This window comes from Caballeronia sp. GAFFF2 (assembly GCF_023631485.1).
Classification (GTDB): Bacteria; Pseudomonadota; Gammaproteobacteria; order Burkholderiales; family Burkholderiaceae; genus Caballeronia.
This window is the reverse complement of record NZ_JALQDA010000035.1, coordinates 800,305-852,647: the sequence shown is the minus strand read 5'-3', so window position 1 is coordinate 852,647 and position 52,343 is coordinate 800,305. Positions and strand designations below refer to the sequence as shown.

General features: G+C 61.4%; 42 protein-coding genes, 1 pseudogene and 1 riboswitch (1 of these 44 running past the window's edge). Of the genes and pseudogenes, 25 read left to right on the top strand and 18 right to left on the bottom strand.

From position 1 onward, the window contains the following. Nucleotides 1–78: 78 nt before the first annotated feature. Nucleotides 79–1,317 (top strand): annotated as a pseudogene (locus tag NCT04_RS29900) (phospholipase domain-containing protein); the annotation flags it as partial. Between the two features lie 54 nt (nt 1,318–1,371). On the opposite strand, the gene NCT04_RS29895 reads toward NCT04_RS29900, so the two are convergent. From NCT04_RS29895 to NCT04_RS29880, 4 genes are all read right to left on the bottom strand, one after another. Then, nucleotides 1,372–1,650, bottom strand: a complete 279-nt coding sequence (locus NCT04_RS29895; RefSeq protein WP_250469481.1) for a DUF3253 domain-containing protein — start codon at nt 1,648–1,650, stop codon at nt 1,372–1,374. Next, nucleotides 1,650–2,621 (bottom strand): shikimate dehydrogenase family protein, encoded by a 972-nt coding sequence (locus NCT04_RS29890; protein ID WP_250469479.1) that lies wholly within the window; start codon nt 2,619–2,621, stop codon nt 1,650–1,652. The genes NCT04_RS29895 and NCT04_RS29890 overlap by 1 nt, the downstream gene beginning before the upstream one ends. Continuing rightward, the gene (locus NCT04_RS29885; RefSeq protein WP_250469477.1) at nt 2,618–3,265 is read right to left on the bottom strand and encodes a glucose-6-phosphate isomerase; all 648 of its coding nucleotides are present in this window, start codon (nt 3,263–3,265) and stop codon (nt 2,618–2,620) included. The genes NCT04_RS29890 and NCT04_RS29885 overlap by 4 nt, the downstream gene beginning before the upstream one ends. 85 nt (nt 3,266–3,350) lie before the next feature. Further along, on the bottom strand, nt 3,351–4,307 hold the full coding sequence (locus NCT04_RS29880) for a helix-turn-helix domain-containing protein (protein WP_250469475.1): 957 nt from the start codon (nt 4,305–4,307) through the stop codon (nt 3,351–3,353). 95 nt (nt 4,308–4,402) lie between these two features. Here NCT04_RS29880 and NCT04_RS29875 point away from each other — a divergent pair, with 95 nt between their 5' ends. Next, on the top strand, nt 4,403–5,647 hold the full coding sequence (locus NCT04_RS29875; protein WP_250469473.1) for a DUF1479 domain-containing protein: 1,245 nt from the start codon (nt 4,403–4,405) through the stop codon (nt 5,645–5,647). Between the two features lie 61 nt (nt 5,648–5,708). Here NCT04_RS29875 and NCT04_RS29870 read toward each other — a convergent pair whose 3' ends face one another. After that, complete coding sequence (locus NCT04_RS29870) at nt 5,709–6,830, bottom strand: mandelate racemase/muconate lactonizing enzyme family protein (protein ID WP_250469472.1); 1,122 nt, start codon at nt 6,828–6,830, stop codon at nt 5,709–5,711. 106 nt (nt 6,831–6,936) lie between these two features. On the opposite strand from NCT04_RS29870, the gene NCT04_RS29865 reads away from it, so the two are divergent. The 5 genes from NCT04_RS29865 to NCT04_RS29845 all read left to right on the top strand — a co-directional run bounded on the left by NCT04_RS29865 (nt 6,937) and on the right by NCT04_RS29845 (nt 13,137). Continuing rightward, on the top strand, nt 6,937–7,839 hold the full coding sequence (locus NCT04_RS29865; RefSeq protein WP_250469471.1) for a LysR family transcriptional regulator: 903 nt from the start codon (nt 6,937–6,939) through the stop codon (nt 7,837–7,839). 108 nt (nt 7,840–7,947) lie between these two features. Then, entirely contained in the window at nt 7,948–9,708 is a 1,761-nt protein-coding gene (locus tag NCT04_RS29860; RefSeq protein ID WP_250469470.1) for an IlvD/Edd family dehydratase, read from the top strand. Nucleotides 9,709–9,885: 177 nt separating this feature from the next. Continuing rightward, the gene (locus tag NCT04_RS29855; protein ID WP_250469469.1) at nt 9,886–10,833 is read left to right on the top strand and encodes a dihydrodipicolinate synthase family protein; all 948 of its coding nucleotides are present in this window, start codon (nt 9,886–9,888) and stop codon (nt 10,831–10,833) included. A gap of 39 nt (nt 10,834–10,872) precedes the next feature. Beyond that, nucleotides 10,873–12,180 (top strand): MFS transporter, encoded by a 1,308-nt coding sequence (locus NCT04_RS29850; protein ID WP_250469468.1) that lies wholly within the window; start codon nt 10,873–10,875, stop codon nt 12,178–12,180. A gap of 9 nt (nt 12,181–12,189) precedes the next feature. Continuing rightward, nucleotides 12,190–13,137: a 2-hydroxyacid dehydrogenase gene (locus NCT04_RS29845; protein WP_250469467.1), complete on the top strand. Its 948-nt coding sequence runs from the start codon at nt 12,190–12,192 to the stop codon at nt 13,135–13,137. Here the strand turns inward: NCT04_RS29845 and NCT04_RS29840 are convergent, their stop codons facing one another. From NCT04_RS29840 to NCT04_RS29825, 4 genes are all read right to left on the bottom strand, one after another. Beyond that, on the bottom strand, nt 13,138–14,109 hold the full coding sequence (locus tag NCT04_RS29840) for an amidohydrolase family protein (RefSeq protein ID WP_250469466.1): 972 nt from the start codon (nt 14,107–14,109) through the stop codon (nt 13,138–13,140). Nucleotides 14,110–14,146: 37 nt separating this feature from the next. Beyond that, on the bottom strand, nt 14,147–14,953 hold the full coding sequence (locus tag NCT04_RS29835; RefSeq protein ID WP_250469465.1) for an NAD-dependent epimerase/dehydratase family protein: 807 nt from the start codon (nt 14,951–14,953) through the stop codon (nt 14,147–14,149). A gap of 17 nt (nt 14,954–14,970) precedes the next feature. After that, on the bottom strand, nt 14,971–16,263 hold the full coding sequence (locus NCT04_RS29830) for an MFS transporter (protein ID WP_244830629.1): 1,293 nt from the start codon (nt 16,261–16,263) through the stop codon (nt 14,971–14,973). 95 nt (nt 16,264–16,358) lie between these two features. Then, complete coding sequence (locus NCT04_RS29825; RefSeq protein WP_250469464.1) at nt 16,359–17,906, bottom strand: UxaA family hydrolase; 1,548 nt, start codon at nt 17,904–17,906, stop codon at nt 16,359–16,361. Nucleotides 17,907–18,125: 219 nt separating this feature from the next. Between NCT04_RS29825 and NCT04_RS29820 the strand changes: the two genes are divergently transcribed. Then, the gene (locus tag NCT04_RS29820) at nt 18,126–19,064 is read left to right on the top strand and encodes an SMP-30/gluconolactonase/LRE family protein (RefSeq protein ID WP_250469463.1); all 939 of its coding nucleotides are present in this window, start codon (nt 18,126–18,128) and stop codon (nt 19,062–19,064) included. Nucleotides 19,065–19,086: 22 nt separating this feature from the next. On the opposite strand, the gene NCT04_RS29815 is transcribed toward NCT04_RS29820, so the two are convergent. Both NCT04_RS29815 and NCT04_RS29810 read right to left on the bottom strand, forming a co-directional pair. Then, the gene (locus NCT04_RS29815; RefSeq protein ID WP_284503470.1) at nt 19,087–20,772 is read right to left on the bottom strand and encodes a methyl-accepting chemotaxis protein; all 1,686 of its coding nucleotides are present in this window, start codon (nt 20,770–20,772) and stop codon (nt 19,087–19,089) included. A gap of 133 nt (nt 20,773–20,905) precedes the next feature. Then, a complete protein-coding gene (locus NCT04_RS29810) occupies nt 20,906–23,272 on the bottom strand; it encodes a sensor domain-containing protein (RefSeq protein ID WP_250469462.1) in 2,367 nt (788 codons plus the stop codon). A gap of 420 nt (nt 23,273–23,692) precedes the next feature. Between NCT04_RS29810 and NCT04_RS29805 the strand changes: the two genes are divergently transcribed. From NCT04_RS29805 to NCT04_RS29735, 15 genes are all read left to right on the top strand, one after another. Continuing rightward, nucleotides 23,693–24,646, top strand: coding sequence for a DnaJ C-terminal domain-containing protein (locus NCT04_RS29805; protein WP_250469461.1), 954 nt, complete (start codon nt 23,693–23,695; stop codon nt 24,644–24,646). 6 nt (nt 24,647–24,652) lie between these two features. Then, nucleotides 24,653–24,973: a chaperone modulator CbpM gene (locus tag NCT04_RS29800; RefSeq protein ID WP_250469456.1), complete on the top strand. Its 321-nt coding sequence runs from the start codon at nt 24,653–24,655 to the stop codon at nt 24,971–24,973. Nucleotides 24,974–25,162: 189 nt separating this feature from the next. After that, a riboswitch (guanidine-I (ykkC/yxkD leader) is annotated at nt 25,163–25,293 on the top strand. 58 nt (nt 25,294–25,351) lie between these two features. After that, nucleotides 25,352–26,428 (top strand): putative urea ABC transporter substrate-binding protein, encoded by a 1,077-nt coding sequence (locus NCT04_RS29795; RefSeq protein WP_244830639.1) that lies wholly within the window; start codon nt 25,352–25,354, stop codon nt 26,426–26,428. A gap of 24 nt (nt 26,429–26,452) precedes the next feature. Then, nucleotides 26,453–27,268, top strand: coding sequence for an ABC transporter permease (locus NCT04_RS29790; protein WP_250469454.1), 816 nt, complete (start codon nt 26,453–26,455; stop codon nt 27,266–27,268). After that, nucleotides 27,265–28,056: an ABC transporter ATP-binding protein gene (locus NCT04_RS29785; RefSeq protein ID WP_250469446.1), complete on the top strand. Its 792-nt coding sequence runs from the start codon at nt 27,265–27,267 to the stop codon at nt 28,054–28,056. The genes NCT04_RS29790 and NCT04_RS29785 overlap by 4 nt, the downstream gene beginning before the upstream one ends. Nucleotides 28,057–28,070: 14 nt before the next feature. After that, complete coding sequence (locus NCT04_RS29780) at nt 28,071–28,775, top strand: urea amidolyase associated protein UAAP1 (protein ID WP_250469445.1); 705 nt, start codon at nt 28,071–28,073, stop codon at nt 28,773–28,775. Between the two features lie 16 nt (nt 28,776–28,791). After that, complete coding sequence (locus tag NCT04_RS29775; RefSeq protein ID WP_250469443.1) at nt 28,792–29,433, top strand: urea amidolyase associated protein UAAP2; 642 nt, start codon at nt 28,792–28,794, stop codon at nt 29,431–29,433. 184 nt (nt 29,434–29,617) lie between these two features. Continuing rightward, nucleotides 29,618–33,220 carry an urea carboxylase gene (uca, locus tag NCT04_RS29770; protein WP_250469442.1) on the top strand — a complete coding sequence of 1,201 codons (3,603 nt, stop codon included), beginning with the start codon at nt 29,618–29,620 and terminating at the stop codon, nt 33,218–33,220. Between the two features lie 160 nt (nt 33,221–33,380). After that, complete coding sequence (locus tag NCT04_RS29765) at nt 33,381–34,373, top strand: TRAP transporter substrate-binding protein (protein WP_244830653.1); 993 nt, start codon at nt 33,381–33,383, stop codon at nt 34,371–34,373. 47 nt (nt 34,374–34,420) lie between these two features. Beyond that, nucleotides 34,421–34,999, top strand: a complete 579-nt coding sequence (locus tag NCT04_RS29760; protein WP_250469441.1) for a TRAP transporter small permease subunit — start codon at nt 34,421–34,423, stop codon at nt 34,997–34,999. Between the two features lie 12 nt (nt 35,000–35,011). Continuing rightward, a complete protein-coding gene (locus NCT04_RS29755) occupies nt 35,012–36,316 on the top strand; it encodes a TRAP transporter large permease (RefSeq protein WP_250469440.1) in 1,305 nt (434 codons plus the stop codon). A gap of 27 nt (nt 36,317–36,343) precedes the next feature. Beyond that, complete coding sequence (locus NCT04_RS29750; RefSeq protein ID WP_250469439.1) at nt 36,344–38,473, top strand: hydantoinase/oxoprolinase family protein; 2,130 nt, start codon at nt 36,344–36,346, stop codon at nt 38,471–38,473. Next, entirely contained in the window at nt 38,470–40,146 is a 1,677-nt protein-coding gene (locus NCT04_RS29745; RefSeq protein ID WP_250469438.1) for a hydantoinase B/oxoprolinase family protein, read from the top strand. The genes NCT04_RS29750 and NCT04_RS29745 overlap by 4 nt, the downstream gene beginning before the upstream one ends. 61 nt (nt 40,147–40,207) lie before the next feature. Next, nucleotides 40,208–41,095 (top strand): alpha/beta fold hydrolase, encoded by an 888-nt coding sequence (locus NCT04_RS29740; RefSeq protein ID WP_250469437.1) that lies wholly within the window; start codon nt 40,208–40,210, stop codon nt 41,093–41,095. Between the two features lie 74 nt (nt 41,096–41,169). Next, complete coding sequence (locus NCT04_RS29735) at nt 41,170–42,132, top strand: LysR substrate-binding domain-containing protein (RefSeq protein WP_250469436.1); 963 nt, start codon at nt 41,170–41,172, stop codon at nt 42,130–42,132. Here the strand turns inward: NCT04_RS29735 and NCT04_RS29730 are convergent. From NCT04_RS29730 to NCT04_RS29705, 6 genes are all read right to left on the bottom strand, one after another. Continuing rightward, nucleotides 42,115–42,951, bottom strand: coding sequence for a hydroxypyruvate isomerase family protein (locus NCT04_RS29730; protein ID WP_250469435.1), 837 nt, complete (start codon nt 42,949–42,951; stop codon nt 42,115–42,117). The two genes, NCT04_RS29735 and NCT04_RS29730, sit on opposite strands and share 18 nt — an antisense overlap. Then, a complete protein-coding gene (locus tag NCT04_RS29725; protein ID WP_244830674.1) occupies nt 42,948–43,376 on the bottom strand; it encodes a RidA family protein in 429 nt (142 codons plus the stop codon). Before NCT04_RS29725 ends, NCT04_RS29730 begins: the two co-directional genes overlap by 4 nt. 13 nt (nt 43,377–43,389) lie before the next feature. Continuing rightward, complete coding sequence (locus NCT04_RS29720; RefSeq protein ID WP_250469433.1) at nt 43,390–44,097, bottom strand: substrate-binding domain-containing protein; 708 nt, start codon at nt 44,095–44,097, stop codon at nt 43,390–43,392. A gap of 26 nt (nt 44,098–44,123) precedes the next feature. Further along, the gene (locus NCT04_RS29715; protein WP_250469432.1) at nt 44,124–44,792 is read right to left on the bottom strand and encodes an aspartate/glutamate racemase family protein; all 669 of its coding nucleotides are present in this window, start codon (nt 44,790–44,792) and stop codon (nt 44,124–44,126) included. Between the two features lie 155 nt (nt 44,793–44,947). Next, on the bottom strand, nt 44,948–45,913 hold the full coding sequence (locus NCT04_RS29710) for an O-fucosyltransferase family protein (protein WP_250469430.1): 966 nt from the start codon (nt 45,911–45,913) through the stop codon (nt 44,948–44,950). Nucleotides 45,914–46,076: 163 nt separating this feature from the next. After that, on the bottom strand, nt 46,077–48,158 hold the full coding sequence (locus NCT04_RS29705; protein ID WP_250469428.1) for a putative bifunctional diguanylate cyclase/phosphodiesterase: 2,082 nt from the start codon (nt 48,156–48,158) through the stop codon (nt 46,077–46,079). Nucleotides 48,159–48,493: 335 nt separating this feature from the next. Here NCT04_RS29705 and NCT04_RS29700 point away from each other — a divergent pair, with 335 nt between their 5' ends. Further along, nucleotides 48,494–50,065, top strand: coding sequence for a methyl-accepting chemotaxis protein (locus tag NCT04_RS29700; protein ID WP_250469427.1), 1,572 nt, complete (start codon nt 48,494–48,496; stop codon nt 50,063–50,065). Between the two features lie 560 nt (nt 50,066–50,625). Continuing rightward, complete coding sequence (locus tag NCT04_RS29695) at nt 50,626–51,954, top strand: hypothetical protein (protein ID WP_244830996.1); 1,329 nt, start codon at nt 50,626–50,628, stop codon at nt 51,952–51,954. 283 nt (nt 51,955–52,237) lie between these two features. Here NCT04_RS29695 and NCT04_RS29690 read toward each other — a convergent pair whose 3' ends face one another. Further along, nucleotides 52,238–52,343: the 3' portion of a tautomerase family protein gene (locus NCT04_RS29690; protein ID WP_244830680.1), read on the bottom strand. Its footprint extends 113 nt past the window's final position; the window shows 106 of its 219 coding nt (coding positions 114–219); its start codon lies off the right edge, out of view; the stop codon is at nt 52,238–52,240.

Genomic DNA, 52,343 nt, shown 5'->3' with positions numbered 1-52,343 from the left:
CGATATACCTGCTTTGCACTTCGCACCATGCAACACTTCCTCGATTGAAGGTGTTGCGACGACCGGTTGAATCCGCCTAGCGAGCATCCCGGTCCGTCGAGTCCCACGCAAGGCGGCTGGTACGTGCAGGAAGTGCTCGATGCGCTGACCGCGAACCCGGATGTGTGGAGCAAGACCGTGCTGCTCGTCAATTACGACGAGAACGATGGCTTCTTCGATCACCTTCCGCCGCCGAGCGCGCCGTCGCACGCAAGCGATGGCACGCTCGCGGGTGCGAGCACCTTGTCCGACACCGACATGGCGGTGGAATATCACAACTTCGCGCCGGCAACGAGCAATCAGCCGAAGACCGACGGACGACCTTACGGCCCCGGCCCGCGCGTGCCGATGTGGGTGATCTCGCCGTGGAGCCGTGGCGGCTTCGTGAACTCGCAGGTCTTCGATCACACCTCGACGCTCATGTTCCTCGAAAAGCGCTTCGGCGTGACCGAACCGCAGATCAGTAGCTATCGGCGTGCGATTTGCGGCGACCTGACCTCGTGCTTCAACTTCGTCAATCCGAACGATGCCGCGCTGCCGACGCTCTCCGGGCGCACGACGAAGGACTCGGCCGATGCGCTCGCCAAGTCGCAGGCGGCGGCATCCGCGATCCAGGCGCAGTCCGTGACGGCGAGTTCGCCGTTGCCCGCGCAGGCTACCGGTACACGTCCGTCGCGCGCCTTGCCTTACGAGCTGCACACGACCGCGCATGTGAACGCCAACGCAAGCACGGTCGCGCTCGAATTCGCGAATGGCAGCACGAACCACGCGGGCGCGGTGTTTCATGTGTACGACAGAAACCATCTCGAACTCGTGCCGCGCCGCTTCGTCGTCGAGGCGGGCAAGTCGCTGACGGGAACGTGGACCGTGCCTGCCAGCGATGCGGGGCGATACGACCTGTGGGTGCTTGGACCCAATGGTTACCACCGCGAGTTTGCGGGCAATCTGAAGGAAGTGAGCGCATCCGCGAATGCCGAGATTCAGGTTTGCTATCAGCCGTGCGATACGTCGCTCGTCAGCGTGAAGCTCTACAACCGCGGCAATCAGTCGTGCACGTTCACGACGGCAGCGCTGGCCTATCTCACGAATGGTCCGTGGGTCACGACGGTGGCTGCGAATTCGGTCGTCGAAGTGACCTGGCCAATTGCCGATAGCGGCAACTGGTACGACTTCATGGTCACGTGCAGCGGTCTGAACGCGTTCAAGCGACGCTTCGCGGGACGTGTGGAGAATGGCAAGGACCTCGTTTCCGATCCGGCCATGGGGATGACTTCTTAACGTGCATGAACCGGTCCGTGTCGGCTCGACGATGACGCGGACCGCTTACGCTCTTTACGCCGATGCCGGAAAAGCCGGCCCGCGCCGCAAGCGAATGGGCCCATGACTCATTGCATCGGGGTCCAGCGTCACGTCCCCTTGTGTGATCAGCACTTTGCCTTCACGCGCCATTTGCGCGGCCACGTCCCTGACCAAAGGCATCAGCGCGCGCCATCCTTCTTCGTCGCTCACTAGATTGCGTGCCACATCCGATGGACAAATGGAAGAAGTCGCGGCACGTCCGCCAAGCAAATCCAGCGCGCAATTTTCGATGTCCCGCGTAGATACGCTCATCACGCAACCGGGCGCGCAGGCGCCGGCTTGCCCGCTTCCGCCGCGATCCGGCATAGCTCATCGAACGCGGGTCCACGCGACGGAATCTCGACATGGAACACTTCGGCCATCACGCGGGTCCAGCCGTAGACGAAGTAAGTCCACCCGTCTTCTATCTGCAATTGCTTTTGAAGCGCCTGCGCACGCGCCTGTTCGAGAAAGACCAGATCGCCGCGATAATTCAGCTCCCAAACCACGGCGCGTTGCGGGAACACGGCTGCGTCGCTGAGCGGCGAACCTGGCGCGTCCTTGCCAAGTCCCGTCGCATTGATCACCAACGCGCCCGGCGACAATCGCGCGAGCACCGCGTCATTGTCCTTTGCGTCCTGCACGAGCACGTACTCGCATGCAACGCCAGCGCCGATCTCTCGATGAATCCGCTTGATCTCCTCGAGCCGCGCCGCGGAACGGTCCGATACGATCACCTTCGACGGCCGATTCGCGCCACGGCCTGGTTGCATCAGATGCCATGTCATCGCAATGGTCGAGCCGCCCGCGCCCATCGAGAACGCTTCCGCGCCCGTCGTTGCGAAATGCTGTTCGGGCAGGAAGCCATCGAGCGCGAAGCCGGAAGTGATCGGGTCCTTGGCGTGACAGACGAACTTGCCATCGCGCTTGGAGAGGCAACTCGTTTCGCTCATCATGAGCGCGTGAGGATCGATCTCATGGAAGAGATCGCGGCACGCAGCGTACAAGTCGATCTTGTGCGTGGTGACGAGCGCGCCAACCGACAAGGGATCGTCGCGCAAAAACTCGACGGCTTCGCGATACGCATTCGCCGGCGAATGCGGCTCGAAGTCGATGCCCTTCATCTCGACATTACCGAGCCCGAGATGCCTTGCCCATGCGGGAAACACGCGCATGATCGAACTTTGCGCGGTCGTCACGCCGATGAAGTAAAACGTCGGCCGTTGCGCGGCTTGGTAACTCATCGCGCCGCTCCTTCGGCACGCGCGCCGCGCGCAATCAGCGCTTCCACGTCGGCTTGCGAACGCTCGCGATACGCAGGATTCGCTTCGCTGCGCCAGCCGCCCTGACCGTCATCGACGATACGCAAGCGCATGCCGCCCGCTTGTTCGATGATCGCGTAGTCCTGCCCCGAATCCGCCGGGTAGCAGAACAGCATCACGAAGTCTTCCGCGCCCGTGTTGACGGAACGATGAATCCAGCGCGGCGGCACGTAGCACATGGTATGCGCGTGTATTTCGACGATGCGTGTCTCTCCGTCCGGCGACTCCATCGACATGAGCCCGTCGCCCTTCAGACCGAAATACAACTCCGGCCGGTCGATGTTCGCGTGAATATGCCCGCGCGTCATGAAGTATTCGCGGCCGACCTTCCCTGGCGACATGCGCGTGACGCCGGTGATGAGGTCGCCCGGCTGATCGCTTGGGCGATGATCGGTCACGTCGTACACGACATCCTTGCCGCGAGCGGAAGCCAGCGCGTCGAAGGCGGCTGCATCGGCGTACAAGCCGGCGAGATCGTCGAGGCGCTTCTGGTAGCGTGTGCCCGTGCCTTCCATCAGCCCGGTATTCAGGTTCACATCGAATGAGCACGGTTCAGGCCATTGCATGAGCCATCTCCAAGGAAGGTTGGAAAAGCGGAAGGGTCAATGCTAACTTAAGTGGCGTCATGCGTGACCGTGACGCATGACGCCGTCACGCAATCGACTTCGGCAAGCGCGGATTGCGCTGCAACGAAGGCGAGCGCTCGGTGATACGCGGCCCGGCGTGCGCCTCGGCAACATCACCGGCTGCGAATTGTCTTCGATAAGCGACGGGCGTGAGGTCCTTCATCGCCTTGAATTGCCGGTTGAAGTTGGCGACATTCGGAAACCCGGAGCGCGCCGCGACGACGGACACCGGCGCGGACGTATGCGCGAGCATGCGGCAGGCATGTCCGATTCTGACCCGCGCGATGTATCGTCCCACGCTCTCGCCCATGTGCTGCTCGAAGTAGCGCGCAAGCGAACGTTCCGACACGTTGGCCGCCTCGCAAAGCTCGGAAAGACGCAGCGGTTCGGCAAAGCGCGAGTCGATCATCGAGAGTACGCGGTTGATGCGTTCCGGTTCGTGACCCGAAGGACCGTCCGTACGCTCACTGAACGCAGCAGGCGATGCAAGCGGTCGACCAGGCGCTTCCGCCAGCGAGCAAAGCACGTTCAGCGCGGCGCCCAGGCGTTCGCGGGGCGCGTTGCAAAGCAGCTTGTCGAGTTGCGTGCGCATCGCGGCGCCGACTTCCTCACCGAACGCCAGTCCGCACGCGGCTCGGCGCAAGAGGTCGCGCAAGGGTGTGTATTCGGGGCAGACATCCGCGAGCCGCCGCGCCCATTCGCCACTGAACCAGATCACGATGGCGACCTGAGGCACGCTCGAATCGATCGAACGGTTCGACGCCCACGTATGCGGGAGATTCGGTGGCACGAGCACCAGATCCGCGTCGGAATAACCCTCGATCGAATCGCCGATATAACGCTTGCCGTGGCTGTTGAGCGTGAGCGTCAACTCGTATTCGGGATGATGGTGCCATTCGAAAGGAATGCGCGGCAGACGCCGGTGGTAAACCCTCACCGAACATTCATCACCGAATTCGACGTGTTCGTATGCGGGTTTCATGGCAGAAGACGCGAAGAAGTTGTCCGGATGGTATCACTTCTGCAGGCGTGATCGGCCTATTCTGCCGGTATGGCAAAACCCATACGGAGACAACCATGGCACTTGAAATCGACGATTTGCCGGCAACCATCCGGCAAGCCAAACGAGCGCTTCGCGAGCGGCTGCCGAACTATCGCGAAGTCTTCGCCGAAGTGGAAGAAGCAATCCACGCCGAGGCCGGCGAGATTGCCGAGCGACGTAATCGCGGCGAGAACGTCATCCCTGAAATCCAGTTCTCCGAGATCGCGCAGCAGCGCGTGAGCGCGGAGCAGATCGCGCTCATCAAGTCGCGTGGTGCGTGCGTGATCCGCAATGTGTTCGAAGCATCGCTCGTCGAACAATGGGACCGCGATATCGCGGAGTATGTCGAGCGCAACGACCTCGATACGCGACTGCAGAACCGCGCCGAGGACAAATACTTCGGCCAGCTCGCCTCGAGCAAGCCGCAGATTTACGGCGTGTACTGGTCGAAGCCGCAGGTGCTGGCACGGCAGGCGCCTTCCTTGACTGCGGCGCGTGTGTTCCTCAACCGCTTGTGGCGCGTCGAGAGCGAAGGCCGCGTTCATTTCGATCCCGAGCGCGTGCCGGTGTATGCCGACCGCATGCGCCGACGTCCGCCCGGCTCCGAGTCGTTGGGTCTGTCCGCGCATTGCGACGGCGGCTCGGTCGAACGGTGGATCGAAGCAAATTTCCGCAAGGTGTACCGGCATGTGTTCGACGGCAACTGGCGTCAATATGACCCATTCGACGCCGCGTTCCGGCCGGATGTCGAGGAGATCGCGTCGCCCGCGGTGTGCTCCATGTTCCGCACGTTTCAAGGATGGACCGCGCTCACGCCGCAAGGTCCGGGCGACGGCACGTTGCAGCTCGTGCCGATTGCGAACTCGATGGCGTATATCCTGTTGCGCGCCCTTCAGGACGATGTCGCCGACGACGACCTGTGCGGCGCCATGCCCGGCCGCGCGCTTTCCATCAAGCCCGAATTTCATGCACCGCTTTTCGAAGCGTTGTCTTCGATCCCGCACATGCGGGCGGGCGACACCGTCTTCTGGCACAGCGACGTGATCCACGCTGTGGAAGACGCGCATCGCGGCGCGGGCTACAGCAACGTGATGTATATCGCTTCGGCGCCTGCGTGCGCCAAGAACGACGAATATCTCAAACGCCAGTTGCCCGCTTTCCTCGAAGGCAGAAGCCCGCCCGACTTTCCCGCCGATCACTTCGAGGTCGACTTCGTCGGACGCGCCACGATGGAAGACCTGACGCCGCTCGGCAAAGCGCAACTCGGGTTCGATCTTTAAAGCTCATGAGTCGTCGATAAAACGGGCGCACGCCATCGCAACCAGGACCGAATAAAAGCCTTCAAATCCGCTTCCACTGCCCGTACTTCGCCACCTGCGATTCATCGAAGGAGAAGCCGAGGCCGGGCGCGTCGTGCAGCTTGACGCGCCCGTTCTCATGCGACAACTGGCGGTCCACCAGACGGCGGAAGTTGAGCACCTGATCGTCCCAGAAATATTCGACGTAGCGCGCGTTCGGCGTGGCAGCAACGAGCGGCGCGTGCAGGTCGTGGAACCAGTGCGGACACATCACGACGCCATGACTTGCCGCCGTCGCCGCGATCTTGCGCCATTCGGTAATGCCGCCGCACACGGCCGCATCCGATTGCAGAATCGCGGCCGCGCCCTGGTCGAGCAATTCCTTGTGATACCAGCGGCCATAGCCGATCTCGCCCGTCGCCACCGGAATGCGCGTGGCCTTCGCAAGCCTCGCGTGATTGTCGACATCGTCTGGCGAAAAGGGCTCTTCGATGAAGTACGGATCGTATTGCTCGATGCGGCGCACATGCTGCAAGGCCTGCGTGATATCGGTCCAGCCGTTGTTCATGTCGATCATCAGTTCGACGTCCGGCCCGACGGCTTCGCGTGCCGCCTTTACGCGCCGCTCCTCTTCCTGCGGCGACAAACGCCCGCCTTTCATCTTCACCGCCCGAAAACCCATCTCCACGTAGCCGGCCATTTCCTCGCCGAGCTTTTCAGGTGTCTTGCCGTCGAGATAGTAGCCACCGCTCGCATAGGCCGGCACGCTTTCGAGCTCGTTCGCGCCGAGATATTTGTGCAAGGCCACGCCATGCGTGCGCGCGTTGAGATCCCACAGCGCGACATCGAGAATGGACAGCGCACGCATCACGGTGCCCGCGCGTCCTTGCAACAGCGCTTCGTTATACATCGTCTGCCAGAGTCCTTCCACAGCGTACGAGTCGCGGCCGATCAGCACCGGCGCGAGCAACTGCTCCACCGCCACGGTCAGCAATTCGCCCGCCGCGCTGCCGATATAGCAAAAGCCAATGCCTTCGACGCCATCGGTCGAGCGCACCTTGACGAGGCCGTAATGACGCGTGGACACCGTGCGCGTCGAAAAGGACGTGACGCGATCGAGCGGCACCGCGGCCGCGCATACGGCGATGGATTCGATGATAGGCATGGCTGTCTTCCTGTATTGTCGTCAAGAACCGCAAGATTGAGTCTGATGACATGCGCGCCGCAGAAGAAGTATCCTTTGGCTTCTTCAAACCCAAAATTTTTTATCGATGGACTCGCGCTATCTGCAGAGCTTCGTGTTCGTCGTCGAACTGGGTTCGATCGCGGAAGCCGCGCGCAGGCTCGATCTGACGCCCGCCGCCGTTGCGCAACGCGTCAAGATGCTGGAAGCCGAACTCGGCGCCACGCTCGTGCGTCGCTCGGGCCGCACGGTGGGCGCGACGGAAGCCGGCGAGCGCATTCTCGCGCGGGCGCGAGCGGTGCTGCACGACATTCGCGACTTGCGTTCGGACATCGAGGACACGGATCAATTAGGCGGTCAACTGCGTCTTGGCGGCATGGCGACGATGATGGGCAGCCTCATTCCCGACGCGCTCGCGGTGCTGCTCGGTCATCATCCGCAGATGGACTTCTATCTGGAGCCGGGCACGTCGCTCGATCTTTATCGCAAGGTGACGGCAGGCGATCTCGATGCCGCCGTGATCGCGCAACCGCTTTTCAATCTCCCGAAAAGCTGCGACTGGCATACGTTTCGCACGGAGCCGCTCGTGCTTCTGACGCCCGCCGCGATGAACGTCAACGACGTCCACGCCACCTTGCTTTCAGAACCCTTCATTCGCTACGACCGTAACGTGGTCGGCGGCCAACTCGCGGATGCGTATTTACGGCAGCAAGGCATCAAGCCGAATCAGCGCTGCGAACTCGATGGCCTCGCGGCCATCGCCACGCTGGTCGATCGCGGGCTGGGCGTCTCGCTCGTGCCGGACTGGGCGCCGCACGAGTATCCGGGCATTTGCGTGCGCAAGTGGGCGCTCCCCAACGCGGCGCCCAAGCGTCTCGTCGGCTTGTTATGGGGACGTTCATGCGCGCGCATCCGGCTCGTGCAGGCGTTTCTCGGCGCGGCGGACTCTATCGAACGGACGCGGCACGGGTCGGGCAAACCGAAGCAATAGTCACGTCCGGAAGCAAGAAGTTCTATGGTTTGAAGCAAGCGCGAGCGTGTCGCGGCAACCCAAGCCAGCCGCGATAATGCGGACACACCTACAGGAGACGCCAGCAACATGAGCGACACATTCAAGAAAAAGTCCGGCGCTGAACAAGACCCGCAACCCGGCGGCCTGCGCAAATCGCTGACGAGCTATGGCGACAGCGGCTTCTCGCTCTTTCTGCGCAAGGCTTTCATCAAGGGCGCGGGCTATACGGACAGCGCGCTCGACCGGCCGGTGATCGGCATCGTCAACACGGGCAGCGCGTATAACCCGTGTCATGGCAACGCGCCGCAGCTGATCGAGGCCGTCAAGCGCGGCGTGATGCTCGCGGGCGGCCTGCCAATGGACTTCCCGACCATCTCCATTGCCGAATCGTTCTCGCAGCCCACCAGCATGTATCTGCGCAACCTCATGTCGATCGACACCGAGGAGATGATTCGCGCGCAGCCCATGGACGCCGTCGTGCTGATCGGCGGATGCGACAAGACCGTGCCCGCGCAACTGATGGGCGCGGCATCGGCGAATATCCCGACGATCCAGCTCATCACCGGTTCCATGCTGACGGGCGCGCATCGCGGCGAGCGCGTGGGCGCATGCACCGATTGCCGCCGCTATTGGGGACGTTTTCGCGCGGAGGAGATCGACGAGACGGAAATCGCGGCGGTCAACAACCAGCTCGTCGCGAGCGTGGGCACGTGTTCGGTGATGGGCACGGCAAGCACCATGGCGTGTATTGCCGAAGCGCTCGGCATGACCGTTCCGGGCGGCGCCGCGCCGCCCGCGGTGACATCGGACCGCATGCGCGTCGCCGAAATGACCGGCACGCAAGCCGTCCGGATGGCGAAGGACGACCTCACCATCGACAAGATTCTCACCGCCGATGCCTTCGAGAACGCCATGCGCGTGCTGCTGGCTATCGGCGGTTCGACCAATGGCATCGTGCATCTGACCGCCATTGCCGGACGCATGGGCTACGACGTCGATCTGAAAGCGCTCGACCGCATGGGCCGCGAGACGCCCGTGCTGCTCGATCTGAAGCCGTCCGGCTCGCATTACATGGAGGATTTTCATAAGGCGGGCGGCATGGCCACGCTGCTGCGCGAACTCAAGCCGCTTCTCAATCTGAATGCGCTGACCGTCACGGGCCGCACGCTCGGCGAGGAGATCGAAGCGGCGGGTCCGGCCTTCGTGCAGGATGTCGTGCGCTCGTTCGACAACCCGATCTATCCGCAAGGCGGTATTGCCGTCCTAGAAGGCAATCTCGCGCCGGGCGGCGCGATCATCAAGCAATCGGCGGCGAACGCCGAACTCATGGAGCACGAGGGCCGCGCGGTGGTGTTCGAGAACGGCGCGGACTTGGCCGCGCGCATCGATTCCGCCGATCTCGACGTCAACGCCGATGACATTCTGGTGCTCAAGAACATCGGTCCGAAGGGCGCGCCCGGCATGCCGGAAGCCGGGTACATTCCGATCCCGCGCAAGCTCGCGACGGCGGGCGTCAAGGACATGGTGCGCATCTCCGATGGCCGCATGAGCGGCACCGCATTCGGCACGATCGTGCTGCACGTGACGCCCGAATCGGCGATCGGCGGGCCGCTTGCGCACGTGCAGACGGGCGACCGCATTCGCCTGTCCGTGTCGAAGCGCGAGATCAGCCTGCTGATCAGCGACGAGGAACTCGCTGCGCGTGCGGCCCGACATCCCGTGACGATACCGACAGCGGAGCGTGGATACCGCAAGCTGTTTCTCGATACGGTGACGCAAGCGGATAAAGGCGTCGACTTCGATTTCTTGCGCGCGACGGAGAAGCGCGGCACGACGCCAAGAAGCTAGACGCGTCATGCTGAAGCACGCCAGGGCCGCTTTCGAGCGGCCTTTTTTGCGTTCACGGGAAACGTCCGCATAAGACACAAGAAATTTTTGTCTTTGAAGCAAGCGCACCCTTGTTCTTCCATATCCAACCCACGGCGATACTGGCGCGACCCTCGAACGACACCGGAGACGCTTGCCATGACTACATCAAAGACCTTTCAGGGCGCGCTGTCGCCCGTTCTCACGCCATTCGACGATAACGGCGCGCCATCGGCCGAGCGTCTGATTCGCCACTGCCGCGCGTTGCTCGACGACGATGTCGGGCTGGCCGTGTTCGGCACGAATTCCGAGGCCAACTCCATGTCCGTCGCGGAGAAGCGCGGACTGCTCGATGCGCTCATCGGCGCAGGCCTGCCCGCTGCACGCATGATGCCTGGCACCGGCGCGTGTGCGTTGCCGGACACCATCGAACTCACACGCCATGCGGTAGCGAACGGCTGTGGCGGCGTGCTGATGCTGCCGCCGTTCTACTACAAGGGCGTAAGCGACGAAGGCCTCTTCCGCGCATACGCCACCGTGATAGACGCTGTCGCCGATGCGCGTCTGAAGATTTATCTCTATCACATTCCTCCGGTCGCGCAGGTGCCGTTGAGCCTTGCACTCATCGAACGCTTGCTGAAGGCGTATCCGGGCACCATTGCGGGCATCAAGGACAGCTCGGGCGACTGGAACAACACGTCGGCCGTGATCGATGCTTTCGCGTCCACGGGCTTCGAAGTCTTCGCGGGCAGCGAGACGTTCCTGTTGCGCACGTTGCAAGCGGGCGGCGCGGGTTGCATCACCGCGACGGGCAACGTGAATGCGGCGGCCATCGGCAAGCTCGCGCGCGAATGGCGCGCCGTCGATGCGCCCGCACAGCAACGCCGCCTAGACGAAACGCGCGCGGTGTTCCAGCGCTTCCCAATGATCGCCGCGATGAAAGCGGCCATTGCATGGCAATCCGGCGATGAAGGCTGGGCGAATTTGCGCCCGCCGCTCGTCGAGCTCGATGGCACGCAACGCGTGCAGCTTGAAAACGCGCTGGACGCCATCGGCTTTTCCATTCCGCATGCCGATCAGCTCGGCGTTCGCGAACCCGCGCACTGAACCGCCGTACATCCATACGAATAAAAACGGAGACAAATCTTGTACGACAGCCCTTCACTTCCCGCCTCGATAGCAACCGACGACGCCGATTCCATCTTTCGCCGCGTTGCGCTGCGCTTCATGCCACTCTTGTTCGTCGGCTACGTGGTCGCTTATCTGGATCGCGTCAACGTCGGCTTCGCCAAGCTGCAGATGTTGAACTCGTTGCATCTGAGCGAAGCCGTGTACGGCCTCGGTGCGGGGTTGTTCTTCGTTGGCTACTTTTTCTTCGAGGTACCGAGCAACCTTCTGCTGCATCGCATCGGCGCGCGGCGCTGGATCGCGCGGATCATGATTACCTGGGCCGCGTTATCGATGGCCACTGCCTGGGTCTCCACGCCCATGCAGTTCTACGCCGTGCGGTTTCTGCTCGGTGTCGCGGAAGCGGGCTTCTTTCCGGGCATGGTGCTGTATCTGACCTACTGGTTCCCCTCGCATCGGCGCGGCAAGATGATTGCGCTCCTGATGGCGGGCAATCCGGTGTCGGGGCTTATCGGCGGACCGGCGTCCGGCTGGATCATGCATTCGATGAGCGGCGTGGGTGGCTTCGAAGGTTGGCAGTGGCTCTTCATCATCGAAGCGGTGCCGTCCATCGTGCTCGGCTTCGTGATCCTGAAGCATCTCGATGACCGCGTCGCCGACGCCACCTGGCTCTCCGAACCCGAAAAGCGCGTGATCCTCGATGAAATCGCCGCCGATACCGCCACGCAAACGCACGGCTCGGTGCGCGCGGTGTTCACGTCGGCGCGCGTGTATTTAATGTGTCTGATCCTCTTCGGCATTGTCATGGGTTCGTACGCAATCGGCTTCTGGCAGCCGACCATCCTGCGTTCGACGGGTATAGAAGACGCGTTCATCATCGGCCTTCTGACGATGATTCCGTACTCCGTTGCCCTCGCCGCGATGATCCTCACCGGCAAGCACGCCGACCGCACACGCGAGCGGCGCTGGCACGTCGCGCTGCCCGCGCTCATTGCCGGAGCGGGCTTCGTGCTGTGCGCGCTCTTCGGCGCGTCATCGGCGATCTCGGTGGCCGGCCTCACGCTCGCGACTGCGGGCGTCATCACCGCGCTGCCGATGTTCTGGGCGCTGCCCACGGCGTTTCTCGGCGGCACGGGCGCGGCGGCGGGCATCGCGCTCATCAACTGCACGGGCAATCTTGCCGGATTCGTAAGCCCGGCCGTGATCGGCTGGCTCAAATCGATCACGCATTCGCTTTCGTCGGGACTGTTCGTGGTTGCGGCTTCGCTTGCGTTGTCCGCGTTGCTGATCTTCGTCTTCGTGCCGGCGAAGCTCGTCAACAAGTAAGGATTGACGATGACCGCCAACGACACGAATGTGCCACCCATTTTGCGGATAGGCGAGTTTCCTGCCATTGCCGAGGCCTTGCTGAAAGAGCGCCTCGCTCTACACACGCTCGCCGAGATCGGCGCTGACGACGCGCTCCGCGCGCGCATCGGCGTTATCGTCACACGGTCCAACTACGACATCGACATCGCGCTCATAGAACGATTACCCGCGCTGCGCATCATTGCGACGAGCGGCGTCGGCTTCGACCGCATTCCGGTCGAGTTTGCGCGCGAACGCGGCATCGTCGTGACCAACACGCCCGATCTGCTCAACGCGGCCGTCGCCGAACTGACGATAGGACTCGTGCTCGCGATGCTAAGGCAACTGCCGCGCGCCGACCGCTTCGTACGCGAAGGCGCGTGGTCGAACGGCGTACTGCCGCTCGGCTCGAACCTGGCGGGCAAGCGCGTCGGGATCGTCGGCATGGGGCGCGTCGGCAAAGAGATCGCGCGAAGACTCGCGCCGTTCCGTGTCGAGATCGCGTACTTCGGGCGCGCGCGTCAGGCGTTGCCGTTCGAATGGTTCGAGACGCCCGTTCAGCTTGCGCGCTGGTCGGACATTCTGATCGCGAGTTGTCCGGGCGGCAGCGCGACGCGTCATCTGATCGATGCTACCGTGCTCGACGCGCTTGGGTCCAAGGGCATGCTCGTGAACATTGCGCGCGGTTCCGTCGTGGATGAAGCGGCGCTGATTGCAGCGCTGGAACGCAAGGCGCTCGCGGGCGCCGCGCTCGATGTCTTCGAGCACGAACCGCTCAACGATTCGCCTTTGCGACAGTTGGACAATGTCGTGCTGAGCCCGCATATCGGCAGCGCGACGCATGAGACGCGGCTTGCAATGGCCAAACTCACCGCCGACAACGTCGTCTCGTTTTTCACGACAGGACGGGCATTGACGCCTGTCCATATCGAATGATTAGAACTGATACAGCGTGGCGGGCGTATCGACGAGAATGCGCTTGCGCGTCGCTTCATCCGGCACGACGTTGGCGAAAAGGTCCGCGAGCAAGGCATCATCGGGAATGCGGTTCAACGGCTGCTCCGTCGGATGCGGCCAGTCGCTTCCCCACAGCACGCGCTCCGGCGCGACCTGAGCAAAGCCCGCCGCGAGCGCGACGCTATCCGCATACGAAGGCGGCCCGACCTGCGTCTCGTTGTAGAAGCCGATCAGCTTCACGTACGCCTTCCCGCTCGTCAGCAACTCGGAGACCATCTGAAAAGAAGCCTGATGCACCGCATCGGGTTCCGGCACGTGCGCAAGATGATCGAATACGACCGGACACGGCAAGTCGTACCACGTGCTTCGCGCCTGCATCAAAAACGCAGCGGGTGCGTTCACCTGCACATGCCACCCCATTGGCGCAATACGAGCCGCAAGCGGCTTCACCATATCGAGCGTGGTCGTTCCCGGTGGCGCGAGATTGAAGCGGATACCGCGTACGCCAGCGCGATTCAAGGCTTCGAGTTCCGTCTGAGTCACGCTCGTATTGACGACCGCGATGCCGCGTGCGCGTCCGTTGAAACGCGCGATGGATTCGACGAGCAGACGGTTATCGACGCCATAACTCGACGGCTGGATGATGACATTGCGCGTCGTGCCGATGCGCTTTTGCAGTTGCCGATAATCGTCGACGGTTGCATCGCCGGGCTTGAGCGTCGCTTCGGGCGCCCACGGATAGCGATGATCGTAGATGTGATGATGGCAGTCGGTCGCATCGGGCGGCATCGCGAGCTTCGTGCGCTCGGTGCCGGTGGACCATTTCACTTGCTGCGCGTCACTCTGTACTCGCGTTTCTGCGCAACCGCTCAATGCCAAACCACCCGCTGATGCAACGAGCGCACTCAGCGCTTTCAGCGTCTCGCGACGCTTGCAATTCAACTTCGACAAGGCTGTCTCCTGTTTTATTCGAATGTGCCTGCACGTATCAATCGATGCGCTGCGTGTCTCCCTCGAACTCGCGAAGACAACCGAAGCCGCCATGAAACAGCGCCTCGGTCGCGTCTTCCGCTTCGCGCGATGAGGAGATTTCCAGCGCATGCATCTGCGCGTCGTCCTCCGGTCGATAGCCGAGCGCACGCGCATTCGCATTGCTCCAGCGATTGCGCGCATTGTCAGACACGCCATAAACGATGACGAAGTGATAGTCCGGCGCATCGATAGCGCGACGCGTCAGTTGCACCATGTCGCGATGGCTGATCCACGAATAAAGGTGGCGCGGCTCGGTAGGCTTGTCGTCGGGACGAAACGAACCGATGCGCAAACACGCCACCGACATGCCGTACTTGTCGGCATACAAACGCCCGAGCGCTTCGCCGAACGCCTTCGACACACCATAGCGGCTGTCGGGACGAACCATGACCGTGTCGTCGATCATCCTGTCGCGCCGATGGAAGCCCACCGCATGATTCGAACTCGCGAACACCACGCGTTTCACGCCCGCCTCGCGCGCCGCCTCGAAGACGTTGTAGCAGCCGTCGATGTTCATGTCGCGGATCTTCTGCCACGTGCCCTCGTCGGGAATGCCCGCGAGATGCACGACCACATCGACGCCCTGCATGATCTCGCGCAAGCGCTCGGGACGCGTGATGTCGGCAGTGACGATCTCCTCATGCTCCCCCGCGCTCGCTTGCGGCGCGATGTCCGCAAGGCGTAGCGCGTAATGGCCCGCGAATCCGGCGCGTAGCACGCGGCCGATGAGTCCGGCCGCGCCCGTGATCAAAACCCGTTTCATGCGTTGTCTCTCCGTGTTTATCGCAAGGATTGGCTTGCGATGCCGAGTTCGGATGCGCGACGGTTATGCACGAAAAGCACCATGGCGATGACGCCGGTGAAGTCGATCAGCGCGCCGAACAAGAACGCGCTGTGATAGCCGCCGAAGTATTGGATGAGAACCCCTGTCAGCGCCGGTCCGATGATGCCCGACAGGTTGCTCAAGAAGTGGATGAAGCCACCCACGCCGCCCTGCCGATGCAGCGGCAGAATCTCGTGCTGAATTGCCCAGATGGCCTGGCACGAACCGGTGAGGAACAGGAGCGCCGCCGCGATGAGCGCGACCGCCGCCACGAGCGAAGTGGCCGACGTGATGCACAGCACGGCGACACCGGACAGCGCGAGGGGAATCGTCGCGACGAGCTTGCGCGCCTTCACGGGATCGTCCATGCGACGATAAATCCAGTCGCCTACCAGCCCGCCGCCAAAGTAACCAATGGCGCCGCAAATCCACGGAATGGACGTGATGATGCTCATCTGCTTGAGGTCGAGATGCATCACGTTGGTCAGATAACTCGGCAACCACGAGATGAACACGTACTGTGTGTAGTTCACGGCGAAGAGACCCGCGCCGAGCGCGAGCGTGCTTGGGCGGCGCAGATACGCGCCGAGCGTCATGCCGTCGTCCTCCACGTTCGCGGCTTCGGCAATGGAACGGCTCTCGTCGATCATGCGACGTTCGTCATCGCGCACGCGCGCGTTTTGCGCGGGCTTGTCGGTCACGAAAATGCGCCACACCACGAGCCACAGAAAGCCGAGCACGGCGATCACGATGAACGACGTGCGCCAGTCGAACGCATACGCGATCAGACCGACCACCGGTCCCGCAATGGCATTGCCGAGTGTCTGTCCGGAGAACGTGAAACCGATCATCGTCGAGGTCTCGTGACGCGGAAACCAGTTCGAGATCGTGCGATTCGTATTGGAGCTCATCGGCCCTTCGCCAATGCCGAAGAACACGCGGCATACGAGCAGCGAGACGAATCCCGTCGCGGCCGCTGTGAGTCCGCAGAACAGCGACCAGATGCCCATGGCGTAAGTGAACACGCGCACGGTGCCCCACTTGTCGGAGAAATAGCCGCCGAGAAAGGAGAAGATGGAATAGCCGATGAAGAAGCTGCTGAAGATGATGCCGAGTTGCGAGGGCGAAAGATCGAGCGTCTTGCCAACGATGGGCGCGACGATGCCGAGCGCCGCGCGATCCATGTAGTTGATCGCGCCTGCCGTGAATAGCAGGCCCGCGACCACATAGCGGTATTTGCCGGTCTTCATATGTCTCCTTGACTGCTTTAGTTATGGAGCGGCCATGAAGCCCTCGGCCGCGAAGGTCCTGCCTTGCCGATGCTGTCGCGTCTAGATCCTCACTCTCAACTCATGATGCCAATCTGCCACGGCACGAATTCGTGATCGCCGAGGCCGAGCAGTTCGCTCTTGCTGCGCTCGCCCGAAGCGGTGGCGAGCAGCGCGTCGAAGATGACCTGCCCCATGCTTTCGATGCTCGCTTCGCCATCGAGAATGGCGCCGCAATTCAGGTCCATGTCCTCGGTGAGACGGCGATACATCGGCGTGTTGGTGGCGAGCTTGATCGATGGCACGGGCTTCGCGCCGAACATGGAACCTCGCCCTGTCGTGAACGCGATGAGGTTCGCGCCACCCGCGATCTGTCCGGTCGCGGAGACCGGATCGAAGCCCGGCGTATCCATGAAAACGAGGCCGTTTTGCGTCACGGGCTCGGCGTAGCGATACACCTCCATGAGCGGCGTGGTGCCGCCTTTCATCGACGACCCGATCGATTTCTCGAAGATGTTGGCGAGGCCGCCGACCTGATTGCCCGGACTCACCTTGCCGTTGATCTGCACATCGCGACCGACCGAATATTCTTCCTTCCACCAGCGGATGCGATCCACAAGTTTCTCGCCCACAGCGCGGCTCACGGCGCGGCGCGTCAGCGTATGTTCGACGCCATAGACCTCGGGCGTTTCCGACAGGATGGCGGTGCCGCCGTGGCGCACGAGAATGTCCATTGCGGCGCCGAGCGCGGGATTCGCGCTGATCGAGGAAAAGCCGTCCGAACCGCCGCATTGCAGGCCGATCTTCAGATGGCTCGCATCGACCGTGCTGCGCGTGACGTCGTTGGCGCGGGGCAGCAACGCCTTCACAGCTTCAATGCCCGCCTCGATGGTTTTGCGCGTGCCGCCGGTTTCCTGCATCGTGAAGATATGCAGTCGCGAACTTGCGCTCAAATGCTCCTGATCGAGCAGGCCTTGCAACTGATTGCGTTCGCAACCGAGTCCGACGATAAGTGCCGCCGCGAGATTCGCGTGGCGCGCGTAGCCGGCCATCGTGCGGCGCAGCAGTTGCATGGGCTCGCCGCTCATCTCCATGCCGCAGCCGATCGAATGGCTGAACGCCACCACGCCATCCACGTTCGGGTAATCCGCCAGTCGCTCGCGCGTGAACCATTCCGCGATCTTGTGCACGACCGTGGCCGAGCAATTCACGGTGGAGAGAATGCCGATGTAATTGCGCGTCGCCACGCTGCCATCCGCGCGCACGATGCCCTGAAACGTCGCGCGCTTCCCGACGGGCAACTGCTCGACCGCGCGATAGTCCTCGCCATAGGCGTAGTCGCGATCGAAGTCGCGGAACTCGACGTTGTGTCCGTGAACCAGCGTGCCCGGTGCGATATCGGCGGCGGCGAAACCGATCACCACGTTGTATTTGCGGATCGGCTCGCCTTGCCGGATGGCGCGGGCGGCGATCTTGTAGCCTGCCGTGACCTGGCTTCGGCTCACGAAGTCTTCGGCATCCACGCGCGTGCCCATCGCTACATCCGTGCGGGCAATCACGACGTTGTCATTGGAATGAAGACGGATCACCGGGCCGGCGACGCGCTTTTCGGACTGCTCGATCATGGGTTTCGTATAAGTTATGCGCCGCGAGTACGCGCCTGATGGACCGCTTCATGAAGTACTGGATGGACCACTCGCTGCGCCAATCATACGGATCGGGGATTTGCTATGGTTTGCTTGAGAAGCAAGAAATTTTTTAGTCCGGCGCGCTAATCTGCGGGCTGAGACACCGGGAGCGCCGGAACCGCCGCCGCGCCGACGCTGATAACAAGGAGACATGTCATGTGGCAACAGACCGAACGCTATCCCGACCCGCGCGTGATTTCGCTCGATCCATCCTTCGATCGCTATCGTGTGGCGTTCTCCGCGGTCGAGCGGCTTGCAACGGGCTTTCGGTTCACGGAAGGTCCGGTCTGGTTCGGCGATGGCCGCTTCCTCTTGTTCAGCGATATCCCGAGTAACCGCATGCTGCGCTGGGAGGAGGAAACGGGTGCGGTGAGCGTGTATCGCGCTGCATCGAACCATGCGAATGGCAACACGCGTGACCGGCAAGGACGGCTCATCACGTGTGAACACGGGCGACGCATCACGCGCACGGAATACGACGGCCGCATGACCGTGCTGATGGAATCGTTCGATGGCAAGCCGCTCAATTCGCCTAACGATGTCGTCGTCAAGTCCGACGGTTCGATCTGGTTCACCGATCCGCCCATGGGCATCTGGGGCCACTATGAAGGCAACAAGGCCGAGCCGGAACTGCCGCATTCGATCTATCGCATCGACGCAAAGACGCTCGAAGCGAGCCTCGTAACGGCGGATCTGAAAGGACCGAACGGTCTGTGTTTTTCGGCCGACGAGAAACTGCTTTACGTGACCGAATCGCGCGGCGTGCCGAACAAGCTCATCCACGTGTACGACGTGTCGGAGGACGGGCGCGGTATTGGCCGGGGACGCGTGTTTTACGACGCGGGCGTGGGAACGGTGGACGGCATACGCGTCGATGTCGACGGCAACTTGTGGTGCGGCTGGGGCATGGGCAGCGACGAACTCGACGGCGTGATGATTCTTTCGCCTGCGGGCAAGCCGATCGGACGCATCGCCCTGCCCGAGCGATGCGCCAATCTTTGCTTCGGCGGACCGAAGCGCAACCGTCTCTTCATGGCGGCGTCGCAGTCGATCTATTCGGTGTACGTGAACACGCAGGGCGTCGCGAACGTTTAGCGCGAGCGCCCTGTTTCATCGCTTAGAACGTGGCCCAGTCGCCGTCGCCGGCTGCGACCGCGGGTTCTGCGCGCTTCTTCGGCGCGGCAGGCTTAACGGCCTTCACGATCGACGCGGGCGCAGGACGGTGCACCGGCGCTGCGTTCGCACGGCTCGCGGCAACGACAGCCTGGCCCGTGCGAAACACGGCGACGGTCGTGCGCAATTGCTCGGCCTGATCTTCCAGCGACCCAGCCGCTGCCGCCGCTTCTTCGACGAGTGCCGCGTTCTGCTGCGTGACCTCGTCCATCTGCGAGATGGCCTGGTTCACTTGCTCGATACCGCGCGTCTGTTCATGCGATGCCGACGCGATCTCGCCCATGATGTCCGTCACGCGTTGTATCGCCGTGCCGACCTTTTGCATGGTTCCACCCGCGCGGGCAACGAGTTCCGTGCCCGCCTGCACGCGGCCGCCCGACGTCTCGATCAACTCCTTGATCTCCTTCGCGGCACTCGACGAACGCTGCGCGAGGCTGCGCACTTCGCTTGCGACGACGGCAAAGCCGCGACCCTGCTCGCCAGCGCGAGCGGCTTCGACCGCGGCGTTCAACGCAAGGATGTTGGTCTGGAAGGCGATGCCTTCGATCATGCCGATGATCTCCGCGATCTTGGCCGAACTCTGTTCGATGCCCGCCATGGTCTCGACGACCTGACCGACGATAGCGCTGCCTTCGTTGGCGACGGCGTTCGCGTTGTCGGCGAGGCCGCTTGCCTGCATCGCGTTCTCGGAGTTCTGCTTGACCGTCGCGGTGAGTTCTTCCATGCTCGCGGCCGTTTCCTGCAGCGAAGCGGCCTGCTGTTCGGTACGCGATGAAAGATCGGTATTGCCCGCTGCAATCTGCTTGCTGGCGCTCGCAATGGCCTCGCTGCTCGTTCGGACAGAGCCGACGGTTGCCGCGAGCTTCTCCTTCATGGCGGCGACGCCGGAGAGCAACTGGCCCATCTCATCGTGGGTCTTGATCGTGACCGTGCGTGTCAGATCGCCTGCCGCGATGTGCTCGAAATGCTCGAGTGCATCGGCGAGCGGCGACATGATCGCGCGACGCAGGAAGTACCAACCGAAAGCCGCGCCCGCAATACCCACGACGAGCGAGATGAAGCCAACGGTACGCACGGTTGCGTAGCTGCTGTCGTTTTCCTCGTCCTGGCGGGCTGCGTCGATGAGTTGGAATTCCTTCAGCTTCTTGAAGGCATCGCTCGTGCGATTGTAGGCATCGGGCACGTCTTTCTGTGCATAGCGAATGATCTCGGCCTGATCGCGTTTCTCGATGGCGGCGCCAAAACCTTCGACTGCCTTGCGCATTTGAGCGCGGCCTTCGACCACGTCCTTCGCGAGGACGTCTTCGTCCGCGCCACGCGGGATGACATCGTACTTCTTGTACCACTCGTCCGAATCGGCCAACGCTTTCTCGGCGCGAGCGCGCAGGTCTTCCCCTCCGGTGCCTTCGCGGTCGAGCGCAAAGCGGTCGAGCAGCACGCGTGCGCGGTTCAGGTACACGTCCGAGACACCCAGCGCGTTGACGGAGGGCAACGTGCTCAGACTCACGTCTCTTGCGGACGCCTTGATGGTCGCCATGCCGTATAGACCGATTCCCACGGACAAGCTGAGCAGCACGCCAAGAAAAATCATGGTGAGCGCGAGCCGCGCCCGGATTGTCAGGCTCTTCATTCGTTTTGCTTCCAGAGTGGTCGTAGGTGGAGACGAGGCGCGATGCTTATCGACGCCTGTTGCAAGCTTGTCCACCTTCTTATCGGCGTGAAGCAGGGAAACTGTAATGAGGATGTAGGTATGACGGCCGCTGCTACGTCACGGCGCCCGCTGCAACGACACCGCTCGGCTCGGGCACGAGCGTCGAAAGTCCCACGACGAGTTCCGGCGCGACCGGCCGGCTCAGCAAGTAACCTTGCACGAAGTCGCACTGCGCTTGCCGCAGCATGTCCAGTTGCGTTGCGCGCTCGACACCTTCCGCCGTGACGCTCACGCCGAGCGCATGCGACATCTGGATGATGCCGCACACGATGCCATGCGTCGCGGCATCGCTTTCCAGGCGGGCGACAAACGAACGGTCGATCTTGAGCGTATCCGGCGCGAAATCCGCGAGATAACGCAGACTCGAATAGCCCGTGCCGAAGTCATCGATGGCGATGCGCACGCCGAGTTCCTTCAACGCACAGAGCGTGCGTTGCGCGAGCTCTGCATTCTCCATCAACGCACTCTCGGTCAGTTCCACTTGCAGGCTCGACGGCGGCAGTCCGTGCCGGCGCAAGGCGTTATCGACGACATCGACGATAGCCGTATCGCGCAACTGCCGCGCCGACACGTTCACGGAGACGCTGAGCGCGCTCGCACCGTTTCTGCGCCAGTGCGCAAGCTGCCGAAGCGCGTCTTCCATGACCCACGCGCCGACCTCGATGATGAAGCCGCTCTCTTCCAGAATCGGAATGAACACGCCCGGCGAGACGACACCGCGCGTTGGATGACTCCAACGGATGAGCGCCTCGACACTGCGGACCGCGAGCGAATGCGGCTCGTGAATCGCCTGGTAGTGCAGCACGAACTGGTCGTTGGCGAGCGCGGCGGGCAGGTCGCGCTCCAGGTTGAAGTCGACGATACGCTTGCTTGCGTCCTTGTCGGCGAAGCGAAAGCCGTTGCGCCCGGCCTTCTTCGCGGCATACATCGCAATGTCCGCACTCGTGAGCAAGGTCTCGTGATCGGCGCCGTTCTCGGGGAACACTGAAATGCCGATCGACGCGGTGACGAACGCGCCGGCGCGAGGCGCATCGCCTGTTTGTGCGAGCACGCCGAGAATGATTCGCGCGATGCTCGCAAGCCGTTCCTTGTCGCGTGCCTCGTCGATCAGCACGGCAAACTCGTCGCCGCCGAGTCGCGCAAGAAAGGCATCGGCCGGGAGCGCCGCCTGAATCACTTCGCTCAGCGACTTGAGCAGACGGTCGGCTGCCGTATGGCCGAGCGTGTCGTTGAGCACCTTGAAGCGGTCCAGATCGATGAACATCAGCGCGAACACGTTGTCCTCGCGGCAGCGTTCCTCGATGGCCCGCAAAAGCGCGACGCGATTCGCGAGCCCTGTCAGCGAATCCGAGAAAGCCAGCCGGTCCAGTTCCGCGACACGCTCCTGCTCCGCAGTGATGTCCTCGCTGATGCCGATGATGCGCGCCACGCCGCCCGCCGCATCGCGCACGGGATAACCCGTGCTTTGCACCCAACGCACGCCGCCGCCGGGCCGCTTGATGCGGTATTGCACGCGCCCGCCAATCGCGGTGTCGACGATGCGGCGCATCGCGGCTTCGACTTGCGGACGGTCTTCGGGCAGCACGACATCCATCCACGCTTGCGGACGTTCCAGCAGCGTCGGCGCGTCCACGCCGAACAGGGACGCGCAGCCTTCGCTCAACCGATGGAAGTGGCTGAAATCCGCGCTATACGAGTAGAAGCAGAGACCGGCGTGCGCTTCCATCTCGGTCATCAGCGCGTCTTTCGCGCGCAGATCGGCGGCGAGGTCGGCTTCCTGAGTGACATCGAGCGACGCGCACAAAATGCCGTAGACGCCACCCCTACCGTTTTCGATAGGGATCAATCGCGACTGCCATACCTTCGGCTCGCCTGTCGTCGTCGGGCACGCGCCAGTGAAAGACGTGCGCGCGCCTTGCAGCGCGGCGGCGAATGCGCTGCGAGCGGCGATGGCGTCATCGTTCGACCAGAAGCTCAGCCAGTCGGCGCCGGCAAGCTGTTCCGGGCCGCTCGCCTGCATCAACTGCGCGCCATGCTCGGAGATGCGCAACATGCGCCCTTCTTCGTCCAGCAGCTTTAGGCATTCGCGATTCGCGTCCAACAGCGCCCGTGCAAGCGCGCGGGTGGCATTCTCGCGCCCGGCGGCGCGGCATGCACGACCAAGACCGATCGTCAGCACGACGCCGCCGGCAAAGACGCCGACGCACGACGCCGCAACGTTCGACACGGACGCGAGTGGCCAATAAACGAGCGCGAACGCGCCCACCGCACCGAGCATGTGCTGCACGACGCAGGCAGAGGAAAAAGTTGCGCTACGTGCCTGAGTTTTCAGGAAGAACGACAGGAAGCCCTGGTTCTGCGCGGATCGAGTCTCCGACCGTGCGCGGTCGACTGAACCCTGGGTGGAATGATGGGACATGGGCATTGCAAAACCAGGCTTTCGGTGGACGTGGTGGACGAGTCGACCAAGCCTCGTGCTTGATGGAGCCGATCAGGCGATTCCTGGTTTACGACGCACAAGTGCAAATGCTTTAGCCCTGTGCGGACGAAGAAATACAAGGTGCGGGCGATGGAGCCTTCAGGGAAGGTGCGAGAACAAGGCTCCAAGCGTGCCTTACCGATACGTGAAGCGCCGGTGCGTCCTCTTCGTCCGAGGGACGCCCGTGCATGTGCTTCGAAACGAGCGTGCGGCCATTCGTCGAGCCGCTTCTGCGCGCTCGAATCGTTCACCCATGACACGCTCCAGCAAACATGCTTGTATATTAACGGGACGCATCGGCGTCGCGACTACGCGTCGCGTCGGCGAACCGGGACCAATGATCGACCATCCGGGCTAACCATGAAATACAAAGACTACTACGCGGTCATGGGCGTTCCGCGCACGGCGAGCGAAGCGGAAATCAAGACCGCTCACAGAAAACTCGCGCGCAAGTTTCATCCCGACCTCAACAAGGACGCGGACGCCGAAGCGCGCTTCAAGGAAGTGGGCGAGGCATATCAGGTACTCAAGGACCCGGAGAAGCGCGCCGCGTTCGATGCCCTCGGCACCGGGCTCAAAGATGGCGACGAGATCCGTCCGCGTCCCGATGTCGGCGATGGCTTCGAGTATCGCGGTGGCGAAAGTCAGCAAGACGCCGACGACTTCTTCAGCGACCTGTTCGGCGCACGCAGCGGCATGCACGGCGGCGCACGCGCGCGGCATGGGACACGGTCGCGCATGCCCGAGTGGCCGGGCGAGGATCATCATGCAAGCGTCGCGGTCAGCCTGGAAGATACCTACACCGGCGCGCAGCGCACCTTCAGGCTACAAATGCCCGTCATCAACGATGAAGGACGCGTGACGTATCAAACGCGCACGCTCGATGTGACGATACCGAAGGGCATTCTCGACGGCCAGCGCCTGCGCCTCGCGGGTCAGGGAGGCGCCGGTTCGGGCAATGCGCCGCCAGGCGACCTCTATCTGGAAGTGACGGTCGACAAGCACAAGCGTTATACCGTCGACGGCCGCGACGTCACCGTCGAATTGCCGCTTGCGCCATGGGAAGCCGCGCTTGGCGCAGAGGTGGTCGTGCCGACGCCATCCGGCGATGTGACCGTGACCGTTCCGGCCGGGTCTGCCGCCGGACGACGTTTGAGGTTGCGCGGTCGAGGCATTCCCGGCAATCCGCCCGGCGATGTCTACGTCATGCTCGGCATCGTGCTGCCTCCCGCCGATACCGACGCCAGGAAGGCTGCCTATCACGCCATGCGCGATGCGTTCGACTTCGATCCGCGCGCGCACTTTTATGGGTGAACCATCATGAATGAAAACGAGCCGGTTTATCTGCAGGGCGATATCGTCGAGGAGCACGTCGAGTTCACGATGATCGAACTATGTCGCATCACGGGCGCTTCGGAAGATCAGCTCGCGCTTTGGGTGCAAGAAGGCGCATTCGAGCCGCGAGGTGCGCGTATCGAGGAATGGCGCTTCAGCGGCACGTCGTTGCGCCGCGCCATGACCGCGCAACGACTGACCAGCGATCTCGAACTGAACGCGCAAGGCGTGGCGCTTGCACTCGATCTGCTCGATCAGATCGATGCCTTGCGCTCGCGCCTCGCACGCTACGGCGACCGCGGTTGATACGCATGAGCCTTCGTGCGGCCTTTCCCCGAAACGTCGCACGAGCGCTTCGATGGTGCGCCGATCATCCGGATTTGGTGCACACGCATGGCTGAATCCATGAAACATGCGCTCATTTGCGATGGCACGCTTATCGCTTATAGCTACAGCAAGGAGCCGGCGCTTCATCCGGTTTAGCACCAACAATTTGCAATAGATAACTAGGGTTCCGATCCGCGTAGCGTCCATGAGGGACGATCCATACGCGCGATGCTGGTCCGAGAGTTGTCGACCTCAAAGTTCTGCGCGAGGTTACACGGCGGGATAAAAGCCCGGGAGAGAACGCGATCGAGAGTCGCGCCGCTCCCCGCCGTCGATAACCCCTTCGAGGTCAACCTCATGCGCAAGCTATCCCGTTTCATCGGCATCGCCGCCCTCTCTCTCGCCGCGTTTGCTTCCACCGCTTCTTCCTCGTTCGCCGCCGGTCGTCAGGACTTCAAGGTCTGCTGGACCATCTATGCGGGCTGGATGCCGTGGGGCGAAGCGAAAACTCAAGGCATCGTTTCCAAGTGGGCCAAGAAATACGGCATCAATGTCGATGTCGTGCAGCTCAACGACTACGTCGAGTCGATCAATCAGTACACGGCCGGCAAGTTCGACGGCTGCGCCATGACCAACATGGACGCACTGACGATTCCCGCCGCGGGCGGCGTGGACTCGACCGCGCTTATCGTCAGCGACTATTCCAACGGCAACGACGGCGTGCTCGTAAAGGGCACTGGCAAGAAGATCGCCGACATCAAGGGTCAGCAGATCAACCTCGTGCAGTTTTCCGTATCGCACTATCTGCTTGCCCGCGCGCTCGAATCCGCCGGCATGAGCGAGCGCGATCTCAAGGTGGTGAACACATCGGATGCCGATATCTCGGCCGCGTTTGCGACACCCGCCGTGAAGCAGGCCGTCACCTGGAATCCCATGCTCGCCGACCTGAAGGCCAAGCCCGATGTGACCGAAGTCTTCGATTCGAGCAAGATTCCCGGCGAGATCATGGACATGATGGTCGTCAACACGAAGACACTGCAAGAGAACCCGGCACTCGGCAAGGCACTCACGGGCGCATGGTTCGAGATGATGTCGCTGATGCGCGCCAACAGCGCCGACAGCACCGCCGCCCTCAACGCGATGGCGAAGGCATCCGGCACCGATCTGCCGGGCTTCAAGGGCCAGCTCTCGACCACCGCGCTCTTCTACACGCCTAAGTCCGCGCTCGACTTCGCGACGAGTCCCGAACTGCCGCGCACCATGACGCGCGTCGCGAAGTTCTCGTTCGATCACGGTCTGCTCGGTCAAGGCGCGCCGAGCGCGGACGCAATCGGCATGGCGTTCGACAAGGGCGTCGTGGTCGGCAGCAAGAGCAACGTCAAGCTGCGCTTCGATCCGACCTACGTGCGCATGGCCGCCGACGGCAAGCTTTAACGCCTGCGAACCGGAGGCTGCGCGATGCGACTCATCAACCGACACCCGAGCAAGAGCGGCGCCATGCTGCTGCTCTTGATGCCGTTCATCGTGCTGTTGGCGGTGTACTTCACCAGCTCGTCGCTGCGGCTCAAGGACAATCCCGGCGACAAGGTGCTGCCAAGCGCGAGCCAGATGAGCGAGGCGATCACTCAGTTCGCCTTCACCGAAGACAAGCGCACGGGCCAATATCTGCTTTGGACCGATACGCTCGCAAGCCTTAAGCGCCTTGGCATCGGGCTTGTGGTGAGCGCGGTGATCGCGCTCGTCGCGGGCATCGTGACGGGCAGCATTCCGCTCGTCACCGCAACGCTCTCGCCGTTCATCACTGTCGTCTCGATGATCCCGCCGCTCGCGGTGCTGCCCATTCTCTTCATCGTGTTCGGCCTCGACGAGTTGTCGAAGGTCGTGCTGATCGTGATCGGCATTACGCCCATGATGATCCGCGATCTTCAGCAGCGCGCACGCGAGATTCCCGACGAGTTGTGGGTCAAGGCGCAGACGCTCGGCGCCACGAGCTGGACGCTGATGCTGCGCATGATCCTGCCGCAACTCATTCCGCGCCTGCTTGTCGCACTGCGTCTCGCGCTCTGTTCGGCGTGGCTCTTTCTCATCGCGGCGGAAGCGATCGCATCCGTCGACGGCCTCGGCTACCGCATCTTTCTCGTGCGCCGCTATCTCGCGATGGACGTGATCCTGCCTTACGTCGCGTGGATCACGCTGCTCGCGTGGCTTATCGACGAGAGCCTGCGCCGTATCACGCTGTGGGCGTTTCCCTGGTACGGCGGAGGCGCAAGATGATCGAAGTCCGCAACGTGTGGAAAGAGTACGGCAACCAGGTCGTGCTCGAACGCCTGAATCTCAAGATTGGAAAAGGCGAATTCTGTTCGATGGTCGGTGCGTCGGGCTGCGGCAAGTCCACGTTTCTGCGCCTTCTGCTCGGTCAGGAACGCGCGACACGCGGCGAGATCCTGCTCGATGGCGAACCGCTGCCGGGTGAACCGGACGCGCATCGCGGTGTCGTGTTTCAGCGCTATTCGGTGTTCGAGCATTTGAGCGTGGTGCGCAACGTGATGCTCGGTCACGAGTTGCGCGAGTCGAGGCTCATGGGCCGTCTTTTCGGCGCGCGTCGACAGGCTGCACGCGACGAAGCCGTGGCGATGCTCGAACGCGTCGGTCTTGCCGCCGCGCTCGACAAGTATCCGCATCAGCTTTCAGGCGGCATGCAGCAGCGTCTTGCCATTGCGCAGGCGCTCATGATGAAGCCGCGCATCTTGCTGCTCGACGAACCCTTCGGCGCGCTCGATCCGGGCATCCGCCGCGACATGCACGAACTGCTGCTCAAGCTCTGGCGCGAGTCGGGCCTGACCATCTTCATGGTCACGCACGACCTGAAAGAAGGCTTCACGCTCGGCAGCCGCGTGCTCGTCTTCGACAAGGTACGTGTCGATCCGCAAGCGCCCGGCGCGTATGGCGCGCGTATCACCTACAACATTCCGCTCGACCATAGCCGCGACTCGGCTTCGTCGATCCACGTTGCACGGGCGGCCGTCGAAGGCGCCGCGCGTGCGGAAGCGATACCTGCTTAAAGGAACCCAGGAAGATGGACTTGCTACTCGAAGAAACCGTTCCCGGCGGCGGACATGCGTCGCTGATCGTCAAGCGGGGACAGTCGTTGCGCCTGACCGATATGGATGGCGGCGCGAACGTCAGCATCATGATGTTCAACGCTGCCGAAAAAAGCGAACGCTTGAATCTGCCCGATACGCTCAAGTGCCAGCACACGGCCAAACTAAGCGCGGGCCATTGCCTCTACTCCGACATGGGCCGCGTGCTTGCCGCCATCATCGCGGATACATGCGGGTGGCACGACAGCATCGGCGGGGTATCGAATGCCGGGGAAGTGCATGAGAAGTATGGCGCGGGACGCTATCAGGAACTGCGTAACGGCTTTTATCGCAATGGTGTGGACAACCTGCTTGTCGAGATGGGCAAATGGAATCTCGGCCTCTCCGATCTCTTGATGACGCTGAATCTCTTCAGCCGCGTCGACGTGACGGACCAGGGGGCGCTTACCTTCGTCAGCGGCAATTCGAAGCCCGGCGATTACGTCGAGCTCTATGCGCCGATGAACACGCTCGTCGTGCTCACCGCAATTCAGCATCCGCTCGATCCGAACGCGAACTATGCGCCGCAACCCGTGAAGCTCTCGTTGGCAAATGCGGATCGAGAAGTGGCTGAACTCTGCCGCACTTCGTGCGAGGAAAACGTGCGTGGCTTCATCAACACCGAGCGCTTTTATCTTTGAGCGGAGACCGACAAACATGACGACCTACCTCACCGCCAGCGACCGCCGTGCAGAAGATGCGATCCACCGCGAAACGCTCGGCGCCGGCGAGCCGTGGCTCAAGGAACTGAAGGCCGGACAGACGCTGCGCATTCGCGATATGGAAGGCAATCAGGCTGTCGATACGCTCTTCTACAGCCTCGACGACCCGCGCGAACGTTTCGATCCGCAACGCACCCTGCGCCGCCAGAAGAGCCTCTATCTGACGACGGGAACCGTGCTGTATTCGAACCTCGGCAACCCGATGCTGACCATCGTTGCCGATACATGCGGCCGTCACGACACGCTTGGCGGCGCATGCGCTCAGGAGAGCAATACCGTTCGTTATGCGCTCGAAAAGCGCTACATGCATAGCTGCCGCGACAACTTCCTACGCGCCTGCGCGCACGACGGACGGCTTTCCAAACGCGACCTGAGTCCGAACATCAACTTCTTCATGAACGTGCCGGTGACAGCCGATGGCGGACTCACGTTCGAAGACGGCATCTCCGCGCCCGGCAAATACGTCGAACTGCGCGCGGAGATGAACGTCATCGTGCTCATCTCCAATTGCCCGCAGTTGAACAACCCCTGCAACGCCTACAACCCGACACCCGCGGAGTTACTGATATGGGAATGATGCGAATGAACCGCCTGCGTGAATGGTTCTATCTCGTGATGATGATTCGCGCGGGACGACTCGGCGCCTGTTCGTGCGACTCGCTAAAGTCTCATCGAACGAAAGTCTGAGGACGCTGCCGGGGACGACCCCGGCGTGCATCTTTCAATCGACGGGACGACCCGCCGACGCATCCGCCCCTGTCATGTTCGACAAAGTCCTGATTGCCAATCGCGGTGCCATTGCGTGCCGCATCCTTCGTACCTTGCGTTCGCTCGATATAGCAGGCGTCGCGGTCTATAGCGAAGCCGATCTCGCGAGCCGCCACGTCAGCGAAGCGCCCATCGCGCATTCGCTCGGTCAGGGCGCGGCTTCATCCACGTATCTGGATGTCGCGAAGATCCTCGAGATCGCGCGCCGCGAAAACGTGCAGGCCATCCATCCCGGCTACGGCTTTCTCTCGGAAAACGCGCTATTCGGGGAAGCGTGCGAAGCAGCCGGCATCGCGTTCATAGGACCGACGCCCGCGCAATTGCGCGCCTTCGGGCTCAAGCATACGGCTCGCGCCATTGCGGCCGAGCAAGGCGTGCCGATGCTCGAAGGCACCGGCCTTCTCGAAGACGCCGAAGCCGCGTTGCAGGCGGCTGGGCGCATTGGCTATCCGGTGATGTTGAAAAGCACGGCGGGCGGCGGCGGTATCGGCATGCGCGTGTGCTGGAATGCCGATGAACTCGCCGCGCAGTTCGACGTGGTGAAGCGCCTCGGGCAAAACAACTTCAGCGATGCGGGCGTGTTCATCGAGAAGTACATCGAACGCGCGCGGCATCTCGAAGTGCAGATTTTCGGCGATGGCCGCGGCAACGCGCTTGCACTCGGTGTCCGCGATTGCTCGGTGCAGCGGCGTAACCAGAAAGTGCTCGAAGAAACGCCCGCACCTTCGTTGCCCGATGGCATGGCAGAGGCATTGTGCGAAGCGGCGTTGCGGCTTGCCAGAGCGGTGGCTTATCGTTCGGCGGGGACGGTCGAGTTCGTATACGACAGCGGTGCCGCGCAGTTTTATTTTCTCGAAGTGAACACGCGGCTGCAGGTCGAACACGGCGTGACCGAGCAAGTCTGGGGCGTCGATCTCGTTCAGTGGATGATCGAACTCGCGGCAGGCACGCTTGCGCCGCTCGACGAACTCGGCGCCGCGTTGAAGCCCGTTGGTCACGCTATACAGGCGCGGCTCTATGCAGAAGATCCTGGCCGCGATTTCAAGCCGAGTCCTGGCTTGCTGACCGAGGTCGCGTTTCCCGAAGCGGATGGTAGCGCGCTGCGCATCGACACATGGATCGAAGCCGGCTGCGAAGTGCCGCCCTATTTCGATCCGATGCTCGCGAAGCTGATCGCGTGGAAACCGACACGCGAAGCCGCGCGCCACGCGCTCGCCGAAGCACTCGATGCCACGCGCATCTACGGCGTGGAGACCAATCGCGTGTATCTGCGGCAGATCATCGACGACACGCCGTTCGCTTCGGGCGAGCCGTGGACGCGTTGTCTCGAAGGGCTCAAGTATCGCGCGAGCACCGTCGAGATCGTGAGCGGCGGCACGCAGACCACGGTTCAGGACTTTCCCGGCAGACTCGGATTTTGGGCGGTTGGCATTCCGCCCTCGGGCCCAATGGATGATCGAGCGTTACGCCTTGGGAACCGGCTTCTCGACAATTCGCCGGATGCGTCCGCGCTCGAAATCACGATGAGCGGTCCCACGTTGCGCTTCAATACGGACGCGGTGATCGCTATCACGGGCGCGGCGTTGAGCGTGACCGTCGATGGCATCGAGCAGCCGATGCACACGACGCTCTTCATTCCGTCAGGCGCGACACTCGCACTTGGTGCCATTCGTGGAGCGGGCGCACGCGCCTATTTGTGCGTGCGTGGCGGCTTCGATGTCGCGCAGTACCTCGGCAGCCGCAGCACGTTCACGCTGGGTCAGTTCGGCGGCCACGGCGGACGTGCGTTGCGCGCGGGCGATGTACTGCATCTGCATCCCTCGATGGATCGCGCACATGGCGTGCGCCTTTCGTTCACGCCCGCGCTCGACCCGGTTCGCACACTGCGCGTGATCTATGGTCCGCATGGCGCGCCGGAGTACTTCAGTCCGCAATACATCGAGACCTTTCTCGACACCGAATGGGAAATTCACTTCAATTCGAGCCGTACCGGCGTGCGCCTGATCGGACCGAAACCCGAATGGACGCGCGAGGACGGGGGCGAAGCGGGACTGCATCCGTCGAACATTCACGACAATCCGTATGCGGTCGGCGCGATCGACTTCACTGGCGACATGCCTGTGATTCTGGGTCCCGATGGCCCGAGCCTCGGCGGCTTCGTGTGTCCCGTGACGATCATCGAAGCGGACCTGTGGCAGATCGGGCAGTTGAAGGCGGGCGACAAGGTGCGTTTCGTGCCTGTGCAGATCGATGAGGCGCGCGCGGCGGCACGGGCGCGTCTCGTCGAATTGAAGACGCTTGAGCCGCTTGAAACACCGCCTGCAAGCGCTGAAAGACGCGCGTTGACATCGCCCATCGTGCTGGACATCGGCGCGAATCACGACCGGCTGGTTGCGCGTGTGTCGGGCGATACGCACTTGCTGCTCGAACTCGGCCCCGCGGAACTGGACCTCGTCCTGCGCTTTCGTGGCCATGCGCTGATGCAATCGCTCGAAGCGCTCGAGTTGCCCGGCGTGATCGATCTAACGCCCGGCATCCGCTCGCTGCAGGTTCACTATCAGCCTGAGCGCCTGCCGCTTGCAACGTTGCTCGATACGGTCGCGCAGACGTGGCAACGCGTGTTGTTGCAAAAGGACTTGCGCGCGCCTTCGCGCATCGTGCATTTGCCTTTGTCATGGGACGATCCCGCTTGCCGCCTGGCCATCGACAAGTACATGACCACCGTGCGGCCGGATGCGCCGTGGTGCCCGAGCAATCTCGAGTTCATCCGGCGTATCAACGACCTCGAATCGATCGATGACGTCAAGCGCATCGTCTTCGACGCAAGCTATCTCGTGATGGGCTTGGGCGATGTCTATCTCGGCGCGCCAGTTGCAACGCCGCTCGATCCGCGCCATCGGCTGGTGACGACCAAGTACAACCCGGCGCGTACATGGACCGCGGAGAACTCCGTTGGCATCGGCGGCGCGTATCTTTGCGTCTATGGCATGGAAGGTCCGGGCGGCTATCAGTTCGTCGGGCGCACGTTGCAGATGTGGAACCGTTATCGCGCGATTGCCGATTTCGCGGGCCGTCCGTATCTCTTGCGCTTCTTCGATCAGATCCGCTTCTACGAAGTCCCGGCCGATGAACTGCTGCATATTCGCGAGCATTTTCCGCTTGGACGTTATCCGCTCAAGATCGAGGAGACAGAGCTGTCTCTCTCCGACTACGAGGCGTTTCTGAAAAGCGAGGCGGCTGGTATCGATGCATTCCGCACCCGTCAGCAAGCCGCGTTTCAAGCGGAACGCGAGCGTTGGCGTGAAGCGGGACAAGCGCAGGAGAGCTTCGAGCCTCCGGTTGTAACCGAAGGCGAGACCGTGCCGCTCGAAGACGGTCAGACCGCGGTGGACAGCGAGATCGCGGGCAATCTCTGGCAGGTGCGCGTGAAGGCGGGCGAGCGCATTGCGGCGGGCGACGTGATGTTCGTGATCGAATCGATGAAGATGGAGATCGCCGTGTGCGCGCCCTGCGCGGGCATCGTCGCCGATATTCATGTGGCGCCTGGCACGCCCGTGAAGGCGGGACAGCGCGTGGCGATCATCGGGAACGTCTGAATGTCGTAGCCAAGGAAGCCGCAAGTCCCCGTTGAATTTCATTCAACATGTCATTTTTTTTTTGAACTGGCAGCCCTCCCCCTGCGAATCTAATCTGAACGCGGATTGAGAACACGCGGCTACCCACGCCGCGACCGCATTCACTTCGCAGAGGGTTCAAATGAACGGACTGAAAAGACTAGGTGCTTTCTTCGCGCTGAGCGCCGCATTCACGCTGCAAACTCCTGCGTTTGCCGTCGATTGGGATTTCGCCACCGCGAATGCGCCGGGCAATTACCAGACGAAACTGGACGAGAAGTTCGCGGCTGAAGTGGCCGCCGCCACCAACAACGAAGTGAAGATCAACATTCACGCGGGCGGGCAACTCGGTTTCAAGGGCCCGGAAATGTTGAGCGTGATTCGCGATGGACTCGTGCCCATCGGGTCGTTTCAGTTCGCGCAGCAAGTCGGCATATCGCCGATTCTCGGGGCATCGTCGGTACCGTATCTCGTATCCGGTTTCGATGAGATGAAGACCTTCCGCTCCGTCTCGAAGCCCTACTACGACGCCGAATTCAAGAAGTTCAATCAGAAGCTGCTGCTCACCATTCCCTGGCCCGGCCAGAACGTCTTTTCCAAAGTCGAACTGTCGAACTCGGACACCTTCAGGACCATGAAGATCCGCACGACCGACCGCAACGGCAGCGACTTCTTCCGCAGCCTTGGCGCATCGCCAGCGCAGATTCCCTGGGGTGAAGTCGTGCCCGCGCTGTCGACGGGCGTCATCAATAGCGTGTCGACATCGACATCGTCTGCCGTGGATGGCCAGTTCTGGGACTTCCAGAAGGCGTGCAACGTCGTCAACTGGCAATCGAACTTCGAAGGCGTGTCGGTCAATCTCGACGCCTGGAACAAGCTCAGTGCGAAAAACCAGAAGGCTATCGAAGACGTCGTCGCACGACTCGAACCCGTGTTCTGGGACGCGGCAAAAGCGGAAGACAGCAAGAACTTCGAGACCCTCAAGGCGAAGGGCATGGAGATCTACACGCCGCCCGCGGCCGTGCGCGACGCCATGGCCGCCAAGGGCAAGCCGAGTTGGACCGCCTTCGAGGACGCGGTGCCCGCCGCCAAGCCACTCCTCAAAAGCTATCTGACCGCGGTCGGCAAGCAGTGAGCCGCATCCGCTCTTCGAAAACCACGGTCACAGCGGAGTCATTGCCCATGGAAAACATCGACACAAGCGCGCATGTCGAGAGTTCGAAGGGACGTGCGTTCGTGCAGAAGGCGCTGTTCTCCATCGATATGCTCGCCCGTCTGGATGGCTGGCTCGGCGCCCTCTGCCTCTGCCTGCTATGTCTCTTGATGATTGCCGGCATCGTCGTGCGGACGCTGTCGACCGTGGTGAGCTGGTTGCCCAAGGACATACCCATCGCATGGGAATACAGCTCGTATCTGATGGCCGTGACCTTCACGTTCGGCGCCGCGCTCACGCTTCGCGCAGGCGGCCATATCCGCGTCAGGGTGCTGTTGTCGAACGCATCGCCTCGCGTCGTCAAGGGCCTCGAATGCGTATCGGCGGCCGCGGGCTTCGCGTTCGCGGCGTTCTTCTCGGTCGCCATGACGCACTTCTCGTATCAGGCGTTTCTCACCGACGAACGCTCGCTTGCCAGCAGCACGCCCTTGTGGATACCCAAGGCATTCGTCGCGTTCGGCGCGATGCTGCTTGCGCTGCAGTTACTCGCCCGCCTCGGCCAGTTGTTTCTGGACGAGCCTGTCGAAGACAAGAACCTGATTCATTGAAGGCTGAGACACATGGGAACGATACTCACGACAATGGCCGTGCTGCTGTTCGGCGGCCTGTCCATCGGCATATGGGTTGGATTGACGCTTGCCATTACCGGGTCGCTCGCGCTCTTCATTTTCAGGTCCATTCCGGTCGACCGGCTGATCGCTCAGTACGCATGGAACGTGATGACGACGCAGGAGCTGCTGGCCTTGCCCCTTTTCATCGTCATGGGCGAGATTCTGTTTCGAACGCGCATCTCGACGTCGCTCTTCAAGGGACTCGCGCCGTGGGCGAGCTTGCTGCCTGGAAAGCTCTTGCATTCGAATGTCATCGGATGCTCGATCTTCGCCGCCATCTCTGGCTCTTCGGCGGCGACGACGCAGATCGTGGGCCGCGTCACGCTTGCGGAGCTCAATCGCCGCAACTACGACAAGCGGATATCCATGGGAAGTCTGGCAGGGGCGGGTACGTTGGGCTTTCTCGTGCCGCCATCGAACATCATGATCGTGTATGGCGTGCTGGCGCAGGTTTCCGTACTCAAGCTCTTCGCCGCAGGACTGATACCGGCCATTCTTCTCGCGTCGTGCTTCATGGCGTGGATCATGATTCACACCACCTGGAACAAGAGCCTGATTCCCGAGGAAGAAAGTTTCGCGACCATGCCCTGGCGCGAGCGCTTTGCATCGCTCAAACATCTTGCGCCGGTCGCGTTATTGATCGGCGCGGTTCTCGGCAGCATGTACGGCGGGCTCGTCACGCCATCGGAAGCGGCTGCGGCAGGTGTGGTCGGCGCGCTTGCCATCGCGGGCTTTCAAAAGGACCTGAGCGTTGCAAAGCTGAAGGAAGTCGGACTTGGCGCGGTAAAGACCTGTTCCATGATCGCGCTGATCATTCTCGGCGCATCCATTCTCGGCAGTGCGTCCGCGTTTCTCGGCGTGGGACAGGCGGCCGCCACGTTCGTGCAGGAACTGCACCTGTCGCCGGTTGCGCTGCTGTTCGTGCTGTTCATCGGCTATATCCTGCTCGGCTCGTTTCTCGAAGGCTTTTCGATCATCGTCATTACGTTGCCTATTGTTCTGCCGATGGTTCTCGCAGCCGGATTCAACGCCATCTGGTTCGGCATCTTTCTGGTGATCGCGGTGGAGATCGTTCAGGTTCACCCGCCTATAGGCTTCAATCTCTTCGTGATTCAAGGCATCACGGGAGAGAAGCTCTCCGTCATCACCAAGGCCACGCTGCCCTATCTCGTGCTGCTCATTCTGTTCGGCATTGCATTGATCGTGTTTCCGCAGATCGCGCTCTGGTTGCCGGAACAACTCGGCTTGAAGTGAGCATGCGCTGTTGTATCTCGCTGATAAATGGAAAATATGATGACGTCTAGGTTTGCCATCTCAGTCGATATCGGTGGCACGTTCACCGACTTCGTATTGCTGGACAGCAAGAAGAAAAGTGTCACGACCGCGAAGGTCCTGAGCACGCCCGAACGCTCGGAAGAAGCGATATTTTCCGGCTTCGAGCACTTACGCCGCGATGCGGAACTGGACCTCGCGGATTGCGATGTCTTCCTGCATGCGACGACGGTCATCACCAACGCCGTCATCGAACGCAAGGGGCACGACTTCATTTTGCTGCATACCGAAGGCTTCGGCACGACGCTTGAAACCGGCCGTGAGCATCGTTACAACGTATCGAACTTGAGGCTGGCTTTTCCGAAACCGCTGACCAAACACCGGTTGAAGGTATCGGTACGTGAACGCATTGCCTACACCGGTGATCTCGTGCGGCAACCCGACCAAGCTGAACTCATCGCGGACGTGCGCCGTCTCGTCGAGGAAACGGGCGTGACGAACTTCGCCATCTGTTTTCTGCATGCCTTTCAAAACCCCGCAAACGAGCAGTTGGTGGAAAGCTGGCTTGCAGAAGCCTTCCCCAATGCCGTCATTTCCACATCCAGCGCCGTGGCCCCGCGTTCGGGCGAGTACGAGCGCTGGATGACATGCGCCGTGAATGCGTTCACCAAGCCGTTGCTGAGTCAGTACGTGAAGCGCCTGGAGACGAGAGCCGCCGACGCGGGCTTCAATGGCCGCCTTTTGATGATGACGTCGTCCGGGCTGCCGTTGCCCATCGGTCAATGCGTCAGAGCGCCCGTCCGTTTGATCGAGTCCGGTCCCGCGGCAGGCGTTCTCGCCGCGAGAGAGATCGCCGCACATAATGCGCTGGCGCCGCAAAACAGCGGTGCCGTGGACGATACCGTGCTCGCCTACGACATGGGCGGCACGACCGCCAAGGGCGCGTTCCTCATCTCCGGCAAGGTCGATGTGCAAGCGGGCCTCGAAGTGGCACGCGAAGGCGCATTCGAAGCCGGCAGCGGCTTTCCGCTCATCATTCCCGCGCTCGACTTGATCGAGATTGGCGCGGGCGGTGGCAGCATCGCCGAGATCGACGAACGCGGCGCCATCTCCGTCGGACCGAAGAGTGCGGGCGCCGTTCCCGGCCCGGCATGCTATGCGCGCGGCGGACAAGCCGCGACCGTCACCGACGCGAATCTCTTCCTCGGCTTTCTCGGCGAGGCGAACTTCCGCAATAGCGGCATCGACGCCACCCGGGTTGAAGCCAAGCGTGCGATTCAGCAGAACATCGCGGAGCCGCTGGGCATCTCGGTGGAGCGCGCGGCTATCGGCATTCATCGCACCATCAACGAAAACGTGGCACGCGCGTTTCGCGTGCATGCAGCGGAACTCGGTGTCGACTACCGGCGCGCCACGCTGGTCTGCACCGGCGGTTCGTCGCCCGTGCATGCGTTGCCTATTGCGCAGCTTCTGTCCATCCGGCGCGTCATCTTTCCGTTCGCCGCGGGCGTGGCTTCCGCCATGGGCCAGTTCGCGAGCAGCGAAGGGATCATCCTGCAGCAAACGAGAAAGATGAGTCTCGCCGATGTCACCGATGACGTCATCGCGCAAGAAGTCGCTCGACTCGTGCAGGCCGAACCATACGCAAGCCAGCTCGTCGATGGCGGCGCGCGGACCATCGTGAAACTCGGCATGCGCTACGAAGGACAAGACTCGGAAGTGCCCGTCGAGATATCCGATGAAGGGCGTTATCTGAATGCGGCAAACATTCGCGCCAGATTCCTCGATGCCTACAAGGACATCTTCGGCCTGAACTTTCCGGACTACGGTATCGAGATCAGCACGTGGGTGGTCGAAGTCTCCTTGCCCGAGCATCTCAAGTCCGTGCGCGACTTCAGCTACGACGCGCTCACGCCTTCAGCAAGGATGGAGAAGGAACCCAGGTCCTGTTACATCAGCGACGGCGCAACGGAAGTCTGGACCGAAGTTCCCGTCTTCAACCGATACGCCTTGCCGGTTGGCTGGAAACGCTCAGGCCCCGCACTGATCGAAGAGAACGACACCACCATCTACGTTCCAGCGTTTGCCGAAGCACGGATTGCATCGACGCTGGATCTCATCGCGGAGCTTAAGTCGTGAATGCTACAGTCAAGATGGACCCGGTCGATGCCGGCATCATCTGGTCCCGTTTCGTCTCGGTTGCGGACGAAATGGTTTCGGCCATGGAACGCACCGCTTTCTCGACAATGGTGCGCGCGAGCGGCGACTTCTCGTGCATGATCTTCGACGCACGCGGCAAGCTGATTGCGCAAGGCGCGACGAGTGTGCCGTCGTTCACGGGAACCGGCCCCAGCACGCTTGCTCATATCCTCGACGTGTTCGACGCGGCCGCTCTGCGCGACGGCGATATCATCGTGACCAACGATCCCTGGATCGGCACGGGACATACGTTCGATATCAACGTCGTGAAACCGGTGTTCTTCGAAGGACGCATTGCCGGATACTGCCTGACCGTTTCGCATCTTGCCGATGTCGGCGGCGTGGGAATGGGCTCGGTCGCGAAGGACGTCTACGAGGAAGGCTTCTCGCTTCCGCCCGTGAAACTCTTCGAAGCGGGCGTGGAGAATCGCTTCGTGTTCGACTTCATCAGAAACAATGTTCGCACCGTCGATTACGTGTTGGGCGACATCTATTGCAATGTCGCGGCATGCAACGTCGGCGCGCAAGGGCTCGTCAAGATTCTCGTGGAGCACAAGCTGTCCACCACCATCGACGCCGCCGATGCGATCTTCGCGCTCACGCGCAAGTCGATCAACGCGAAGCTCGAACGCATGCCCAAGGGAAGTTATGCGGCGACCATACCCGTCGAAGGCGGAAAGGACTTCCCCGACATCTCGCTCTCCGTCACTGTCACGTTGAGCGACTCCGGCTTCGCGTACGACTTCGCCGGAACGGACCCGGTGGTGAATCGCGGCGTCAACGTGCCGATTTGCTATACACGCGCGTTCTGCTACTTCTGCACGAAAGTGCTCGTCGCGCCCAGCATTCCCAACAATCAGGCCATACTCGATTTCGTCACCATAGCGGCGCCCGACAACTGCATTCTCAATGCGCTCAGGCCGAACCCGACCGGTGCGCGGCACGTCTTCGGCCATTTCGTCGGACCGCTCATTTTCAATGCGCTGGCCGAGGCCTTCCCCGACGACGTGCAAGCCGACTCGGGGATGGTGTTCCAGATGAATCTTCGCGGCCAGACGCGCGCGGGAAAGCACTATTCGTCGATCTATTTTTCGGCGGGCGGATACGGCGCGCTAGCAGGTTACGATGGCCGCCCTGCCTTGCCCGCACCGGCCAACATCATCGGCGGCTCGGTTGAATTCTGGGAGCAGCAGATTTGCTGCACGTTCCTCAAGAAGGAGATACTCAGAGACTCGGGCGGGCCCGGCGAGTTTCAAGGCGGCAACGGTCAGATCTTCGCCATCAGGAACGACACGGGTCATCCCATCGAGGCATCGTTCATGGCGTCGCGGACCAAGATAGCCGCGAAAGGATTTGCAGGCGCGGGCGCCGGCGCGCATCGGCTCATCTTCGTGGACGATGTCGAGACCGATCCCAAGGCGCGCGTGCTCATTCCAGACGGCGGTATCGTGGAGATTCGCGACGCGGGCGGCGGCGGATACGGCAACCCGGATCGCAGATCGCTCGATGACATTGCAGCCGACCTCGAAGCCGGGCTGATCAGCGCGCAGTTCGTCGACGACAACTATCCCCGGCAGGCGCGTCAGCTCGCGCGCTCCGTGGGTACATCGTGAAGCCGGCTTTTTGGCCCGATACAATGCACAACACGCACCTTCACTCAGAAAGAGAACCGACATGTCAGGCGTGATAGACCTTGGCGGCAAGTCCTTCACCAGGCGCTTCGTGCGAAGCGGAGACATCCGCTTTCATATGGTGGATGGTGGCGTCGGCCCGACGGTCGTGCTCGTGGCGGGCTTCCCGCAGACCGCTTATGCGTGGCGTCGCGTGCAACCGCTTCTGGCCGATTCCTACCGTACCATCGCCATCGATTTGCCCGGCCAAGGTTACTCGGACAAGCCCACCACCGGCTACGACACCGAGACCGCCGCCGCGCGCATCAATGGTCTCTTGCGGTCGCTGGATGTCGAGCGTCACTTCTACGTGGGCCATGACATCGGATCATGGATTGCTTATCCGTACGCGCATCGCTATGAGGCCGAGCTCGACGGCATCGTGTTCATCGATGGCAACATCCCCGGCATCACGCTCAAGCCCGAAGTATCGGTCACCGCGCCTTCGAACTGGAAGAGCTGGCACTTCCTGTTCAACGCGGTGGACGACTTGCCTGAAGCGCTCATTGCAGGCAAGGAGCGCGTGTTGATCGAATGGTTCTTCAACAAGAAGACCGCCAACGCAATGGCCACGTTCGAGCCTGCCGACATCGACGAATACGTCAAGGCGTATGCGTCGCTCGGCGGCCTGCGCGGCATGCTCGGCTATTATCGGGCCGTCGAAGAGGACATGAAGCAGAACCAGACGCTCTTTGCCAGCAAGATCAAAAAGCCCGTGCTCGCGCTTGGAGGCGATGTGGGCAGCGCGCCCACCATCCATGAACTGATGAAGCCGCTCTGCGAAGACCTGAGCGGCGGTGTGATCCAAGACTGCGGGCATTACATTCCCGAAGAGCAGCCGCAAGCGCTGGCAGCGGAACTCAAACGCTTCTTCGAAACATGTCTCGGCTGATCGATGTCGATGCTGCGAATGTCTTCCGCCCTGCAATGCTTTATCCTTGCCGTCATTGGGGCACGGGGGCATAGATGACGGCCGGTTCGAGAAGGAAGGAAAGCGATGAAGCCGAAGCCGTGCCGGACACGCGCCGTGCGCGCTTTCCGCCGCTCAAGTCGCTGATCGCGTTCGAAGCGGCCGCTCGGCACGGCAGCTTCACGCAAGGCGCGGAGGAGATCGGCATCACCACGTCGGCGGTGAGTCATCACATTCAGCAACTCGAAGACTTTCTCGGCGTTCCGCTCTTTCAGCGACATGCCGGGCGCGCGGTGCTGACCGTCGCGGGCCGAACCTATGCGCGCGAACTGGAAAAAGCATTCGGCATGATCGCCACTGCGACGAGTCTTATCGCGCCGCAATCATGGGGCGGTCATCTGTCGATTGCCGTGCCCAATAGCTTCTCGGTGAAGTGGCTGCAACCGCGTCTGCAAAACTTCCTGAAAGCGAACCCGCTGTTTCGCGTTCGACTTGCGACGCTTCACACACATGAACTCGATGCCAACCGCTACGACATAGCAATTGCGCATGGGCCTCAAACGCCGGGATTGAAGCTTGCCGAGCCATTGCTCATCGAACGGCTCAGGCCGCTTTGCAGTCCGCAACTCGCGGAGGAGCTCGGCCTGAAAAGCCCGAAGGATCTGGCTAAGGCCACGCTCATCCACTCCAATAATCCGCTGAACTGGGTCGATTATTTTCGGCGCATAGGCAACCTCGTCGTCAAGCCCGCGCACGACTTGTGGCTCGACCGCTCCGCCATGGCAATCGAAGCCGCGGTAAAGGGCTTGGGCGTGGTGCTGGAAAGCGAGATTCTCGCGGAAGAAGAGTTACGCGACGGCCGGTTGATCGAGCCATTCTCCGACCCGAAGTTCTACGTCGAAAATATCTCTTACTATCTGCTGCGCTCGTCGAGTCTGCGCAATTCGGCCGAAGCGGCCGTGTTTGAAAAATGGCTTCGAGCTGAATTCGAGTTGGCCAATCTAAGAACGATGTTCTGAGTGCTTGCTCAAGCCTGCGGCTTGCGTAAAGGCTTGACGCCAATCGAGTCCAGCGGCAGTCGTTCCACGCGGACGGTACTCGCATCCTATCCAGCCTGAATAGCCGCTATCGGCTATCGCTCGTGCAGCCGCGGGCCATGACATGTCGCCCGTGCCCGGTTCGTTTCGTCCTGGTACGTCGGCGACCTGAATGTGCGCCACGTCACGACGATGCATGGCGAACGCATCCAGTACGTCCATGCCGCTCATTGCCGCGTGATAAAAATCGAAGAGCAGTTTGACGTTGCCTTGCGGGATGTCGCGGACGTACGCGCTCGCCTGAGCGAGACTCTTGAGGAAGTAAGCCGGCACGTCTTGCTGGTTCAGACATTCGAGCACGAAGGTTACGTTCTGCCCTTCCGCGCGCTTTGCGGCCCACGCAAGATTCGAACGAAAGACGGCTTCGGCCTCGGCTGGCGAGCAGCCGTCCGGCACTCGTCCCGCCATCAAGTGAATCAGGCTGCACTCCAGCGCGTTAGCGTAGTTCAACGCGAGATCGACACCTTCGCGAAAAACATCGACATAGCCTGGAATACAGCCAAAGCCGTTGGAGCCTACGGCCCCTCTTTCGCCCGCCGGCGTGTTGATCAACACTTGTTTCAAGTTCCACTGGCTCAACACGTTGCGAAGCTCGGTGGCATCGTAGCCATATGGCGATGCGTATTCGACTGCCGCGAAGCCATGCAACGCAGCGGCTTCGAATCGCTCAAGAAATGGCAACTCGGTAAAGAGCCATTTGAGATTAGCCGCGAAGCGTACGCGCGAAGACCGTGCAGTCATTTCAACCCCACGATCATTTCGACTTCCACTGCCGCGCCATGCGGAAGCTGCTGCACGCCGATCGCGCTTCGTGCATGCTTGCCGCGTTCTCCGAGCGTTTCGATCAATAGGCGGGACGCGCCATCGATCACCGCGCCCTGTCCGGTGAAATCCGCCGCCGATGCGACGAATCCCGTGATCTTCACGATCTGCGCAATGCGCTCATGGCCGCGGAGCGCGTGCGCGAGTGCATCGAGACATGCTTTTGCACATAACGCTGCCGCTTCTCGTGCGTCTTCAGCCGATAAGTCCGCGCCGACCTTGCCGCTGTATTTGATCGCTCCGTGCTCGCGCGGAAGCTGGCCGCTCACGAATGCGAGATTGCCGAACACCGTAACGGGCGTGATGAGTTGACTGGGCATTTGCTTGTCGTCTGCGCGCTGCATGAATATCGTCTCCTCAAAGAATCGTTAGCCCAAGCCGCTCGTACGCGTGGCGCGCTTTATCGGAGAAAAGGGATTGCAGCAAGGCACATGCATCTTCCGATTGTGCGCGACCCGAAAACATCCCGACATAAAAGTCGGTATGGAACTGAATCTCTTCCGGAAGCGGGCCGATGATCTCGATGCCCGCCACCATGGCCAGTTCGCTCATCTGTTGAATGGCGACGTCCGCCTCGCCACGCACGATGCATTCGCCCGTAAAGCCCTTCTCGATGATGGTCGCGCGCTGATTGACCTGCTCCGCGATGCCCATCTCTTCGATCAAGGTGGCGAAATAAACGCCGCTTGCGCCGGTCTTCGAATATGCGACCGATCGCGCGTTCAACAGGACCTCGCGCAAGTCTTCAACGCTTCTTATCGACCGAGGCACGTCCCGCACAGATGCCGCCACACCCACGCCGGTTCTGACCAACCCGCGCACCGTCGGTACATCCAGTACGTTTTCATCGGCGAGACGCTTCACATAGGCGCGAGTCGCAATCAGCACCTCCGCTCTTTCACCGGCAGACACGCGCTCTTGCAGCACGTTGGTTGGATCGAACATAGCTTGCACGCGGATGCCGCTACTTCGTTCGAACGCTGGAATGACGACATCGACGAGCGCGCTCTTGACCGCGAGCGTGCTCATCATCGAAACGGCTGGCGCGAGCGATGGAGTAGGCATCGTTGAATCCATGACGGTAAAAGACTTCAGCGCGACAAATGCAGGCGCTTCTTGAGATCGGCAACCGCGCTGCGCGGTGCGGAAAATACCGGACAACTCGCGACTGAAGTCACGGCATCGAGTGCCTGAGCGGTTGAGAAATGGGCCAGCATGATCGCGTCGTAGCCATGCAGGCTCGCGGCCTTTTCTGCAACGATACGGTTGTGCGTGTCGCGGTCGCCCGCACGCAGCTTGTCGATTGCATCGTCGACCACGAAGGTGGCCAGCGTAGCTTGCGGGTTCATGTTCGATGCTTCCTCGAAGAACTCCGCCACCATGGTCGGCAGGGCCGGCGCGAACGTTGCGATCATCGCGATGTTTCTGCCTTCTGCAAGCGCATCGGCGAACATGGCGGTGTTCGGCTTGCAAACAGGTATGGGAAGCGCCGCGTCCGCGGCATCGATGGCGGGACCGAAGCCCGAACACGTCGCGAGGACCGCATCCGCGCCGCTTTCGTACCCGTATCGCGCAAGATTCACGAAGCGTGTCTGCAATGAGTCGGGCAGCTCTTTGCTGTCGCCTCTGGCCGAGGTCAGACCGTCGTCGAGAAGATTGGTGAGCCTGGCTTCTGGCCAGTCGCGCAGGAACGCGTCGTGTATCGGCGCGATGGCAACGGGCGTGGCGTGCAACAGCACGATGGAAAGGTCATGTCTCATGGATGTCGATTCGCCGCTGGTCGGCTGCCGGGTCATGCGCCCGGCATCGATTCAAGCGTAGCGAATGACGCGTTGGCATTCCAACGCAAAGAAATCAACACCCGTTGAGTCAGAGTCACGACAGCAGGCTTCATGCGTTAATACAAGCGCGCGACTCACGCCGCCTTGCCGCCCATCACCTGTTCCTGTTCGATCCAGATCTGGCTGTCGGGAAACCAGAACGCGTCAGGCTTTGGCGGTACGGCCAAGGTAGTCGGCAAATCGGGATTGAATATCTTCGACCATGCCGACAAGTAAGAAGGCATCTTTACGAGGTATCCGCACTTCGAAAGCAGCAGGCTCGACACCAACGCTTCGCGCCCGATCTCCAAACCCGGATAACCGCTGAAGTGCACCGGCATGTCGCCTGTGGACAGCAGCTTGGCCGGTGCGACACTGACCGGGCGATTGAACGGCCACGCGCGGAAGAAGTCGATGAACGCCTGCTCATCGCTCGAAACGAAGATGTTGGTCAGATGCGGATTGAGCGCGAGGGTCTGCTCGACCAGCCGGCAGAAGTCAGCCCAGGGCAAGGTCATCGCTTCGAACTTCTTATCCGTGCCCCGGTAGTGAACACCGAGTGTCGATTGGCCGATATCGAGTTTGGCGCAGGTTGCATCGACTTCATCGCGAATGGCTGCAACCGGCCGGTAATGCGAGCGAAACAAGTCGCTCGAACTTTGCAACCGCAGACCCGCTTCATGGCGTTGCCGCAAGCCGAGTTGCACGAGATCGCGCACGGTAGAGGTTCGCACTCTGCGCGGCAACTTCACATCGCCGGATGCCCGCACGCTTTCAAAGAGCGCCGAGAACCAGTCTATTTTGCCTTCCGGGTCGCCATAGAGACCGCCGCGTGCCGAGATTTGCGGTGTCAGCCGTTTCTCTTCGCAATGCTTGAGGATGAAGAGCACCATCTGCATCACGGAAAAAAAGCCGGAGTTTTCCCTGATCTCGATAGCGAACACATTGCGATTCAGCCGCTGTCGCGCATGCAGCGACAAACGCACTGGAGCGGCGAGAGAATGCTTGAAGCCTTCACTGCGCCGAAAGCGCCTGACACGATCGACCACCGTTCGCAACATGTGCGGTCCCCGACTCGGATTTGTCTTTTGGAATGACCGTATGGTCCAGCGCTACGGTAACTATGACGGGAGAGTAGCACCGTGCAACGTGTAACGGATCGACCCTCGTCGGCGTTCTGTTGGCTAGCTAACGTGATGGGCGGAAAAAGTTACTGGCGAAGTTTCAATGGCGTCCTGTCGATGCGACATCGGCGACGGAAGCGATAAACGCATTGGCCGTCATTGGCTTGCCGAGCAAAAACCCTTGGAGAATGTCGCATCCCAGTTGCGTGAGAAAAGCCTGCTGTGCAGTGGTTTCGACGCCTTCCGCCACGATCCTGAGATTGAGCGTTTGTCCGAGCGCCACGATGGCCGAAACAATCGCCGCGTCTTCCGTACCGTGAGCAAGTTCACGCACGAAGCCACGATCGATCTTGAGTTCGTTGGCGGGCAAGCGCTTGAGATAAAGCAGACTGGAGTAGCCGGTGCCGAAATCATCGATAGAGATCTGCACGCCTTCTTCCCGCAGTCGTTGCAAGACCTTGAGGCTCACTTCGACATCGCGCATGGCCGTCGATTCAGTGATCTCCAGAATCAGCGATTCCGCTGGGAGGCCATTGCGCCGCAGCGCGCCGCGAACCGCTCGTACGAGACCCGAGTGAACAAACTGCAATGGCGAAAGATTGATCGCGATGGTCCACTCTGTGTGACCGCGATCGTGCCACGCCTTCAATTGCCGGCAGCCTTCGCTCAGCACCCATTCGCCGATAGGCACGATCAACCCTGTCTTTTCCGCCAACGGAATGAAGCGGTTGGGCGCCATCAGTCCGTGCACGGGATGGTTCCAGCGCAATAGCGCTTCCGCGCCCACCGCCGGACCATTTGGCGCCTTGAATTTGGGTTGATAGTGCAAGGCGAGCTCACCGCGCGTCAACGCCACGCGAAGCTCGTGCGCAAGTTGCATCTGCTCGTAAGAGTCCGCATGCATCGACGGTTCGAAGAAACAAAAACCGCTGCGGCCAAGGGCTTTCGCGTGATACATGGCGGTATCGGCATTGCTCAGAAGCTCTTCTTGAGTCGCACCGTCGTCGGGAAAGATCGCAATGCCCACGCTCACGGAAATCTGCACTTCCTCGCCTTCCATGCGAAATGGCTTCTCAATGGTCTCGGTCAAGCTCGCGGCGATTTGCGCGGCCACGGTTGCGTCGTCGACGTTCGAAAGCAGCACGAACTCGTCGCCGCCGACCCGCGCAATGGTGTCGTGTGACCTGACGTTGGCGCGGATGCGCTTCGACACTTCGATCAGCAACAGGTCGCCGACATGATGTCCGAACGCGTCGTTGACCGCCTTGAAGCCATCGAGGTCCATGAACATCAACGTGAAGCGGCGCTTTGCATCGCGCGCGCCATGCACCAGTTGTTCCAGTCTGTCTTCGAGCAAGACGCGATTCGGCAACTCAGTAAGGCTGTCGTGAAGCGCCAGATAAGCGAGTTCCTTGTTCGCCTCCGCGAGCGACGCCGCGAGCACGGCGGTGCGCGATTCGAGCCGCAAGTCCAGAACGGAGATGATCAGCGCGATGGCCAGCACCGAGAGTGTCACGACGATCACCACGACGGCCAGCCATCCGGTATCCGCGCCTTCCTTAGCGGCACCGCATATCGCGCCCGTGGGAAAGCGCGCGGCCGCCATTCCGGTGTAGTGCATGCCGACGATGGCAAAGCCCATGAGGAGCGACGCGCTGCCGCGAAAAAACAAGAGCCGCGACGCCTGCTGACGTAAGCGAAAGGCAATCCAGAGCGCAGCGCCCGAGGCGACGATGGCAATGGCCACCGACACAATGGTGAGCCATGGGTCGTATTCGATCGGCGGCCGCATGCGCATGGCGGCCATGCCCGTGTAGTGCATGCCGGCGATAGCCGGTCCCATCAATAGCGCCCCGATCACGATCCTGAACGCGGGCAGCGTCTTCTGACAGACGAGCCAGAGCGCGAACATCGATGCCGCGACGGCAATTAGAAGCGATGCAAATGTAATCAGCGGGTCGTAGCCCAGTTTGATGGGCAAGCTGAACGCCAGCATGCCGACGAAGTGCATCGCCCAGATGCCGAGTCCCATTGCACAGGAACCGCCGATGAGCCACCAGCGCGCCGCGGGCCCCCTGGCTTGCGCGATACGCCCTGCCATGTCGAAAGCCGTGTACGCGGCCAGGATTGCCACGAGAAGCGAGCAGACGACAAGCAAAGGGTTATATGAGTAAGCGAGCATTGAGCGCTATTTTCGCAGGCTTTCGTTGTCGCTCCCGGGTAGAGAACAGCATCGCGGTGACGAATGGAGACCTGTCATCGACAAGAGCCCATATCTTAACCAAGGCATGGACAAATCCGGGCTCTATTCATCGCATTCGTCGAAGAAAGCCTTACCCACCCTGCGACATATCCTGGACAGGGCGATGTAAAACGTTTGCTAACATCGTCATACTTTCGTTCATCTTCATATTTTCCCGACGCTGCCGTAAGCGATGCAAGAAAGAACCCGCGCTCGCCGCGTAAAGGACGGCGAGCGTCAACGACAGCACTGCCATCAAAAAGGAAAAGAACGAGATGAACCTGCAACCCATGCGCATGAAAACGAAGCTTTCCATTGGCTTCGGCCTGCTCACGGCGGCAGTGCTGATCGTCGCCGCGCTCTCAATCGAGACGCTCGGCGAAGCGAACCAGCGCTTTACGTCCTTCGTCAACGGCATCAACGCGCGCGCGCATCTGGCCGAAAGCATTCGCACCGCAGTGGACCGGCGCGCGATCGCCGCACGCAATCTCGTGCTCGTGACGAAGCCCGCCGATCTCGAACTCGAGAAAGCAGCCGTCCTTCAGGCGCATGAAGACGTGCAGCGCGAATTGCGCCGCTTCAAGGAGATGGTCGCGAGCGCGCCGGATGTCTCAGCCGAAGTAAAGACGCGCGTTGCGGAGATCGATCGCGTGGAATCGCTTTACGGACCGGTGGCACTCGCCATCGTCGATCTGGCGCTGAAGGGCCAGCATCAGGCAGCGATTACGAAGATGAACGACGAGTGCCGTCCGCTGCTCGCCGCGCTCATCAAGGCCACGCAAGATTACCTGGACCTGACGAGCCAGCGCGAAGCGAAGCTCGTGCAAGAGTCGGCGGAGGATTACGCGTTCTCGCGCATGCTGCTGATCGCCGCGTGCATCGCGGCGGCCTCGTTGGCCGTGGGCGCGGGATTCATCATCACGCGCAGCATCTTGCGAGCCTTGGGCGCGGAACCCGATGCACTGAGCCAAGTCGCGCAGCGCGTCGCTTCCGGCGATCTGAGCCCGGTCGCGCACGCGGATAACGCCCCGCAACACAGCGTGCTCGCCTCCATGCGCACGATGCAAGGCAATCTCGTCAGTCTGATCGGCAACGTCCGCTCTTGCGCCGATGGCATCGCTACGGGATCGAGCCAGATCGCCACGGGCAACGTCGATCTGTCGACGCGTACCGAACAACAAGCGGCATCGCTGGAAGAGACGGCGGCGAGCGTCGAAGAGTTGACCTCGACCGTGCGGCAGAACGCCGAGCACGCGCAACAGGCGAATGCGTTGTCGGCGGATGCATCGGCGGTGGCGCAGCAGGGCAATGCCGCCGTGGGGCGCATGGTCGCGACCATGACGGAGATCAGCACGCGCTCGGAGAAGATCGCGGATATCACCGGGATCATCGAAGGCATCGCGTTTCAGACCAACATCCTCGCGTTGAATGCGGCGGTTGAAGCGGCACGCGCGGGCGAGGAAGGACGCGGCTTTGCCGTGGTCGCTTCGGAAGTGCGCAACCTGGCGCAACGTTCGTCGTCCGCCGCGAAGGAGATCAAGGAGTTGATTGGCGCGTCGGGCGTACGTATCGCGGAGGGTTCTTCGCTCGCGGGCGAAGCCGGGACGACGATGGCCGAAGTGCTGCAGGCCGTCTCGCGCGTGAGCAGCATCATGGGCGAGATCGCGGCGGCATCGAGCGAACAAAGCCGGGGCATCGAACAATTGAGCCAGGCGATTGCGCAGATGGACCAGGTGACGCAACAGAACGCGGCGCTCGTGGAAGAATCGGCGGCGGCTTCGCAATCGCTCGATCAGCAGGGGCGCAAGCTCGTGGATGCGGTGTCGTTCTTCCAGGTCGCAGGATGATGGTCGGGGCGCGGCGCGTCGGAGAGTTTTCTCGTCGCGCTGCGCTCACCAAAAATACGCTCGTTTAACGCAAAAACTGGGAATAGTACGTTCGTACATGTGTAGAGGTAATTTGTTCACTCTCGCGCAAAACAACGAAAAATGGGCAAATACTCCTATAAAGCACTGCAGCAGAGTCGCACTATTTTCCTCTTCCATATGGCAACGCCATGCGTTCGTTACTTTTTGCCCGAAAACGTTCGAATTCTCACACGCTTTTTGTAACATTGCGTAAAATCCAACCTATCGTATGAACTTTGAAGAAGGTGGTTGTGAGACACAGACGCGGCGGCTTTGCATCGCGTGTCGAACGAAGTTAGGGCAACACGGCAGGCCGGTGGTTACTGCACGAAGTTCGCTCTTTCCCTGCTACAACGGCCAACTTTGAAGCATCCCCAGGTAGGCAAGGCAAACACTGCTGCATCCTTGGCTCATTCGTTAGTCGTCCTTACTTAATAGGACATTGATATCGATCTCTGACCTTAAGGAGTGTTCCGCCAGACCAGCGGAACTGCGAAATGATGATTAATCGACGTAAATTTCTGGCTAGCATGAGCGCGTTGTCCGGGACCTATATGCTTTCCGCATGTGGCGGCGGCGGTAGCGATCTACCGCAAGCGGCAACCAAGGCTTCCGACGATTCCACGCAACTAGATTCCACCGCAAAGGCCGCGGTAATCACGCCTTCCGCCGATGGCACGACCATCCCGAGCGGTACGTCGATCGTGGACAAGACGGGTGCGGTTTGGACGGTGACCGGCGCCATCGTGTACAAGAACAAGACGGCTGTTTCAATCGCCAATGTCTCGATGCTCCTCTGGTCGGGCGGCAAGATTTACCAGAAGAACACGAGCGGCCAGTTCTACGTGTGGTCGAACAAATGGCTCATCTGCCGTGACCCGCGCATTGCGATGGCAGCGACGCCGGGCATGTTCTTCGGGATGAACGGCCATTACGACTACACCTACACCCCTCCGCAACTCATCGCGATCCTGAAGGGCATGGGCTGCAACATGTATCGGGTGGGCTGCAATTCGACGTCGAAGCAGATCAGCGCCGTCGCCAAGCTGGCATCGGCCTTCAACGGAACGGGCATCAGCATGCTTTGCCTGATTCAGCAAGGTTTGACCGATGCTTCAGGCGCGCTGTATGGCAGCGAAGCCGCCGCTTACGCCGACGCCTACAACACCGGCCTGACGGTTGCGAGCGCGCTCAAGCCTTATGGCGTGACCATGTACGAATGCGGCAATGAGTTGACGCGCCGCTCGCAAACCGTGCTGTATTCGAACCGCGCGGGAACGGACGTAGCCGACTTCAACAACGCAAACTGGCCCGTCATGCGCGGCGTCATGCGCGGTCTCATCGCCGGCGTGAAAGCAGTACAGCCGGACGCGAAGTGCGGCATCAACTTTTGCGTGGCGGACATCGGCGCATCGGATGCATTGTGGGACGGCTTCCAGCCGGATGGCACGAGTGGCTATCCGAAGGTCCGCTGGGACATCACGACGTGGCACAACTACGAAGTGTATGGTGACCTGTTCGACATCGGCTCTGACGGCGCGGGCCCGCATTTCGATCTGCCGCAGTACTGCAAGGCGCGCTACGGCGTACCTTTCATGATCACCGAGTGGAACGCGAACCCCGAGCAGACGGATGCTTATCGCGCGACCTTCGTGCAGTCTCGCCTGCAATCGTTCTACGACGCACGCAAGACGCACAACATTCACTCGGCCATGTACTACGTGCTCGACAGCGGCAATCACACGTTTGGCATCATGATCAACGGTGCGCCGATCACGCCGACGTACAACAGCTATGTGAACTTCACGAGCACGCATGCCGATGTCTGAGCGTCTCTGAACAAAAGCCCACGGTTTGCCGCATCGCGCAAAGCCGTGGGCCTTATTGTTTCAGTTCATCTTTCACGCGTGCCGCATGAACGCGCGCGCTAGCGCATGTCGTCGACAGGCTTGCCATCGAGGCCACGACCGCCACTGAGCGGGCCTTCATAGCCAAGCCCCCAGAAGGTCCCGTTATCGTCGATGCGCATTACGCGATCTCGTTCGATGTGGTGCCGGCGATCTCAGTCGCCCCGACATGGCGTCATCCATCTTCCTATGAACAGTCGCGGCGTCATCGTGACTCCTCTGCCTTGTTCGGGCTTGCGGGCATTTCGTCCTTGGTGCGTTCGCCGACGGCCCAATGCGCGGCGGGCACCGCGGTGGCATACACGCGGATG

Coding starts and splice junctions, on each gene's coding strand:
- NCT04_RS29730 (WP_250469435.1), bottom strand. CDS start 42,951: ATGACTGCACGGTCTTCGCGCGTACGCTTCGCGGCTAATCTCAAATGG.
- NCT04_RS29790 (WP_250469454.1), top strand. CDS start 26,453: ATGCGACTCATCAACCGACACCCGAGCAAGAGCGGCGCCATGCTGCTG.
- NCT04_RS29765 (WP_244830653.1), top strand. CDS start 33,381: ATGAACGGACTGAAAAGACTAGGTGCTTTCTTCGCGCTGAGCGCCGCA.
- NCT04_RS29710 (WP_250469430.1), bottom strand. CDS start 45,913: ATGTTGCGAACGGTGGTCGATCGTGTCAGGCGCTTTCGGCGCAGTGAA.
- NCT04_RS29720 (WP_250469433.1), bottom strand. CDS start 44,097: ATGCCTACTCCATCGCTCGCGCCAGCCGTTTCGATGATGAGCACGCTC.
- NCT04_RS29825 (WP_250469464.1), bottom strand. CDS start 17,906: ATGATCGAGCAGTCCGAAAAGCGCGTCGCCGGCCCGGTGATCCGTCTT.
- NCT04_RS29715 (WP_250469432.1), bottom strand. CDS start 44,792: ATGAGACATGACCTTTCCATCGTGCTGTTGCACGCCACGCCCGTTGCC.
- NCT04_RS29880 (WP_250469475.1), bottom strand. CDS start 4,307: ATGAAACCCGCATACGAACACGTCGAATTCGGTGATGAATGTTCGGTG.
- NCT04_RS29875 (WP_250469473.1), top strand. CDS start 4,403: ATGGCACTTGAAATCGACGATTTGCCGGCAACCATCCGGCAAGCCAAA.
- NCT04_RS29805 (WP_250469461.1), top strand. CDS start 23,693: ATGAAATACAAAGACTACTACGCGGTCATGGGCGTTCCGCGCACGGCG.
- NCT04_RS29860 (WP_250469470.1), top strand. CDS start 7,948: ATGAGCGACACATTCAAGAAAAAGTCCGGCGCTGAACAAGACCCGCAA.
- NCT04_RS29830 (WP_244830629.1), bottom strand. CDS start 16,263: ATGAAGACCGGCAAATACCGCTATGTGGTCGCGGGCCTGCTATTCACG.
- NCT04_RS29735 (WP_250469436.1), top strand. CDS start 41,170: ATGACGGCCGGTTCGAGAAGGAAGGAAAGCGATGAAGCCGAAGCCGTG.
- NCT04_RS29795 (WP_244830639.1), top strand. CDS start 25,352: ATGCGCAAGCTATCCCGTTTCATCGGCATCGCCGCCCTCTCTCTCGCC.
- NCT04_RS29780 (WP_250469445.1), top strand. CDS start 28,071: ATGGACTTGCTACTCGAAGAAACCGTTCCCGGCGGCGGACATGCGTCG.
- NCT04_RS29700 (WP_250469427.1), top strand. CDS start 48,494: ATGAACCTGCAACCCATGCGCATGAAAACGAAGCTTTCCATTGGCTTC.
- NCT04_RS29755 (WP_250469440.1), top strand. CDS start 35,012: ATGGGAACGATACTCACGACAATGGCCGTGCTGCTGTTCGGCGGCCTG.
- NCT04_RS29845 (WP_250469467.1), top strand. CDS start 12,190: ATGACCGCCAACGACACGAATGTGCCACCCATTTTGCGGATAGGCGAG.
- NCT04_RS29725 (WP_244830674.1), bottom strand. CDS start 43,376: ATGCAGCGCGCAGACGACAAGCAAATGCCCAGTCAACTCATCACGCCC.
- NCT04_RS29835 (WP_250469465.1), bottom strand. CDS start 14,953: ATGAAACGGGTTTTGATCACGGGCGCGGCCGGACTCATCGGCCGCGTG.
- NCT04_RS29800 (WP_250469456.1), top strand. CDS start 24,653: ATGAATGAAAACGAGCCGGTTTATCTGCAGGGCGATATCGTCGAGGAG.
- NCT04_RS29810 (WP_250469462.1), bottom strand. CDS start 23,272: ATGTCCCATCATTCCACCCAGGGTTCAGTCGACCGCGCACGGTCGGAG.
- NCT04_RS29705 (WP_250469428.1), bottom strand. CDS start 48,158: ATGCTCGCTTACTCATATAACCCTTTGCTTGTCGTCTGCTCGCTTCTC.
- NCT04_RS29895 (WP_250469481.1), bottom strand. CDS start 1,650: ATGAGCGTATCTACGCGGGACATCGAAAATTGCGCGCTGGATTTGCTT.
- NCT04_RS29740 (WP_250469437.1), top strand. CDS start 40,208: ATGTCAGGCGTGATAGACCTTGGCGGCAAGTCCTTCACCAGGCGCTTC.
- NCT04_RS29890 (WP_250469479.1), bottom strand. CDS start 2,621: ATGAGTTACCAAGCCGCGCAACGGCCGACGTTTTACTTCATCGGCGTG.
- NCT04_RS29785 (WP_250469446.1), top strand. CDS start 27,265: ATGATCGAAGTCCGCAACGTGTGGAAAGAGTACGGCAACCAGGTCGTG.
- NCT04_RS29750 (WP_250469439.1), top strand. CDS start 36,344: ATGGAAAATATGATGACGTCTAGGTTTGCCATCTCAGTCGATATCGGT.
- NCT04_RS29870 (WP_250469472.1), bottom strand. CDS start 6,830: ATGCCTATCATCGAATCCATCGCCGTATGCGCGGCCGCGGTGCCGCTC.
- NCT04_RS29695 (WP_244830996.1), top strand. CDS start 50,626: ATGATTAATCGACGTAAATTTCTGGCTAGCATGAGCGCGTTGTCCGGG.
- NCT04_RS29815 (WP_284503470.1), bottom strand. CDS start 20,772: ATGAAGAGCCTGACAATCCGGGCGCGGCTCGCGCTCACCATGATTTTT.
- uca (WP_250469442.1), top strand. CDS start 29,618: ATGTTCGACAAAGTCCTGATTGCCAATCGCGGTGCCATTGCGTGCCGC.
- NCT04_RS29885 (WP_250469477.1), bottom strand. CDS start 3,265: ATGCAATGGCCTGAACCGTGCTCATTCGATGTGAACCTGAATACCGGG.
- NCT04_RS29760 (WP_250469441.1), top strand. CDS start 34,421: ATGGAAAACATCGACACAAGCGCGCATGTCGAGAGTTCGAAGGGACGT.
- NCT04_RS29820 (WP_250469463.1), top strand. CDS start 18,126: ATGTGGCAACAGACCGAACGCTATCCCGACCCGCGCGTGATTTCGCTC.
- NCT04_RS29855 (WP_250469469.1), top strand. CDS start 9,886: ATGACTACATCAAAGACCTTTCAGGGCGCGCTGTCGCCCGTTCTCACG.
- NCT04_RS29865 (WP_250469471.1), top strand. CDS start 6,937: ATGGACTCGCGCTATCTGCAGAGCTTCGTGTTCGTCGTCGAACTGGGT.
- NCT04_RS29775 (WP_250469443.1), top strand. CDS start 28,792: ATGACGACCTACCTCACCGCCAGCGACCGCCGTGCAGAAGATGCGATC.